Annotated in this window: 50 protein-coding genes (1 of these 50 only partly in view); 30 read left to right on the top strand and 20 right to left on the bottom strand. The window is 57.5% G+C overall.

Annotated elements, in window-relative coordinates; all coding sequences use genetic code 11:
- A protein-coding gene (locus F8N62_RS17970; RefSeq protein WP_150711926.1) for a class I SAM-dependent methyltransferase crosses the window boundary here: on the bottom strand, window positions 1–418 show its 5' portion. Its footprint begins 299 nt before the window's first position; 418 of the gene's 717 nt are visible here — the first part of the coding sequence; its start codon is at window positions 416–418; the stop codon falls past the left edge of the window.
- Between the two features lie 251 nt (window positions 419–669).
- On the opposite strand from F8N62_RS17970, the gene F8N62_RS17965 reads away from it, so the two are divergent.
- Window positions 670–1,515, top strand: a complete 846-nt coding sequence (locus F8N62_RS17965) for an AraC family transcriptional regulator (protein WP_150711925.1) — start codon at window positions 670–672, stop codon at window positions 1,513–1,515.
- A gap of 46 nt (window positions 1,516–1,561) precedes the next feature.
- On the opposite strand, the gene F8N62_RS17960 is transcribed toward F8N62_RS17965, so the two are convergent.
- Window positions 1,562–2,071 carry a YkgB family protein gene (locus F8N62_RS17960; protein ID WP_150711924.1) on the bottom strand — a complete coding sequence of 170 codons (510 nt, stop codon included), beginning with the start codon at window positions 2,069–2,071 and terminating at the stop codon, window positions 1,562–1,564.
- A gap of 504 nt (window positions 2,072–2,575) precedes the next feature.
- Window positions 2,576–3,781: a hypothetical protein gene (locus tag F8N62_RS17950; protein ID WP_150711923.1), complete on the bottom strand. Its 1,206-nt coding sequence runs from the start codon at window positions 3,779–3,781 to the stop codon at window positions 2,576–2,578.
- A gap of 264 nt (window positions 3,782–4,045) precedes the next feature.
- Here F8N62_RS17950 and F8N62_RS17945 point away from each other — a divergent pair, with 264 nt between their 5' ends.
- A complete protein-coding gene (locus F8N62_RS17945; protein WP_150711922.1) occupies window positions 4,046–4,603 on the top strand; it encodes a lipocalin family protein in 558 nt (185 codons plus the stop codon).
- 556 nt (window positions 4,604–5,159) lie between these two features.
- On the opposite strand, the gene F8N62_RS17935 is transcribed toward F8N62_RS17945, so the two are convergent.
- The 4 genes from F8N62_RS17935 to F8N62_RS17920 form a co-directional block, all read right to left on the bottom strand.
- Window positions 5,160–6,461, bottom strand: coding sequence for an MFS transporter (locus F8N62_RS17935; protein WP_150711921.1), 1,302 nt, complete (start codon window positions 6,459–6,461; stop codon window positions 5,160–5,162).
- 47 nt (window positions 6,462–6,508) lie between these two features.
- Window positions 6,509–7,666: a tricarballylate utilization 4Fe-4S protein TcuB gene (gene tcuB / locus F8N62_RS17930; RefSeq protein ID WP_150711920.1), complete on the bottom strand. Its 1,158-nt coding sequence runs from the start codon at window positions 7,664–7,666 to the stop codon at window positions 6,509–6,511.
- Complete coding sequence (gene tcuA / locus F8N62_RS17925; RefSeq protein ID WP_150711919.1) at window positions 7,653–9,107, bottom strand: FAD-dependent tricarballylate dehydrogenase TcuA; 1,455 nt, start codon at window positions 9,105–9,107, stop codon at window positions 7,653–7,655. The genes tcuB and tcuA overlap by 14 nt, the downstream gene beginning before the upstream one ends.
- A gap of 168 nt (window positions 9,108–9,275) precedes the next feature.
- A complete protein-coding gene (locus F8N62_RS17920) occupies window positions 9,276–10,211 on the bottom strand; it encodes a LysR substrate-binding domain-containing protein (protein WP_150711918.1) in 936 nt (311 codons plus the stop codon).
- 158 nt (window positions 10,212–10,369) lie between these two features.
- Between F8N62_RS17920 and dapF the strand changes: the two genes are divergently transcribed.
- The 8 genes from dapF to F8N62_RS17880 all read left to right on the top strand — a co-directional run bounded on the left by dapF (window position 10,370) and on the right by F8N62_RS17880 (window position 17,903).
- Window positions 10,370–11,275, top strand: a complete 906-nt coding sequence (dapF, locus tag F8N62_RS17915; protein WP_150711917.1) for a diaminopimelate epimerase — start codon at window positions 10,370–10,372, stop codon at window positions 11,273–11,275.
- Between the two features lie 19 nt (window positions 11,276–11,294).
- Window positions 11,295–12,047, top strand: coding sequence for an amino acid ABC transporter ATP-binding protein (locus F8N62_RS17910; RefSeq protein ID WP_150711995.1), 753 nt, complete (start codon window positions 11,295–11,297; stop codon window positions 12,045–12,047).
- A gap of 104 nt (window positions 12,048–12,151) precedes the next feature.
- Entirely contained in the window at window positions 12,152–12,949 is a 798-nt protein-coding gene (locus F8N62_RS17905) for a transporter substrate-binding domain-containing protein (RefSeq protein WP_150711916.1), read from the top strand.
- A gap of 106 nt (window positions 12,950–13,055) precedes the next feature.
- A complete protein-coding gene (locus F8N62_RS17900; RefSeq protein ID WP_150711915.1) occupies window positions 13,056–13,745 on the top strand; it encodes an amino acid ABC transporter permease in 690 nt (229 codons plus the stop codon).
- 14 nt (window positions 13,746–13,759) lie between these two features.
- On the top strand, window positions 13,760–14,443 hold the full coding sequence (locus F8N62_RS17895; RefSeq protein ID WP_224791380.1) for an amino acid ABC transporter permease: 684 nt from the start codon (window positions 13,760–13,762) through the stop codon (window positions 14,441–14,443).
- Window positions 14,444–14,531: 88 nt separating this feature from the next.
- Window positions 14,532–15,827, top strand: coding sequence for a diaminopimelate decarboxylase (lysA, locus tag F8N62_RS17890; protein WP_150711914.1), 1,296 nt, complete (start codon window positions 14,532–14,534; stop codon window positions 15,825–15,827).
- A gap of 138 nt (window positions 15,828–15,965) precedes the next feature.
- Window positions 15,966–16,928, top strand: coding sequence for a LysR family transcriptional regulator (locus tag F8N62_RS17885; protein WP_150711913.1), 963 nt, complete (start codon window positions 15,966–15,968; stop codon window positions 16,926–16,928).
- A 252-nt stretch (window positions 16,929–17,180) separates the two neighbouring features.
- Window positions 17,181–17,903: a L,D-transpeptidase family protein gene (locus tag F8N62_RS17880; RefSeq protein ID WP_150711912.1), complete on the top strand. Its 723-nt coding sequence runs from the start codon at window positions 17,181–17,183 to the stop codon at window positions 17,901–17,903.
- Between the two features lie 104 nt (window positions 17,904–18,007).
- Here F8N62_RS17880 and F8N62_RS17875 read toward each other — a convergent pair whose 3' ends face one another.
- Together F8N62_RS17875 and F8N62_RS17870 are read right to left on the bottom strand one after the other, a co-directional pair.
- On the bottom strand, window positions 18,008–19,360 hold the full coding sequence (locus tag F8N62_RS17875) for an MFS transporter (protein ID WP_150711911.1): 1,353 nt from the start codon (window positions 19,358–19,360) through the stop codon (window positions 18,008–18,010).
- 184 nt (window positions 19,361–19,544) lie between these two features.
- Window positions 19,545–20,582: a LacI family DNA-binding transcriptional regulator gene (locus tag F8N62_RS17870; RefSeq protein WP_150711910.1), complete on the bottom strand. Its 1,038-nt coding sequence runs from the start codon at window positions 20,580–20,582 to the stop codon at window positions 19,545–19,547.
- Between the two features lie 279 nt (window positions 20,583–20,861).
- Here F8N62_RS17870 and F8N62_RS17865 point away from each other — a divergent pair, with 279 nt between their 5' ends.
- From F8N62_RS17865 to F8N62_RS17855, 3 genes are read left to right on the top strand one after another with little or no spacing between them, the layout of a single operon-like run.
- Window positions 20,862–22,646, top strand: coding sequence for an IlvD/Edd family dehydratase (locus tag F8N62_RS17865; protein WP_150711909.1), 1,785 nt, complete (start codon window positions 20,862–20,864; stop codon window positions 22,644–22,646).
- Between the two features lie 27 nt (window positions 22,647–22,673).
- Window positions 22,674–23,891, top strand: coding sequence for a fumarylacetoacetate hydrolase family protein (locus F8N62_RS17860; RefSeq protein WP_150711908.1), 1,218 nt, complete (start codon window positions 22,674–22,676; stop codon window positions 23,889–23,891).
- A gap of 17 nt (window positions 23,892–23,908) precedes the next feature.
- Window positions 23,909–25,495, top strand: a complete 1,587-nt coding sequence (locus tag F8N62_RS17855) for an aldehyde dehydrogenase (NADP(+)) (RefSeq protein ID WP_150711907.1) — start codon at window positions 23,909–23,911, stop codon at window positions 25,493–25,495.
- Window positions 25,496–25,563: 68 nt separating this feature from the next.
- Here F8N62_RS17855 and F8N62_RS17850 read toward each other — a convergent pair whose 3' ends face one another.
- On the bottom strand, window positions 25,564–26,448 hold the full coding sequence (locus F8N62_RS17850; RefSeq protein ID WP_150711906.1) for a LysR family transcriptional regulator: 885 nt from the start codon (window positions 26,446–26,448) through the stop codon (window positions 25,564–25,566).
- 166 nt (window positions 26,449–26,614) lie between these two features.
- On the opposite strand from F8N62_RS17850, the gene F8N62_RS17845 reads away from it, so the two are divergent.
- From F8N62_RS17845 to F8N62_RS17815, 7 genes are all read left to right on the top strand, one after another.
- Window positions 26,615–27,970, top strand: coding sequence for an MFS transporter (locus F8N62_RS17845; RefSeq protein WP_150711905.1), 1,356 nt, complete (start codon window positions 26,615–26,617; stop codon window positions 27,968–27,970).
- Window positions 27,971–27,985: 15 nt separating this feature from the next.
- On the top strand, window positions 27,986–28,441 hold the full coding sequence (locus tag F8N62_RS17840; protein ID WP_150711904.1) for a type II 3-dehydroquinate dehydratase: 456 nt from the start codon (window positions 27,986–27,988) through the stop codon (window positions 28,439–28,441).
- Window positions 28,442–28,564: 123 nt separating this feature from the next.
- On the top strand, window positions 28,565–29,860 hold the full coding sequence (locus tag F8N62_RS17835) for an OprD family porin (RefSeq protein ID WP_150711903.1): 1,296 nt from the start codon (window positions 28,565–28,567) through the stop codon (window positions 29,858–29,860).
- A 457-nt stretch (window positions 29,861–30,317) separates the two neighbouring features.
- Window positions 30,318–30,869 carry a GNAT family N-acetyltransferase gene (locus F8N62_RS17830; RefSeq protein WP_150711902.1) on the top strand — a complete coding sequence of 184 codons (552 nt, stop codon included), beginning with the start codon at window positions 30,318–30,320 and terminating at the stop codon, window positions 30,867–30,869.
- A 279-nt stretch (window positions 30,870–31,148) separates the two neighbouring features.
- A complete protein-coding gene (locus F8N62_RS17825) occupies window positions 31,149–32,483 on the top strand; it encodes an MFS transporter (protein ID WP_150711901.1) in 1,335 nt (444 codons plus the stop codon).
- 141 nt (window positions 32,484–32,624) lie between these two features.
- Complete coding sequence (locus F8N62_RS17820; protein WP_224791386.1) at window positions 32,625–33,815, top strand: OprD family porin; 1,191 nt, start codon at window positions 32,625–32,627, stop codon at window positions 33,813–33,815.
- A gap of 85 nt (window positions 33,816–33,900) precedes the next feature.
- On the top strand, window positions 33,901–34,614 hold the full coding sequence (locus F8N62_RS17815; RefSeq protein WP_150711899.1) for a GntR family transcriptional regulator: 714 nt from the start codon (window positions 33,901–33,903) through the stop codon (window positions 34,612–34,614).
- A 9-nt stretch (window positions 34,615–34,623) separates the two neighbouring features.
- Here F8N62_RS17815 and F8N62_RS17810 read toward each other — a convergent pair whose 3' ends face one another.
- The 3 genes from F8N62_RS17810 to F8N62_RS17795 all read right to left on the bottom strand — a co-directional run bounded on the left by F8N62_RS17810 (window position 34,624) and on the right by F8N62_RS17795 (window position 38,180).
- Window positions 34,624–35,574: a PDR/VanB family oxidoreductase gene (locus F8N62_RS17810; protein WP_150711898.1), complete on the bottom strand. Its 951-nt coding sequence runs from the start codon at window positions 35,572–35,574 to the stop codon at window positions 34,624–34,626.
- Window positions 35,575–35,648: 74 nt separating this feature from the next.
- On the bottom strand, window positions 35,649–36,707 hold the full coding sequence (locus F8N62_RS17805; RefSeq protein ID WP_150711897.1) for an aromatic ring-hydroxylating oxygenase subunit alpha: 1,059 nt from the start codon (window positions 36,705–36,707) through the stop codon (window positions 35,649–35,651).
- 861 nt (window positions 36,708–37,568) lie between these two features.
- Window positions 37,569–38,180 carry a TetR/AcrR family transcriptional regulator gene (locus tag F8N62_RS17795; protein ID WP_150711896.1) on the bottom strand — a complete coding sequence of 204 codons (612 nt, stop codon included), beginning with the start codon at window positions 38,178–38,180 and terminating at the stop codon, window positions 37,569–37,571.
- 193 nt (window positions 38,181–38,373) lie between these two features.
- Between F8N62_RS17795 and F8N62_RS17790 the strand changes: the two genes are divergently transcribed.
- The 5 genes from F8N62_RS17790 (at window position 38,374) to F8N62_RS17770 (ending at window position 43,872) form a co-directional block, all read left to right on the top strand.
- Window positions 38,374–39,087, top strand: coding sequence for an SDR family oxidoreductase (locus F8N62_RS17790; protein WP_150711895.1), 714 nt, complete (start codon window positions 38,374–38,376; stop codon window positions 39,085–39,087).
- A gap of 9 nt (window positions 39,088–39,096) precedes the next feature.
- Complete coding sequence (locus tag F8N62_RS17785; RefSeq protein WP_150711894.1) at window positions 39,097–40,005, top strand: alpha/beta fold hydrolase; 909 nt, start codon at window positions 39,097–39,099, stop codon at window positions 40,003–40,005.
- 40 nt (window positions 40,006–40,045) lie between these two features.
- Window positions 40,046–40,966: a ketopantoate reductase family protein gene (locus F8N62_RS17780; RefSeq protein ID WP_150711893.1), complete on the top strand. Its 921-nt coding sequence runs from the start codon at window positions 40,046–40,048 to the stop codon at window positions 40,964–40,966.
- A gap of 147 nt (window positions 40,967–41,113) precedes the next feature.
- The gene (locus tag F8N62_RS17775) at window positions 41,114–42,439 is read left to right on the top strand and encodes an epoxide hydrolase family protein (protein WP_150711892.1); all 1,326 of its coding nucleotides are present in this window, start codon (window positions 41,114–41,116) and stop codon (window positions 42,437–42,439) included.
- A 236-nt stretch (window positions 42,440–42,675) separates the two neighbouring features.
- Entirely contained in the window at window positions 42,676–43,872 is a 1,197-nt protein-coding gene (locus tag F8N62_RS17770; protein WP_150711891.1) for a patatin-like phospholipase family protein, read from the top strand.
- Window positions 43,873–43,986: 114 nt separating this feature from the next.
- Here F8N62_RS17770 and F8N62_RS17765 read toward each other — a convergent pair whose 3' ends face one another.
- The 5 genes from F8N62_RS17765 to F8N62_RS17745 are packed head-to-tail and all read right to left on the bottom strand — an operon-like array spanning window position 43,987 to window position 48,283.
- Window positions 43,987–44,913 (bottom strand): amino acid ABC transporter permease, encoded by a 927-nt coding sequence (locus tag F8N62_RS17765; RefSeq protein WP_150711890.1) that lies wholly within the window; start codon window positions 44,911–44,913, stop codon window positions 43,987–43,989.
- Entirely contained in the window at window positions 44,910–45,542 is a 633-nt protein-coding gene (locus F8N62_RS17760) for an amino acid ABC transporter permease (protein WP_150711889.1), read from the bottom strand. The genes F8N62_RS17765 and F8N62_RS17760 overlap by 4 nt, the downstream gene beginning before the upstream one ends.
- Before the next feature lie 21 nt (window positions 45,543–45,563).
- Window positions 45,564–46,406: a glutamate ABC transporter substrate-binding protein gene (locus tag F8N62_RS17755; protein ID WP_150711888.1), complete on the bottom strand. Its 843-nt coding sequence runs from the start codon at window positions 46,404–46,406 to the stop codon at window positions 45,564–45,566.
- Window positions 46,407–46,444: 38 nt separating this feature from the next.
- Window positions 46,445–47,209 carry an amino acid ABC transporter ATP-binding protein gene (locus F8N62_RS17750; RefSeq protein ID WP_150711887.1) on the bottom strand — a complete coding sequence of 255 codons (765 nt, stop codon included), beginning with the start codon at window positions 47,207–47,209 and terminating at the stop codon, window positions 46,445–46,447.
- 51 nt (window positions 47,210–47,260) lie between these two features.
- Window positions 47,261–48,283 carry an asparaginase gene (locus tag F8N62_RS17745; RefSeq protein ID WP_150711886.1) on the bottom strand — a complete coding sequence of 341 codons (1,023 nt, stop codon included), beginning with the start codon at window positions 48,281–48,283 and terminating at the stop codon, window positions 47,261–47,263.
- A 214-nt stretch (window positions 48,284–48,497) separates the two neighbouring features.
- Here F8N62_RS17745 and F8N62_RS17740 point away from each other — a divergent pair, with 214 nt between their 5' ends.
- Complete coding sequence (locus tag F8N62_RS17740) at window positions 48,498–49,415, top strand: LysR family transcriptional regulator (RefSeq protein WP_224791379.1); 918 nt, start codon at window positions 48,498–48,500, stop codon at window positions 49,413–49,415.
- A 55-nt stretch (window positions 49,416–49,470) separates the two neighbouring features.
- Here F8N62_RS17740 and F8N62_RS17735 read toward each other — a convergent pair whose 3' ends face one another.
- Window positions 49,471–50,658, bottom strand: coding sequence for a XylR family transcriptional regulator (locus tag F8N62_RS17735; RefSeq protein WP_150711884.1), 1,188 nt, complete (start codon window positions 50,656–50,658; stop codon window positions 49,471–49,473).
- Window positions 50,659–50,834: 176 nt separating this feature from the next.
- Here F8N62_RS17735 and xylA point away from each other — a divergent pair, with 176 nt between their 5' ends.
- The 4 genes from xylA to F8N62_RS17710 all read left to right on the top strand — a co-directional run bounded on the left by xylA (window position 50,835) and on the right by F8N62_RS17710 (window position 56,149).
- On the top strand, window positions 50,835–52,151 hold the full coding sequence (xylA, locus tag F8N62_RS17730; protein ID WP_150711883.1) for a xylose isomerase: 1,317 nt from the start codon (window positions 50,835–50,837) through the stop codon (window positions 52,149–52,151).
- Between the two features lie 149 nt (window positions 52,152–52,300).
- Window positions 52,301–53,302, top strand: a complete 1,002-nt coding sequence (xylF, locus tag F8N62_RS17725; protein ID WP_150711882.1) for a D-xylose ABC transporter substrate-binding protein — start codon at window positions 52,301–52,303, stop codon at window positions 53,300–53,302.
- 153 nt (window positions 53,303–53,455) lie between these two features.
- The gene (gene xylG / locus F8N62_RS17715; RefSeq protein WP_150711881.1) at window positions 53,456–55,012 is read left to right on the top strand and encodes a D-xylose ABC transporter ATP-binding protein; all 1,557 of its coding nucleotides are present in this window, start codon (window positions 53,456–53,458) and stop codon (window positions 55,010–55,012) included.
- Window positions 55,013–56,149 carry a sugar ABC transporter permease gene (locus F8N62_RS17710; protein WP_150711880.1) on the top strand — a complete coding sequence of 379 codons (1,137 nt, stop codon included), beginning with the start codon at window positions 55,013–55,015 and terminating at the stop codon, window positions 56,147–56,149.
- Window positions 56,150–56,203: 54 nt separating this feature from the next.
- Here F8N62_RS17710 and F8N62_RS17705 read toward each other — a convergent pair whose 3' ends face one another.
- Window positions 56,204–57,448 carry a serine hydrolase domain-containing protein gene (locus F8N62_RS17705; protein ID WP_150711879.1) on the bottom strand — a complete coding sequence of 415 codons (1,245 nt, stop codon included), beginning with the start codon at window positions 57,446–57,448 and terminating at the stop codon, window positions 56,204–56,206.
- Window positions 57,449–57,671: the final 223 nt, after the last annotated feature.

Below are 57,671 nucleotides of genomic sequence, written 5' to 3'. Positions count from 1 at the left end.
GGCGCTTCGCATCATCCCCCTCGAGATGATGCAGGACGCCGATCAAGGTGGCGGCGTCGTATGACTCGTCCGCTGTCAGGTCCTCGACATGCCCAAGATGCAGGGTGGTTCTTTTGAGCAAATTGTTGGCTTCCAGCTGCTGCGCCGCAGCCTCCAGCATCGGCTCGGATGGATCAACAGCAGTGAAGCGCCATGTCGGCTCCAGCGTTGCCATCGCAATAATCTCCTGAGCTGTGCCGCCAGCGCCAACCACCAGTATTTTTGCAGAGGGTGCATTCCCGACGCTTGCCGCCAGCATGCACGCAGCAAGATCCTGGCAGGCGTCATACCCAGCTAATGCAATACGGCTCTGCCGTCCGTACTCATTAGCCCGCGAAGTATCAAATTTTCCAGCTGCGTTTTGAGGGGGTGTTTTCAAGGCGATTCTCCATGTCTTGGAATCAAGCTATGCCACCCACTGAAATAATAAAAATTCATTAATTTTATAAGATGCATTCCTTCAAGGAATATTGAATTCCTCTAAGTGACAGGCAGCGTCCTAAGCGACCGTCACTTCACGCAAAGATGAATTGATCATGACCAAGCAGTGGGTACAGCATTTGAGCCACGATGGGGCGCAATCCACGAGTGCTATGATCTGAGCGCCTATTTCTCGCCAAGAGATTGCCCATGGATCGCTTGTCTACCTTGTTGTCGCAGTTCGGGGTGCGCGCACACCTGTTTTACAATGGCAAACTGTGCGGCTCGGCGGCTTACGACGGCGCTGAAGGACGAGGTTATATCCACCTGCTGCAGGCTGGCAGCGTTACCTTGCTGGGAGCCGATCGTAAGGGCGTGCTGCTGACCCGGCCCAGCCTGATTTTCATGCCGCGTCCAAGCCGGCATCAACTGTTTGCCGGTGAGTCCGAGGGCGCTCAGTTGTTGTGTGCGTCCATGGAGTTTGAGGGCGGAGTTGATAACCCGTTGTCGGCTTCGTTGCCCGATTGTCTGGCGTTGTCTCTGGATGAACTACCAATGCTGGCCGATACGCTGAAATGGATGTTCGGCGAAGCGGCGGGTGCGCATTGTGGCAGGGAGGCAGCACTGGAGCGGTTGTTTGAACTGCTGGTCATCCTGTTGTTTCGACACTTGCTTGATCACCACCAGTTGCGTACAGGGATGATGGCTGGACTGGCTGACCCGCGGTTGTCGCGCTCTCTGGTGCAGATTCACAACGCACCTCATCGTGCCTGGTCGATTGCGGATTTGGCGAGCGAATCGAATATGTCTCGCGCGGCCTACGCGGTGCATTTCCGGGCTGTTATCGGGCAGACGCCCGCCGATTATCTGTTGAGTTGGCGTATCAGCCTGGCGCAGAAGCGTCTTCGTGAAGGACGGTCAATTACACTGATCGCCGCCGAGGTTGGTTATGAAAGTTCTTCGGCACTTGCACGCGCTTTTCGACGCAAGACTGGCAACAGCCCTCGGGACTGGATTAAAAACCTGGCAGGCGGAGATGATGGGGCGATGGCCTGAAAACATCGAACTGCTTCGGGCCGTCCCCAGGTGGTCGATCATCGGTTCAACGGCGTTCCAGATCCGTCAGAGAATGGCCGGCCACCAATATCGAGGCGGCAAGTAACCCGATGTCTTTAAGCAGAAACTGGCCCGGAGCAACCGTAATCGCGGGAAAACCGAGGCCGGGTTCGATCACGCCAGGGGTCGAGAACATGAAGCTCAAGGTGGTGAAAAACAGTCCAGCAGACAACGCGCCACCTATCAAAGAAAGCTTGGGTGACAGCAAGCGACCTGCAATCAGGGTACCGATCAAAACCTCCAGAACGCCAAGCAGACTGGAGAAGGTGTCGACACTGAAAATGTCATAAACCCAACCCAGGAAAGGGCTGTTACTCACCAGCGGAACCAGCCCCTCCGCTTCGTAGTGCGTGAACTTCATCCCGCCGAACCAAAAGTAAATGACGGCGAGCGCAAAGTAGGCGCCGTAGATGCCAAGCGCCATGGTTTTGATGCCGAGCGTAGAAGAGCCTTGTGCGCCCTTGGTTTTGTAGTTCTCGATGTTTAAGGTTTTCATGATCAATGCTTCCAGGAGTGTGGTGAGGAACGCTAATCAGCAACCCCCGCGCGGTGTGCGTTGGGAGTGGAGACAGTGTTGCCTTTGCTTGCACGCTCGTGGCATCTGAACGTATTGCGTTCGGTGCAGATCGTCTTGACTCATCCAGGTCTAAAGCGATCGGTGGTTCCAGGGCGGCAGCGTTAAACGCGCTTGGCTATTTGAGAGATTGGCGGTGGTCGTCATCTATCGCCTGTCTCAGATCGGACTGATGGCTAAGACGGATTTCTGCCTGTCGCGACTGACCGAAAGCGAGAAAGCCTCGTACTCATGTGAAACCTCTAACCCCAGGCTAGCAATATCGCTCGATGATTTCGAATAATCGATTGCACGCAGTCGCGAGGTAAGGTTCAGGCGCTGTAGCAACCCCGAGCAACAGACCAGGGGAGTGCCCGGACGGTGTCGCGAACCACGCTGACAAGGGCGAAGGGGCCAGGCCAAAAGTGCATCCAACTCCGGGTTCGTTCAATAGCCTATATCCGAATAATCCGTGCAGTGAAAACCGTCGCTGTGACGTTTCATGCCGTACGGGGAGCCGGCACGCTTCTTCACGCATTTACCCACTGCATCATGGTTGACGTAGGGGTCACCGTTTACCGGGTGCAGCGTACGCAGCCCCGTCCAATAGGTGCAACTGGCGCACAGGTGCTTGGTCGTCAATGCACTGATCTTGCGGTGTTTGAGGGCAAAGGTGTTGAGGTCCGGTTTCCTGTCCACCGGTTTGCGCTCACGTGGCTGGCGATCTTCGTACGCGTCGTCCTCATCATGCTCGCGGCGACTGCGGCCAGTACCTTGTTCCGAAGTGGTATTCGCAACGTTGCGCACAACTGTCCATGCAATGAACAACCCACCGATCACCAGCACCCAGATGAATGCCTGTTTCAACAGAACCTTGAGCCGGTTTGGCCATGACTCGGCCTCTTCCTTAGCCAAGCGCTGGCGCTCTGCTTCCTGGACGCGGGCTTGCTGTGATGCGATCTGCGCCCAGACTTGCTCGGTCACTGAACTGAAGGCCTGGGGCTGGTACAAAGCCTTACTGCCATCTATGTTGCGAGCAGCGATTTCCCCGGAGCACGCCGTTACGTTGGTATCGAACGCCATTCGGCTGATGCTCGATATGCTCAGGCGTGCCGTGGCGTTTTCCAAGCAGCGGGTGAACTGCGCCAGTTCGGCGTTGTGAAGTAGCGCTAGGGATAAGCCGCTGACTGTGGTGTATGGCGTTTTTGTTGCTGGATACCAACTAAAGGGGGCTTCGTTGAGCTCGGCAAATCGCGTATCGAGGTCGCTGGCCACGCGCTGGAACGAATAGGCGGTCGCGGGGTTGGCGGTCTGGAATAGTTCGCCAAGCTTCTTGGAGAGAAGCTGCACCCGCAGGGCCTTGTCGAAGTTGATCCACTGTGTTCGTGACTGCTCGTAGAGGTCGTTCTGAGTGCGAGTGAAGGTAACCGACACATAGTCGCCTTCGCGTAGGGAACGCACCGCCGGATTGCTCACGCGACATCCGGCAATGGTTCCTGCTTGCCAGCGGTTGGCGGCGTAGGCGTCCTGGATGCATTGGATATAACCCTCTACATCGTTGGGGGCCTGTTCGATGGGCGGCGGGGCAGCGTGCACGACAGCGGAAAAGGCCAACAGGCCAGTACTGAGCAGGGAGCGGAAAAGCGCGTTCATCCGTGATGGGTCCGATGTCCGATGATGGAAAAAATCGCAAATAGTATATCTACAAAGCAACAGTCAACGACCGTCATTTATGTCTGATTGAATGAGTCTCAAGAAGGCCCGCCCTCGCCCGCTTGGGGTCGTTTTCTGCCTCTCACCAGGGGCAGAAAACGGCCCATGCCGGCAGTGAACGCCACCATCAAGAAATCGATAGCACTTTTCACTCTCGCCTACCTCCAATGACATGTGTTTTCGCGTGACAACCTGGAGGTCTATATGTCGATGCGCAAGATCGTTCTACTTTCCTGCCTGGGTTTGGCACTTGCCGGGTGCGCTGGCTCAAGCCAGGAGCATCCTCCCGCCACCATGCAAGTCGACCTGCAAAAATACCAAGGCACTTGGTACGAGCAGGCCAGATTACCTATGTTCTTCCAGCGCAATTGCCAGCAGTCAGAAGCGCATTACGGTCTACGTGACGATGGCCGCATTGACGTCACCAATCGTTGTAGGGAACAGGATGGCGAGTGGAACGAGGTACTAGGAGTTGCCGAAGCGCAGCAGCCAGGTAAGACAGACAAACTCTGGGTGCAATTCGATAACTGGTTCAGCCGCATTGCGCCAGGAATAACCAAAGGAGAGTATTGGGTGCTTTACCACGACCCTGACTACCAGTTCGCACTGGTCGGCCACCCAAACCGAGAATATCTATGGGTGCTTTCACGCGCATCTGAAATTAACGGTGTCAAGCGCGAACAGCTGCTAGAGATTGCTCAGCAACAGGGATATGACACCAGCAAACTAATCTGGCGTCCGGCAGATCCGACCAAGCCCTAGTCAACTTGTAATGGTGCGTAGGCAGCAGTCTACTGATTGCTGCCTGTCGTGAGTGGCAAAAAGTGGCCAATTGCAGTTGTTGGCGAACGGCTGCAACGGGTCGAATAACGACCACCCGGCGTGGTGGCTGATTCACCCTTGTCCTCCCTCAACGTGGAGGACGAGCCATGAATACTACTGCTGGATACAGCCATCAGCCTTGGAACAAGGAAAAGCCTGTCGGGCAGAAAGCCCCGCTCCGAGTCAGAGATTTCTGGGCCGGTCGGGTCAAACGCCCGCTCGCCGAGAACACACGTGAATCGAGGTCAATGATGCCCTGGAAATGGCGGAACAAACGGAAGTCTGACCATTCCTACTGACTGTCGATGCTTGACCGTCACTCTCCGACCCATAGCAGCCGGTCGTGGGACATACGCATAAGCGCTAGCCAGCTCTCGTACTACGATGATGTTAAATCGACCGTCTCATGCGCTTTGAGAAAAGCCGCATCCCTTCTTCGGGCCCTTGATCGAGTGGAATCAAGGGCCACGCGTGGTAAGCATCGGCGATCGAGGAACTAAACGGTTCTGACTGCCAAAGCTTTTTGCCGACGATACAGAATCGTCGTCGCTGTGAATCCGCACACCGCCGCGAACATCAGCCAGTAGGCAGGTGATGCCTTGTCGCCCGTGGCTTGGACAAGCAGCGTCGAGATTGCCGGGGTAAAACCGCCAAACACCGCGGTGGCCAAACTGAAGGCCAGTGAAAACCCGACTACCCGCACGTTCTGTGGCATGACTTCCGTCAGTGCCGCGACCATGGCGCCGTTGTAAATGCCAAAGAAGAATGAGAAGTACAGCAGAACAGCGAGCAGTCGTTCGAAACTCGCCGCCTCTGCCAGCCAGTGCATGGCGGGATAGGCGGTGAAGATGCACAGCAACGATATCGCCAGCAACAGTGGCCGACGGCCAATGCGGTCGGACACGGCGCCGCCGATAGGCAGCCAGATAAAGTTGCTGATGCCGACCAGCAATGTGACCACCAGGCTGTCGGTAGTGCTCAGGTTCAGTACTGTCCTGCCAAACGTCGGTGTGTAGACCGTAATCAGGTAGAACGTGGTTGTGGTCATGGACGCCAGCAAGCCGCCCGCCAGTACGGTGCGCCAGTTGTCACGCATCGAGCGAAAAACTTCGCGAGTCGTTGGACGATGGCTGCGAGCAGTGAAGGCAGCGGTTTCTTCCAGTGAGCGGCGAATAATGAAAATGAACGGGATGATCACGCAGCCAATGAAGAACGGGATACGCCAGCCCCACTCGGCGATTTCAGCCGCTTGCATCGTGGCATTGATCGTGTAGCCCAACGCGGCTGCGACGACGATCGCCACCTGTTGGCTGGCTGACTGCCAACTGGTGTAGAAACCGGTGTGACCGGGGGTGGAAATTTCCGCCAGATACACGGAAACACCGCCCATTTCCGCACCCGCGGAGAAGCCTTGAAGCAGCCTGCCCAACAACACCAGAATCGGTGCCGCCACGCCAATGGCGGCATAGCCCGGCACCAGGGCAATCAATACAGTTCCCGCGGCCATGATCGACAGCGTCACGATCAGCCCCTTGCGACGGCCCACCTTGTCGATGTACGCCCCCAGAACAATGGCGCCTAACGGACGCATCAGGAATCCGGAGCCGAATACCGCGAAGGTCATCATCAGCGAGGCAAACTCGCTGGTGGCTGGAAAGAAAGTTTGAGAGATGTAGGTCGCGTAGAATCCGAACAGAAAGAAGTCGAACTGTTCGAGAAAGTTACCGCTGGTGACCCGAAAAATGGCGCCTAATTTAGACCCTTTGGATCGGGTTGTTGCCGTTGTCATTTTCATCATGGCTACCGTTATGCTCACTATTGTTTTTGGAATGAGTGCTTTAACCGTCAGTCGCTGCCGGCGTTGATCGGGTTGGGTTGACGCTTCTCGATGGCGTGTTTGAGCAGCGCTGCGCTGCGGAAGATTCCATGGGCGAACTTGCTGTAGGGCATGGTCAGGAAGAACGCCATGACCAGGCCGAGGTGGATAGCCAACATCAAGCCCAAAGCGCTGGTTTCACGAAACGCCAGCAGCGCCAGGCCGCTTGCGCTGACCAGAAACAGCAGCGCGATGAAGCCGCGATCCATGGGTTTCTGGTTCGCGTCACCGTGCTCGGGATTGCGACGCAGGTTCAGCCAAAGAAGACCCGCCGGGCCGATCAGCAGGCCGATGCCACCCGCAATTCCCAACATCACCGGCAAGCTGAAGATCGGATAAGGCGCAGACCACTTCAGCAGATAGTGAAAAAGCGTGGCGAAACCGGTGGCGGCGAAGCACAGCATGAATCCGTAGAAGGTGAGGTGGTGGAATCGGCGTCGCCACAAGGTGAATTGATCGTCGGCGTTGTTGCAGCCTTCGCCATGGCCGCCGTCCAGGTATTTGAGCTTCGCGACGCTGGCCGTAGCCTCCAAGGCAGCGGACGTTTTCAACGGCAGTGGCGCTGCGACGGGTGAAACGTTGCGCCAAAAGCGCCGTACACCCATGGTCAGGGCAAGTACCGCAAAGCCAAACACTGCGCCGAACATCAGCGCCAGGGTGTTATGCGGGAAAATCTTGTAGAAATTGCCCCCGGGAATGGCCGTGAACAGATTGCCCATGAACATCAGGGTCAGGCATAAAAACAGGGCCAGTGCGCCACCGGAAGCCAGCGCCAGGGTCAGGCCGTTGCGCTGATACAACTTGCCCATCACTTGCGGCCAGGCGTATTCGGCGTAAGTATCCAGGCGCACTTTCGCCATGGCTTTGGGGATATTGACGTCGAATTCGTGTGGGGCGGCGTACTGACAGGCGTGCAGGCACGCGCCGCAGTTATGGCACAAGTTCGCCAGGTAATGGATGTCGGCCTGGGTGAATTCCAGACGCCGGGTCATCGCCGGAAAAACCGCACAAAAGCCTTCGCAGTAACGGCAGGCATTGCAGATGGTCATCTGCCGCTGGACTTCACTTTCGTCAAGATTCAACACCGGGATCAACCCGCCCGACGCTTGGGGATCAAACAGTTGCATGTCGAGACTCCGTGTTCGCAGATGAAACGCCAAAGCCCACCGAAGCGGCCGCCTGCACACCGGCGATGCGGCCAAACGCGGTACCGATGGCCATGCCAATTCCGGCGGTGTAGCCCTTGCCCAGAACATTGCCGGCCATCATTTCTCCCGCGACGAACAGGTTGGGGCTCGCTTTGCCGTTGAAATGCACAGCTGCGGTTTCGTCGGTGGCGAGGCCAAGGTAGGTGAAGGTGACACCCGGTTTAAGCGGGTAGGCGTAGAAAGGTGGTTTTACCAATGGCCGCGCCCAATGGGTTTTCGCGGGCACCAGCCCTTGGGTGTGGCAGTCGTCCAGCGCGGTGTGATCGAAGGTGCCAACGCGGCAGGCGCTGTTGTAGTCCTCGACAGTCTTGACGAATTGTTCTTGAGGCAGCTTCAACTGACGGGCAAGGTCTTGCAGAGTATTGGCGGTGGTTCCGGGAAAGACCGGCGGCATGAAGCGGCCGATGGCTTGTTGATCAATGATCGAATAGGCCTGCTGACCCGGTTGTCCGGCCACCAGACGCCCCCAGATCGCATAACGTTTTGGCCAGAAATCCTCACCTTCGTCGTAGAAGCGCTCGCCATCACGATTGACCACCACCCCCAGAGATACGCAGTCGATTCGGGTGCAGATGCCGCCGTCGTAGAGTGGCGCGCGGGCATCAATCGCGACCATGTGTGCTTGCGTCGGATCGCCGATCACATCGGCGCCAAGGTCGAGCATGCGCCGCAGCAAAATGCCGGTGTTGAATCGGGTGCCCCGGATCAGGAAATTGTCCGATGGCCATTCACCACGTTCGTTCTGACCCCAGGCTTCGCGCAGCCATTCACGGTTGGATTCAAAGCCGCCGGCAGCCAACACGCAGGCCCGGGCTTCAATGCGTTCTGCGGCGAAACGCTGTCCATCGACCTCATGTTCGCCCACATGGGCGGCGACGAATTTACCCTCGTCCAACTCGATGTCGGTCACTTGCGTGTTGTAGCGAACTTTTACACCCAGGCGCTCGGCGCTGCGAAAATACGCATTGACCAGCGCTTTTCCGCCACCCATAAAAAATGCATTGGTCCGCGCCACGTGCAGCGCGCCGGACAGCGGTGGCTGAAAATGCACGCCGTGTGAACGCATCCAGTCGCGGCAAGAAGACGATGCCCGAATGGCAATGCGTGCAAGCTTTTCATCCGTGAGGCCACCGGTAACCTTCAACAGGTCTTGCCAGTATTCCTCTTCCGGATAGGCATCAATCAGGACGTCCTGCGGTTCGTCGTGCATGCACCGCAGGTTACGGGTGTGTTGGGAGTTGCCACCGCGCCAGATTTTCGGAGAGGCTTCCAGCAACATCACGCTGGCGCCCGCTTCTCGCGCCATCAGAGCGGCGCACAAGGCTGCGTTGCCACCCCCTATGATTAAGACATCGATCATTATCGCTCCTCGATTTGCAAGGAAGCGGGAACGAAGTGCTCCTTGCGAGTGGGGAGAACGATAGGGTTGGGAGGGAGTGGCCGAAAGGCCGCGTTTAACGCGGGGTGTTTAGTTTTTCTAAAGGCTTTATCGTCTGGCGAGACTTATGTGTCCGGGGTTGAAGCAGGATTACGCGTCTGCCCCTTCTATCCACGTCGCTCCAGGCCACTGTTTGTCAAACACCAGCTTTCGCGCGACATCGACGATGACCAACCGCGTTGCCAGCGCCGCGGGAGAGAGTTCGTCGTCAGCCAGCGTCGCCAGAAGATTACGCCGGCCCACATGGGGATCGGCAATCCGGACCAGTGAAAGTCCGGCCCCGTCTTTCAATGCAGCGGCCGCTCCCGGTTGTATCGTTGCCGCATGACCGGCCCTGACGGCGTTCATCAAAACAGCGAGACCGTCGACTTCCATAATGACATTGGGTGTTAGCCCGACCCGCTCGAACGCGCTCATCAATGCCGAGCGCAGTCCATGTTGCGCGCTGGGCATCACCAGCGGCAGGCCGCCGAGGTCGGCTAACTGCACGCTGTTGCCAGAAGGCGCCTGAGGCAAGCTGGGCGAGGCAATGACAAACAGCTTTTCATCCAGCAGCGGAGTCACGCTCCAGCGTTTACCCCCTTCGAGCTGGAACAGGATGGCCAGGTCAATTTGCCGCGCGTTGAGCTGCGCTGCCAAGTGGCCGGAAAGCATTTCAACCAAATGCAGTTGTATGTCCGGATAACGCGCACGCATGGCGTTGATCAAAGGCAACGCGAGCACCGTCGCGGTAGTCGGCGGTAAGCCGACGCTGACATAACCGCTCATTCTGCCGCGATGGGCGGCCATGATCGCGTTTTCCGCCTGGCGCAGCGTCAGTTGGGCATGGTGTAAAAACGCAAATCCGGCGCTCGTGGGCGTCACGCCGGTGGAGGTTCGATTCAGGAGGCGGGTGCACAATTCGCTTTCCAGCTTGGAGATTTGCTGACTGAGGGCTGACACGCCAACGTCCAGTTCAAGTGCCGCACGCCCCAGGCTGCCAAGCTCGATGATTTTCACGAAATAGCGCAGTTGTCTCAATTCCAATTTACCTGCTCCCCGCAAGTTTGTTATCCAAATACGAATGTTGGAACGCAGCCAACCATATCAGGAATGAATGGCCTTCAACAAAATAAGTATTTACCGGATATCCGAGTGGCTGATAGTTTGATCTACATCAACTGTCCTACGAACTAGAGCCATTCATGTTGACTTCAAATCTGCCCGAACCGGTCTGGTCTGACATAGTAAAGCTCGGACGTCCATTTCTAAAAATGCACGGATTGAAGAACCATTTTATTATTGTCGATGGACGTGAATGCTCCTTTGCTCCATCACCTGACGTTATTGCCGAAATCTGCAGCGTAGAAGCAGGTGTTGGCGCGGATCAATTGCTTGTAATCGAGCCTGCCACCTCAAACGGCGCAGCCCTCGGTGCGTATGCTCGCATGCGAATCTATAACGTAGACGGAGGCGAAGCTCCAACTTGCGGAAATGCCACCCGTTGTGTTGCTGACCTTCTTTTAAAGGAAAGTGGAACAAGCCAGGTCGTGATCGAAACAGGCGGTGGCAATCTGCGATGTTGGCGGAACGAAGCGTCTGGCCAGATCAGTGTTGCCATGGGAACAGTCAATTCGGATTGGCATGCCATTCCATTGGCGCAAGCCACTGACACGCTGAATGTCAGAATGAATCACGGACCGCTCCAACTAGCCGTTGCATTGAACATCGGCAACCCGCATCTGGTTTTCTTTGTTGATGACTTACGCAGTATTGATATACCGGTGCATGCCGCCCAAGCTCAACAGGATCCGCTCCTGCCAGAGTCCGCCAATATCGGGGTCGCTCAGATCCTTGGCGAAACAGCCATTCGCCTGACCGTCTGGGAGCGCCCGGGCATTCTCACCAAGGCGTGCGGTAGCGGAGCATGCTGCGCTGTGGCAGCGGCCAGAGCGAAGGGGCTTATTCAGTCCAATATTGTAACTGTGCACATGCCGGGGGGAGCCCTGACAATCGAGCAAGACGATAAAGGCCAGCTCACTTTGACCGGCCCTACTGTTGTTGCGTTTGCTGGAAATTTGCTGGAAACACACGAGGCTTACAATGGCTGATGAAATGCTGTCGTCATGTATTATAAAAATAGAGTCAGTATCAAAAGTCTTCAGCGGCATCAATGGTCGCCAGGAAGTGTTTGCGCTAAAAAATGTAGATAACCATATCAATCGGGGTGAAGTGGTCGTCATCATCGGGCCAAGTGGCTCGGGCAAAAGCACGTTGCTGCGCTCTCTCAATGGATTAAATACCATTAGCTCCGGGCAGATCTGGATTGATGGCGTGAGCTTGACTGACCGTAAAACGGACATCAACAAATTGCGCGCAGAAGTCGGCATGGTGTTCCAGAACTTCAACCTGTTTTCGCACAAAACAGCGCTACAAAACATAGTTATCCCACAAACAATAGTCCTCAAGCGATCTAAAGAAGAAGCAGAGCATATTGCTCGCACGCTGCTGGATAAAGTTGGCCTGCCCGACCGTGCCAATAACTATCCACACCAGTTATCCGGAGGTCAGCAGCAGCGAATTGCAATCGCCCGGGCGCTGGCGATGAACCCGAAAGTCATGTTATTCGACGAAGCTACATCGGCCCTGGATCCTGAAACGGTGGGAGAAGTACTGCAACTGATGAAGGAACTCGCCGCAGAAGGGATGACTATGGTCGTGGTCACTCACGAGATGGGCTTTGCTCGCGATGTCGCTGATCGGGTGATTTTCATGGAGGCCGGACAGATTGTAGACGAGGCTCCCGCTGATAAATTTTTCGCTGCTCCCAGCGAGAGGGTTGCAAGTTTCCTGGGGCGAGTGTCCGCAGTACCTTGCGTTTAGACCGCCGCGACAAAAACAAGACGCCGGTAATGGCGCACAGATAAGAACGATATGTAACCCAGTAAAACTGCCGATAAATCACAATTAATGAAAGGCATATTGCGATGAAATTATTGAAAAGCCTCGTGGCAAATGTTCTTGTCGCTTCTACATTAGCGACCGTGCCGATGTTGGCACATGCCGACGCCATGGACGACATCAACAAAAATGGAACACTCACGATTGCCGTGCAAACCCAAGGCCCTCCTGTAAGCTTTATTGATAAAAATGGCGAGCGCGCCGGTTTAGCGATTGATATTGCCCGCATGTTTGCCGAAGACATGGGCGTCAAACTCGTCATTCAGGACTATGACTGGAAAGGCCTCATTCCCGCACTGACTTCCGGCAAGGCTGATATTATCGCCGCCGACATGACACCGACCGCCAAACGCAATATGCAGGTGCTTTTCACCAATCCTGTCTTCTACTTGGAGACAGTGGCATTCGCCAGCAAAGACAAGCATTTCAAATCATGGTCAGTTCTTAACGATCCTGCCATTACCGTGGGTGCTACCCAAGCCTCCAGCTACGCAGATGCGACCAAAAAACTCCTTCCCCAAGCTCAACTGAAAGAATTCGGTGGTGGCAACGCACAGACTGTTCAGGCGGTTGTTTCCGGCCGTGCGGATGCTGGAATTTCTGACCGCGCGCAAATTGCGACCTTTATCAATTCCTCGCCTGGCCTGGAAGTACTCGACGGATCGATGACTAAAGAGCCATTGAGCTTCGCTACCCGTCCAGATTCTGTCCACTTGCTGTTGGCGCTCAATAACTATATTCGCCTGATCGAAATTGACGGTCGGTTGAAAGAGCGTACCGATTACTGGTGGAACTCCACCGCGTGGGAAGCTGACCACAAGTAAGTGATAAAGCGCGGCAATCTGGGGGCCGTCAGTTTACCGGACGGACGAACGCACCCTGTTGCCGCGCACAATAAGAGTTTGCCTTTGTGGATGAGGTTATGTCGCAATGAGTTTTGCACTGGATAGTTTCAATTTTGGCATCGTGTACAAGTACCGAGATGTATTTTTAAACGGAGTGCTGACAACGATTGAAATAGCATCAGTCTGCTTATTGCTGTCGGTGTTTTTTGGCATATTTGTGGCACTCATGCGCATGTCAAAACGCGGTTTTCTTTGGCGTCCGGCGGCGGCGTACATCCAATTTATCCGCGCCACGCCGCTGTTGATGCAGATCTACCTGGTTTATTACGGACTTCCAGCCCTGTTTTCGTTCGGCAAAAACATTAACGAACTCCAGACCGGGCTTATCGCACTGACCATACACACGACACCCTACATGGCAGAAATTATCCGAGCCGGCATCGAATCGATCCCGCGCGGCCAATTCGAGGGCGCGATGTCCGTCGGCATGAGTCCATTTCAACGGATGCGCCACGTTGTGCTGCCGCAGGCACTGGCGAATGTCGCCCCCCCGCTGATAGGACAGGCTGCCATCCTCATCAAGGATACGTCCCTGCTGAGCATCATCGCGGTCACCGAGTTGATGAGCGCTGGCTTGTACATGTTTTCAGACTCAGTAGTGGCGACCGAAAGTTACCTGACCACCGCCGCATGCTACCTATTCATCTATGTTCTGGTGCTGCTGCTGTCTAACTTGGTCCGGCGCAAATGCGGCGCCGATTGGCAAACTCGGTAGGGGATCAAATAATCATGGAATGGATCATGACGAAAGCGACAGTGCTTCAGGCGCTGTTGCCATTCATGCTCAAAGGCCTGTGGATGACCGTTCAAGTATCCCTCATCGCCATTGCACTGGGCGTAATGTTGGGGCTTGTGTTAGGGATCATCCGCTCACAGAGCAGGTTTTTTCTCAAAAATATCATCGGTCTGTACCTGCACCTGTTCAGGGGCACCCCATACCTGGTGCAAATCTACATCATCTATTTTGTACTGCCTGCAACCGGGCTCGAGTTATTCAAGTTCAATGCCTTCACCGCCGCCATCGTGTCGTTGACGCTCTACACGTCGAGTTACGTGACTGAAATCGTGTCCTCAGCGATTCTGACTGTGCCCAATGGCCAAGTGGAAGCGGCGCGCTCAGTCGGTATGAGCAAATTTCAGGCTCTGTTTCACGTCGTACTGCCGCAAGCCATCCCGCTGACCCTACCGCCGCTGGGAAGCGTGTATGTAAACATCATCAAAAGCACCGCTATCTTGTCCATCATCGGCATCACCGAACTTACGCGCCAAGGCGAAGTTTTAATTGTCCGCATGCCGGAAAACCTGATGTTTATTTACACGGTGATCGCCCTGCTCTATTTCGTTTACTGCTACCCACTTCTCTACCTTTCGAAGTTGGCGGAAAAGCGCTTTGGCGCTCTCGAACATAGATAAGGCGAGTCGTCCGGTAGGCGGCAGCATCATTTTTCGTCCGGATCAAAAATCATGATCCGAGACAAACAATTTTTCTTGAGTTGGGCTTATGAAAAACGTACCCGTAAAACGCCTTCAACAACTGGCCGAAAAATTCGGCACTCCCTTATGGGTTTATGATGCTCAGACCATTCGTGATCGAATCAATGATTTGCGCCAGTTCGACACTATTCGGTTTGCACAAAAGGCCTGTTCCAACATTAACATCCTGAAGCTCATGCGTGAGCAAGGCGTCCAGGTAGATGCGGTTTCCCGTGGAGAGATCCTTAGAGCACTTGCCGCGGGCTATTCGTGTCAGGGTAACGAAGAAGCGATCGTTTTCACCGCTGACCTTATCGATGAAGCGACCTTGGCCACCGTGGTGGAGCATTCCATTCCAGTTAACGCCGGTTCGATCGATATGCTGGAGCAACTGGGCGCAATCGCACACGGACACAAAGTCTGGCTGAGGATCAACCCGGGCTTCGGACATGGCCACAGCAAGAAGACCAACACGGGCGGCGAGCACAGCAAGCATGGCATCTGGCACACAGACCTTCGTGCGGCACTATCGGTTGTCAGCAAGCACAACCTGCAACTAATCGGGTTGCACATGCACATAGGGTCTGGAGTGGACTACAAACACTTGGCGACCGTCAGCGAGGCCATGCTTGATCTCGTGCAGCAAGTCAAAGACGCGAACATGACCCTCTCCGCGTTGTCAGCGGGCGGCGGATTGTCGGTTCCATACGCCGCGGATGAACCAGAGCTTGATACCCACCATTACTTCAGCCTGTGGGACGCTGCGCGCCAGACAGCCGAGCAAATTCTTGGAAAGAAACTGCGCCTGGAGATCGAGCCTGGACGGTATTTGGTGGCTCAATCGGGTTGCCTGTTGAGTGAGGTACGCGCAACCAAGCCCGTCGGCAGCAAATACTTTGTCCTCGTCGATGCAGGCTTCAACGAGCTCATGCGCCCCTCCATGTACGGCAGTTACCACGGTATCGAGTTGTTGGAGGCAGACGCATCCGAGCGCCCTCTGCAAGCCAGCGTAGTGGCCGGGCCCCTGTGTGAAGCAGGTGACGTATTCACGCAAGCGGAGGGTGGAACGGTACTTTCCCGGCTGATCCCGGAATGCAAAGTAGGCGATCTGATCGCCATTCGCGACACAGGCGCGTATGGTGCGTCGATGTCTTCAAACTACAACACTCGCCCGCTGATCGCAGAGGTGCTGATTGAAGGATCCAATGATGTATTGATACGCCGCCGCCAGAGAGTGGAAGAGCTCCTGGCACTGGAAGACGTTTCAGAAGTAGACGTCAGTGAACAACAAAGCACCCCTTCGTTAAGACCACACCACCGATAGTGACGTTGGTGTCTAGTAGTAGCGATGCCTCCTGGGCGAGTCGGGAAAAGTTAAGGTTTTGCCGCAATGTCAGTATTCGATGGAATGTATCGTGCCTTTGCAGGTAACGAACGTGCATGGAGTTTTTAGAGCGCTTTTATGATCAACTTGCGACATATCGAAGTTTTCCGAGCCATTATGACGACCGGGAGCGTCACCAGCGCCGCCCAACTACTGCATACCAGCCAACCCACCATCAGCCGAGAGCTGGCGCGCTTGGAATACCTCGTAGATTTCGAGCTGTTCGAGCGCGCGCGTGGACGCCTTCAGGCAACAGCGCGGGCAGTGATTTTGTTCCAGGAGGTAGAGCGTGCGTTCATTGGCTTAGATCGTATCGTATCGTTCGCGGAGAGCCTGAGTCGCTTCTCTCAGGGCGCATTTTCAGTGGCCTGCATTCCCGCCTTTTCTCATGCGCTGCTCCCTCAAGTATGCAAAAACCTGATCGCCAATCATCCCGGAGTGAGTGTCGAAATAGCGACGCTGGAGTCGCCGTGGCTGGAGGAACAACTGACGCTTCAGCGCCACGATGTTGGCCTCACAGAACATGATGAAGCCCCACCCGGGACTGAGTTACAACTGCTGATGAGTGTGGACGAAGTTTGCATTCTGCCCGATGGCCATCCTTTGCTTGTGCAGAGCATCCTGTCGCTGGAGGATGTCAGGGATCAAACGTTCGTCAGTTTCAGCAAGGGGGACCGCTATCGAAGAGTGCTCGATGTTCTGTTCAAGGAAGCTGGAATCGATCGATTCATCCAGGTCGAAACTCACAGCGCCGTTTCAGTGTGTTCGATGGTAAAAGCGGGGTTGGGTATTGCGATCCTCAACCCACTGACCGCGATCATGTTCCAGGGCCAAGGCGTCAATATTCGTCCTCTTGCCTTTTCCCTGCCTTTTCAAATTAGCCTGGTCAGACCGCTTTACCGGTCCTCAACTCCCTTCCAACAGAATTTCGCCGATTCGTTGCACCAGGAAATATCCCTGCTGGCCGAACAATTATCTGCTTTGGGAGTGGGCGTCACCGTGGAAAGTCTGGACGACATACCAACAATGCTCTCTTTGTAGATTTGTAAACGGTCAGTCATGGTGCACTGCAGGCTACCCATTGGAACATATCGATATTGAATACCCCCCATCTAAATAAGTATTTACCGTCCCTCCGCGCGACTGATAGTTTTATCTGTATCAACTAATTGGTGAATCCAGCCACTTTGGTATTGGGTGGTTTTAGGGCCCTGAATTTATTCAGGCAATTATTTGATAATCCCCAAAAAAACTAACTTTACTCAATCTCTCCTCAGTAAAGGATCATTGACATTGAACCCTCTCTTCAAGCGCTGCACATTTTTGCTACTGCTTTGTTCAAACTTGGCGCTGGCACAAATTCCCGAGACGAGTGGACAACTGATCGTGGTGACCACCCCCGACTGGAACGCCATTCAAGGCACGGCACAACGCTATGAACGCCATGGACAAGATTTCCAGAAAGTCGGTGATGCCTTTCCCATTGTGGTGGGCAAGACCGGTCTGGCCTGGGGCCGCGGCATTCTCCCGATCGACTCCAATGAGCAGCCCGTCAAACATGAAGGCGACGGCAAGGCGCCCGCCGGCCTGTTCACGTTCGGCACCGCGTTTGGGTATGAACCTACCGCCAATACCCTGATGCCCTACACCGTCAGCACCGATACCCGCGAGTGCGTGGATGATAGCCAATCCAGCCACTACAACACCCTGGTCGATAGCGCGGCCGTGAGCAAAGACTGGAACAGCTCTGAGCAAATGCACCGCAAAGACGAAGTGTATCGCCAGGGCATTGTCGTCGAACACAACACGCCAGCTGCAGCCAAGGGTGGCTCGTGTATTTTCATGCATATTTGGCGCTCGAACACCACCCCGACCGATGGCTGCACCGCCATGGAACCGCAAAATATCAAGCAGTTGCTCGGGTGGCTGGACCCTCAGAAAAACCCGCTGCTGGTACAAATGCCAGTGGCGCAATATGAGCTCTACAAGGAGCGATGGAAACTTCCGGAGCGTTGAAAATGGCGTTGCAGGACTCCTCACGAGCGGAGTGAATCAAAACTCCCTCGCTGCACTCGCCCGCCGTCGCCCCTGGGCTTTGGCCCAGGATCGACGCCGGTCAGTCACGCTTTGATGTCTTTGGCGAGCATCGATTTTGGAATGAGCAGGATCAGCACACAGCTCACGAGCAGGCAACCACCCAGCACATAGGTGCCGTTGTTCATGTCGCCCGTCAGTGTCTCTGCAGTGGCCGTAATCATCGAACCGGTGAACCCGGAGAGGTTGCCGATCGCGTTGATCATGCCGATGCCTGCCGCTGCTGCCACGCCGGATAAGACCGTGCCCGGCAATGTCCAGAAAATCGGCATCAGGCTCAGCAAGCCTGAGGCGGATATGCTGAGGAAGAAAATAGACACCGGCAGGTTATGGGCAAAGATGGCGCTGCAAATCAGCCCGACCCCACCGATGAACGCTGGAATAGCCGCATGCAGTCGGCGCTCGCCGGTTTTGTTGGAGTGCCAGGCATTGAGTGTCATGGCGACGATGGCGGTAGCGTAGGGAATCGCCGTGAGCAAACCAATGTGCAGGGTATTGGAAACACCTGTGGCCTTGATGATCGTCGGCATCCAGAACGCCAGGCCGTAAAAACCCGTGTTGAATGTCAGCAGGATCAGCACCAACAACCACACGCGGCCGTTGAAAATCACATCCCGAAGGCTGGAGGCCTTCGCCGTGTTATCCCGCTCCAGGTTGTTTTTCAGCATGTTTTTTTCTGCCGTGGTCAGCCACTTGGCGTTGTCGATTTTATCGACCAGCAACGTCACCACGACAACGGCCATGATCAATGACGGGATGCCTTCGATGATCAGCATCCACTGCCAGCCGGCCATACCGTGGACACCCTGCATCGCCCTCATCAACCACCCGGAAAGAATCCCGCCCAACGTCAGGCTGATCGGCATGGCCATCAGGAAACCCGCCATGACCCGGCTTTGGCGATGCGTCGGAAACCAGTAGTTGAGGTAGAGAATCACCCCAGGAAAGAAGCCGGCTTCGCAGATCCCCAGCAGGAAGCGCAGCACGTAGAACATGGTTTCCGATTCGATGTGAAAGAACTTGGCCAGCGGCACGGTAAAGGCTACCGCCATGGAGACAATGCTCCAGCTGATCATGATGCGGGCGATCCAGAGGCGTGCGCCGAAGCGATGGAGGAACAGATTGCTGGGGACTTCGAAGAGGAAATAACCCCAGAAGAAAATGCTCGCGCCCAGGGCGTAGACGGTGTTGCTGAATTGCAGATCGTTGAGCATGTCCAGCTTGGCAAAACCGATATTGACCCGATCCAGGTACGCCGCCATGTAGCAGAACAGCAGGATCGGCAGGATACGCAGGATGACTTTGCGGTAGGTACGATCCTCGGAGGTAAGCTCCGCCGAGCCCTCTCCTTCGAGAGGACGCTGAGTGACTGATTCCATGTGTTGACCTCAAGGCATGTTGTCATGCCGATTGTTTTTGTTTTGGCTTGCGACCTTGAGTTCCTTGGGCTGACCTAAGCCAATCCACAGGGAAAAGGGGCTCTGCAAGTTAGCCTGTTACCGGTAACATTTTTAATTTAGCAATTAAATTCGAGGCAAAGCAAGCGTGCCCGGTTAAAAAAATTCAGGTGCTTTCGCGCGCCAGGATTTTGAATTCGACGACATCGGACGCCTTCGGACGAGGCAGTCCAAGACGCTGGGCAGCGGCACTGGCAACGAGCAACTCACCTGCGCGCCGACCAATGCCATAGGGATCGACCGATACCGTGGTGATCGTCGGCGTGCAGTACCGTGAGACTTCGAAATCGCCAAAACCGGCAATCGCAATGTCCCCGGGCACTCGTCGCCCTTGCCGATGGCATTCCATGATGGCGCCGAACGCCGACAAGTCACTGACGCACATCACGGCCTCTGTGTCCGGCCACTTTTCCAGCAGACGTTTCACGGACTCGCCACCATGGCTCATGGTGATCGGCGACTCGCCATACTCCATCACCCTGGGCTCACCTGCCCCCAATGCCGCGACAGCCTGAAGGTAGCCTTGCTGACGTTGCTGCCCTCGGTGGTCGAGAACCGATGCACCACCGATGTAGCCAATTCGCCGATAACCTTGCTGATGCAGATGTTCATACAGTGCGGCAGCGGCGGCCACGTTACTAAATCCAACCGATTGCTCGATAGGATCGTCTGGAATGTCCCAGGTCTCGACAACAGGCACTTGCGCCTGGCGTAACAACTTGCGGGTTTCATCCAGATGCGCGCTGCCCGTCAGCATCACTCCGACCGGGCGATGGCGCAGCAGCGTGCGTACCAGCAAGGCCTCCTGCTCCAGGTGATAATCGGTGTCACCCAACAGCAGGCACAAGCCATGTTCGCTAACGGCATCATTCAGGCCGCGCACGGTGTCGGCAAAGTTCGAACTCGCCAATGACGGCACCAGCGCCACGATAAATTCCGAACGTCCGGTGGCCAGGGTTCCTGCAGAGGCATCAGGCAGATAGCCGAGCGTTTCGATGGCCTCGTGGACCAGCTTTTGCGTGCGCTCTGACACGTCGCGACCGGCCAGGACCCGTGAAACCGTCATCTTCGAAACGCCCGCCAGTTTGGCGACGTCGGCCATTCGCGGCGGCGTGGTGGTTTTGCCTGAATCCTCGTGACTCATGAACGTCCTGTTTTCCTGAAAATGATCGGGCGGACCCTGGAAATCAAAGCCGCCAACACAGATGGCCGCTGATTATACATGGCCGTTGGCAGGCCGACCTCTGCTCCTTGCAGAGGTGGCAGGCGCCCGTTCAAACATCGAGATTGGGTCTTTACAAATAAAATGTTACCGGTAACATCAAGCCATTCGAACGCCGACGGCAGGTGATCAATCGCCTATTTGTCGCCTCCTGAGGTGGTTCACTTTCCGCTGATACGGCTCCAACAAGAGATAAAAACCATGCCTGAAAACACTCCTCTGCCCCTGCGCAGTCAACAATGGTTTGACGATCCCAGTCATGCTGACATGACCGCGCTCTACGTCGAACGCTTCATGAATTACGGTATGACGCGCGAGGAGTTGCAATCGGGCCGTCCCATCATCGGCATCGCTCAAACCGGTAGCGATCTCGCGCCGTGCAACCGTCATCACCTCGAACTCGCGCAACGCACCAAAGCAGGTATTCGCGATGCCGGCGGCATTCCGATGGAGTTCCCGGTGCACCCGATGGCCGAACAAACCCGGCGTCCCACTGCCGCCCTGGATCGCAATCTGGCGTACTTGGGCCTGGTCGAGATTCTTCATGGGTACCCGCTGGATGGCGTGGTGCTGACCACTGGCTGCGACAAGACCACTCCTGCCTGTCTCATGGCGGCCGCGACGGTTGATATCCCGGCGATCGTCTTGTCCGGCGGTCCGATGCTTGATGGGCACCACAAAGGCAAATTGATCGGCTCCGGCACGGTGCTGTGGCATGCGCGCAACCTGCTCGCCAGCGGCGAGATCGATTATGAAGGTTTCATGGAGATGACCACGGCGGCCTCTCCTTCGATTGGTCACTGCAACACCATGGGCACCGCGTTGTCGATGAACGCGCTGGCCGAAGCGCTGGGCATGTCGCTGCCCGGCTGTGCGAGTATTCCGGCAGCCTATCGTGAACGCGGCCAGATGGCTTATGCCACGGGCAAGCGCATCGTCGACATGGTCCGTCAGGATATTCGTCCTTCCCAAATCATGACCCGCGAAGCCTTTGAGAACGCCATTGCCGTGGCGTCGGCCTTGGGCGCGTCGACCAATTGCCCGCCGCACCTCATCGCTATCGCGCGGCACACCGGCATCGATCTCAGCCTGGAAGACTGGCAACGGATTGGCGAAGACGTGCCCCTGCTAGTCAATTGCATGCCCGCCGGGAAATACCTTGGCGAGGGTTTCCACCGCGCGGGCGGCGTCCCGGCGGTCATGCACGAACTGCAGAAAGCCGGGCGACTGCATGAAGGCTGCGACACGGTCTCAGGCAAGACCGTTGGCGAGATCGTCAGCAATACGGCCGCCAGCGATACCGATGTGATCCACGCGTACGAAGATCCCTTGATTCAACGGGCCGGGTTCATCGTGCTGAGCGGTAATTTCTTCGACAGCGCCATCATGAAGATGTCGGTGGTGGGCGACGCATTCCGCAAAACCTACCTGTCCGAGCCGGGCGCGGAAAACAGTTTCGAAGCCAGAGCCATTGTTTTCGATGGCCCCGAGGACTATCAGGCGCGCATCAACGACCCTGCTCTGGACATCGACGAGCGTTGCATTCTGGTCATTCGGGGCTGCGGCACCGTGGGTTATCCGGGCAGCGCCGAAGTGGTCAACATGGCCCCACCCGCAGCACTGATCAAACGAGGCATCGACTCCCTGCCCTGCCTGGGTGATGGACGCCAGAGCGGGACTTCGGCCAGTCCGTCAATTCTCAACATGTCCCCTGAAGCCGCGGTGGGCGGCGGCATCGGTTTGCTGGAAACCAATGATCGCCTTCGCGTCGACCTCAACGCTCGCCGAGTCGATCTCCTGGTGGATGAGAGCGAAATGGCACGTCGCCAGGCGGCGTTCAAACCGTCCTTTCCAGCCTCGCAAACGCCATGGCAGGAACTCTATCGGCAGCAGGTCGGCCAACTCTCGACCGGTGGTTGCCTGGAGCCCGCAACCTTGCACCTGCGGGTCATCGCACGCAGCGGCGATCCACGTCATTCCCACTGATTCGCCACTTCTGCCGAGGTTTTTTTCATGCCGCAAACAAACGTTGCAACGACATTGTCGGATTTGAACATTCCAGCCCAGGACCTCGCACAAGGCACCTGGATCAGTCGTGTGTGGATTCCTGGCGTCACGGCAGGGCCTGCCGTCGTCCTGCTTAAAAACCGCCAGGTCTATGACATCAGCGATCGGGTGGCGACCGTTTCGGCCCTGCTTGAACTTGATGACCCCGTTGCTTACCTGCGCAGCCTGTCATTGGATCAGGCGTTAATCAGCGTTGACGACTTGCTGCGCAATAGCGATGCCTCTTTGCGCGACGAAACACAGCCGTGGCTGCTGGCTCCGATCGACCTGCAAGCGGTAAAAGCTGCCGGGGTGACCTTCGCCACCAGTATGCTGGAGCGGGTGGTCGAAGAGCAGGCCAAGGGCGACCCGGCGAAGGCCGATAGCATTCGCGCAATCCTGGTGGAAAGCATCGGGACTGACCTCGCAGACATCGTGCCGGGCTCTTCCCAGGCTGCCGCGCTCAAGGAAGTGCTGATCAGCCAGGGCATGTGGTCGCAGTATCTGGAAGTCGGCATCGGCCCGGACGCCGAGATATTCACCAAAGCTCAGCCGTTGTCAGCGGTGGGTTACGGATCGGACATTGGTATCCATCCGAAGTCCAGCTGGAACAATCCAGAGCCGGAAGTGGTATTGGCCGTTTCCAGTCGTGGCAAGGTACAGGGCGCAACGCTGGGCAATGACGTCAACCTGCGCGATTTCGAAGGGCGCAGTGCGTTGTTGCTTTCCAAAGCCAAAGACAACAATGCGTCGACCGCGCTTGGGCCGTTTATCCGGCTGTTCGATGAAACCTTCAGCATCGAGGACGTGCGCTCGGCAGAAGTCGCACTGCGTGTCGTCGGCGAGGATGGTTTCATCATGGATGGCAGCAGCTCCATGAACCAGATCAGCCGCGACCCGCTGGATCTGGTCGCTCAAACACTCAACGAGAACCATCAATACCCGGACGGCTTTGTGCTGTTCCTCGGCACGCTGTTTGCCCCCAAGCAAGACCGCGATCTACCCGGTGGGGGCTTTACCCATAAAGAGGGTGATCGGGTCGCCATCAGCAGCGCCAGGTTCGGCACGTTGGTCAACCGCGTGACGACAAGCGATCGCGCTCCGGCCTGGCAGATGGGTTATCGCGCCCTGCTCGATAACTTGCACGGTCGCGGGTTGGTTTCTGCCGCGATCAAGCCACGCTAGCCAAAACGAGAATGCCTATGAACGCCAGCAACGGACACAACTTTATAAATGGCGCCCGCAGCGCCAAAGGTCATTCGCGCCTGCAAAGTTTCGACGCCACCACCGGGCAGGAACTGCCGGGGTTCTTTACTGAAGCCACGCCAGAGGAAGTGGATGCTGCCGCCCATGCGGCGGCAGCGGCCTACCCGCTATACCGCACCCTGCCGGCCATTCGACGCGCAGCGTTTCTCGACGCCATCGCCGATGAGCTCGACGCCCTGGGTGACGAATTCATTGCGACGGTCTGCCGCGAAACGGCGCTGCCAGTCGCACGCATTCAAGGTGAACGCGCCCGTACCAGTGGTCAGATGAGACTGTTTGCCAAGGTGCTGCGACGTGGGGATTTCTTCGGTGCACGTATCGATCGTGCCTTGCCTGACCGTCAACCCCTGCCCCGTCCCGATCTGCGCCAATACCACATCGGTATCGGCCCGGTCGCCGTATTCGGCGCCAGCAATTTCCCCCTGGCCTTCTCGACGGCGGGCGGTGATACCGCCGCTGCGCTCGCGGCGGGTTGCCCGGTGGTATTCAAGGCACACCCGGGGCACATGGCTACGGCGCAATGGGTCGCTCTGGCAATCATTCGCGCCGCCGAACAGACCGCAATGCCTGCCGGTGTCTTCAACATGATTTACGGCGGGACGGTCGGTGCCTGGCTGGTGCAACACCCGGCGATCAAGGCCGTAGGCTTCACCGGATCGCTCAAGGGTGGCCGGGCGCTGTGTGACATGGCAGCGGCGAGGCCAGAACCTATCCCGGTGTTTGCCGAGATGTCGAGTGTCAATCCGGTGCTGGTGCTGCCAGAGGCCCTCAAAACCCGCGGTGCAAAAATTGCGGCCGAGGTCAGCGCCTCTGTGGTGCAAGGGGCAGGACAGTTCTGCACAAAACCTGGAATGGTGATCGGAATACGCTCTCCCGAGTTCGATGCGTTTCTCGGTGACCTGACCCGGCAGATCAACGCTCAGCCTGCCTATACCCTGCTCAACGCCGGCGGGCTGTGCAATTACTCCGATGGCCTGACGCGTCTGCATCATCATCCGCAGATCCACCATCGAGCGGGGAATCCTCAAGCCGGTAGCCAGGCTCACCCACAACTGTTCGAAGCGGATGCCGAATTGCTGATCAACCGTGACGAACTGCTGCAGCACGAGGTGTTTGGCCCGACTGTCGTCGTTGTTGCGGTCAATGACCGGCAACAGCTGCAGCAAGCGCTGCAAGGTTTGCAGGGACAACTGACCGCGACCTTGATTGCCGAACCTGTGGATCTGGAGGCCTTTGCCGAGTTGATTCCTTTGTTGGAACTGAAGGCGGGTCGCCTTTTGCTCAATGGCTACCCGACCGGTGTCGAAGTCTGCGATGCGATGGTTCATGGCGGCCCCTACCCCGCCACCTCAGATGCCCGAGGCTCTTCCGTGGGAACGCTGTCGATCAACCGTTTCCTGCGGCCGATCTGCTTCCAGAACTACCCGGACAGCTTGCTCCCGGACGCATTAAAAAACGCCAATCCGCTCGGCATTCTGCGTTTGGTAGACGGCGTCGGCACAAAAGAGAGTTTGGGTGAGTGAGGTCTAACGCGACGGCCCCTGTCCGGAGTCATCAAATTCGAATTAAGGGTCGCTGCTACTTCCAGTCATCATCCCCAACCATTAGCCTCTTCAATGAAATGCAGCACGGCGCTGGAACGCTCATCAATGCGCGAAATCAGTGAGAGTTCGCTAACCACTTCCTCTTGAGCCAGCGGGATAATTCGTACGCCGGGCATGGTCAGTCGGGTCATCGTTTCCGGCACGATGCTTAAACCGATGCCCGCCGCGACCAATCCCGGAATGCTCATCAGCGAAGGCACGTACATGATGTTCTCGGGGTGCAGCTGATTTTTCCTGCACGCCTGAAGCGTGTGCGAGGTTAAACCGATGCCCGCCGTGTCGTGCAGGAAAACGAACTTCTCATGCCGCAGCATCGCAAGCTCTCCGGTAAAACTCTCCACCAGTTCATGATTGTCTGGCATCAGCAGGACGAGGTTGGACTGACTGAAATGATGTGTGCGCAAGCGGTCCGGCAGGTGATCCTTGAAAACCCGGGCAAATGCCAGATCCAGCGTGTGATCGAGCAGCATGTCGAACTGCGCGCGAATACCCGCGTCCACCAGCGACACTTTGACTTCAGGAAACGTACTGAAGTAGTGCCGAAGCAATTGCGGCAGATTGGCCTCGAACAGCGCCGAGTGATAGCCAATGTTGATTTCGCCGACTTCTCCCCGCCTCGCACGTCGTGCCGCTGCACTCGCCAATTCGCTGGACTCGATGGATTGCCGGGCATGCGGCAGAAACGCCATGCCGGCCGCGGTCAAAGCAACGCCGCGGTGCTCACGCCTGAACAGCGCCAAACCCAATTCTGACTCGAGGGTGCGCATCAGTTGGCTCAATGCCGGTTGCGCGATACCCAATTGTTCGGCGGCCTTGCTGAAATGTTGCAGGTCAGCAGCGATGACGAAAGCCTTGAGGTGACGCAATTCCATGTCAGTTACTCATAAGGTTGTCTTATGTATTTGTGCAGATTTCGATAATTATTCTGCAAGCAGGATGGGTTAACGTCTACTCACTTCCACGCTTCCAGGCAAGCACTTTGCCCGAACGGAAACGCGTGAGTACCTCATAACCATAAAAACAATGACGAGCACCTCTATGAGCACGACAAGTAACGAGACTCATGATTTGCGCATGCCTCGCAAAGCAGTAACGGCCGCCACCATTGGCACTGCCCTCGAATGGTTCGACTTCACGCTGTATGGCGCTGTATCGGCGACCATTCTGCCCAAGCTTTTTTTTCCAGCCATGGAGCCGACGGCCGGCCTGCTCGCCTCGCTGGCGACGTTCGGTGTCGGCCTGGCCGCGCGCCCGTTGGGCGCCATTACCTGCGGCTACCTCGGTGACAAACTCGGCCGGCGTAACCTGATGCTGGCCACAGTGACCATGATGGGGCTGGCTTCGGTACTTATGGGCTTGCTACCTACTTACGGCCAGATCGGCGTCTGGGCCCCGATCCTGTTGGTATTGCTACGGATCATTCAAGGATTCGCGCTGGGCGGTGAGTCCACCGGGGCGCAACTGATGGCATTGGAGCACGCGACGCCCGACCGTCGGGGGCGCTACTCGGGGCTCTTGGGCATATGCTCGCCGCTCAGTCAGATATTGGCCAACGCGGTGTTGATGGGTCTGGCAGCGACGCTCTCAAGCGAGCAATTCGAAAGCTTCGGCTGGCGAATTCCCTTCCTCATGAGTTTCGTACTGGTGGTCGTTGCGATTTTCATCCGCTTGAAAGTCGATGAAACACCAGCCTTCGTCGCCTTGAAAAAGTCCCCGGTCAAAAAGGAAAAGAGCCCGCTTAAATCCGCTGTGGGCAGCCACTACAAAACCATCCTGCGCCTGATGTTTTTTTTCTGCTCGCCCGCTGCGCTGTTCTACTTGATTGTGATTTTCTCCCTCAGCTACCTGACCAAACACCTGGGCTTTAGCCAGTCGACAGGCTTCATGTCGCTGATGGTGGCTAACATATGCGCGATTTTCGGTGCGCTGGCCGGTGGTTATCTATCCGATCGCTGGGGTCGTAAAAAGGCGCTGGCATTTGGTTCGTGCATGACCTTGCTGATCCTGTTCGTCTACTTCCCGATCCTCAACACGCTGAACGTTCCCGCCATCATGGCAATCATGGGCTTGTTCCTGGGCTTCACCCAGTTCCAGAGCGGCATCCAGCCGGTGGCCTTCGCCGAAGCCTTCCCGACCCAGGTGCGTTACTCGGGTTCGGCACTGGCCTACACCGGCGCCAACTTGGTGATCGGCGGCCCTATGCCAATGATCGCGGTCTATTTGATGAGCCAGTCGAACAACTCGCCATGGCCTCTGGTGACTCTATGCGCCGTGATCAACCTGATCTCGCTGGCCATGATAGTCATCGGCCCGGAAACTCGCGGAGTCGACCTCAACGCCGTCGCCAAAGACGACGCGGTCGACCTGCGCTCTACAGCCATTCTCTCCAAATAAAGCAACAGGACGATCATGAACCGCACTGTCTTCATCCTCAATGGCCCGAACCTCAACCTGCTCGGCCGTCGTGAACCGCACATCTACGGCCACACCACCCTCGAACAGATTCGCCAAAGCAGCGTGGCGCTGGCCGAGGAACTGGGCCTGACTTGCGATTTTCGCCAGACCAATCACGAAGGTGTGATGGTCGACTGGATTCAGGAAGCCTATGAGCAAGGCGCCGCCGTGATCATCAACCCGGCAGGCTTCTCGTTTCATTCGATCCCGGTGCTGGACGCGTTGAAGCTGATCGACGCGCCGTTGATTGAACTGCATTTGTCGAACATCCATGCGCGAGACGAACTTCATCGGCATTCGATCATGTCCGGTGTCGTTGATGCGGTGCTCTGCGGCATGGGTGCCGACGGTTATCCCCTCGCCGTCAGGGCAATTGACGACCTGTTGCGTCGCAAACGTTCCGACATCTAAACCGCTTTCCACTGATACGGCAGCCCCACGGCAGTTTATTGCCAGGGCTGCCTGCGCCTGAAATTCAGGTGCAGACCTCATAAGTGCACTGAAAAAAACAATAAATCACTGCGAGAAAACCCTATGCACCTCACGACCTTCCACTGCAACATACCCGCACGCCGCTCACTGATCAGCCTGGCGCTGGCGCTCTGTGCCGGACAGATAGCGGTTGTTCAGGCCGATGAAAACAGCGGCTTTTTCGAGGGTTCGACCGCCACGTTGACTCTGCGCAACGCCTACTTCAACCGCAACTTCGTCAATCCCGCCTACCCCACCAGCGCTGCTCCGCAGAACAAGGCTGAAGAGTGGACGCAAAGCTTTATCCTCGATGCGCGTTCCGGCTTTACCCCTGGGCCGGTAGGGTTCGGTGTGGACGTGCTGGGGCTTTATTCGCAGAAGCTCGACGGCGGCAAAGGCACCGGCGGCACTCAGCTGTTGCCTGTCCATGATGATGGGCGCCCCGCCGACAACTTCGGACGGCTTGGCGTCGCGGCCAAAGCCAAGGTCTCGAAAACGGTAGTGAAAGTGGGCGAGTGGGTCAGCACCTTGCCGATCCTGCGTTCGGATGATGGTCGTTCATTGCCGCAGACTTTCCGAGGCGCGCAGGTCACTTCCCAGGAAATAAACGGGCTGACGTTATACGGCGGACAGATCAGACAGAACAGCCCGCGTAACGACGCCAGCATGGAAGACATGACCATGAACGGCAAAACCGCTTTCACCTCCGACCGGTTCAACTTCGGCGGCGGTGAATATGCCTTCAACGACAAACGCACAACCGTGGGGCTTTGGTACGACGAACTCAAAGACATCTACCAGCAAAAGTACTTCAGCCTGAGTCACAGCCAACCGGTGGGCGACTGGACACTGGGCGCCAATATGGGCTTTTTTACCGGCAAGGAAGACGGCGCCAGCCTCGCCGGCGACATGGACAACAAAACCGCGTTCGGCCTGTTCTCCGCCAGACTGGGCGGCAACACCTTCTATGTCGGGTTGCAGAAACTGACCGGCGATACCGCCTGGATGCGGGTCAACGGTGCCAGTGGCGGCACCCTGGCGAACGACAGTTACAACTCCAGTTTCGATAACGCCCAAGAGCGCTCGTGGCAAGTTCGCCATGACTTCAATTTCGTCGCCGTCGGTGTTCCCGGTCTGACGCTGATGAACCGCTATATCAGCGGTGACAACGTGCACTCAGGGGCCTACACCGATGGCAAGGAATGGGGACGCGAGTCGGAACTGGCCTATGTAGTGCAGTCTGGAGCCTTGAAAAACCTGAGCGTCAAATGGCGTAATTCGAGCATCCGCAGAAACTTCAACACCAACGAGTTCGACGAAAACCGGCTTTTCATCAGCTACCCACTATCGCTGTTGTGATGCCATCCGATTGAATGTGCTGCGTCTCAGCTGAACTCATGCAGTTGCAAAGCAGCACCGAATCCAGATTACGCATATGGCCATAGTTCTGCCGGCCGATCGTCCCTTCCGTGCGGGGTCGATCGGAGCCCCAATGCTTCCTGCACAGTGCCGCACCATCGCAGCCCGGGCAGCGTCGGGATCTTGCCGCTTGATAGCGCGTATCAGGCGAGGGCATGGGTACATATCCTCGTCACGATCAATCGAGGAGAGATGTACAGGTGCCGGTTTTCGGAAAAATTTGCCGGAACGAAAAAAGGACCCGAAAGTCCTGTTTTCAATCGCTCACAGAATCTGGATCGATCGGATTGATTTTCGACAGGCAGCAATCGGCCAGGAGCGGTCACTCGCAGTCCCCTGGGGTAATGTGTCGAATTGAACCATTCAAGCTTCGCCCCCCTTCACTTGAGGATCTCTAATGACAACCCAATCCGCTATTGTCGAGGTGGTTCAAGAAACCGATTCCGTACTGCTCAGATCTTTGAATGACCTTCTCCCACAGCTTTCTAAAAACGCTCAAGCAATGACTATGGAAGATTTGAAGCAAATCGTAGATTCAGAGTGCTCCGACCTGTTGGTGGTGAAAGCAGCAGGTGGCGCAAGCATCTTGGGGGCACTAACCCTAATTCATTTTCGTATTCCGACAGGTATTCGTGCCTGGATCGAAGACGTCGTAGTAGATGCCAGTGCCCGAGGTCAAGGGGTTGGCAAAGCACTCATTCAAGCGGCAATAGAAAAAAGCCGTGTCTACCCGACCGTTCCCGTCAATGGAGTACAAGCTGGCCGAGGAAGGCGACCGATTGCGCCCCGTCGTCAGCGTGATGCGCGAGTCTGGTTTGTAGCTCAAGGGGAGCGGGAAGCCCTGATGGCGATTGAGCAGGACAGCTACGCTTCATCGCTGCCGGGCTCCTTTGCAAATTTGCCCCTATCAGTGGATCCTTTACTAGGAATGATATATACCGGCCGATAATCGAACGCTTTATTAACAGCGTTAAATATTTGAAATATAACGAGTTATTAGAAAAAATAGAAAACTCAACAATAAAATAACAATTAACCCACTTTTCAATGGATCCATAAATTGATTGACTGGCACTGCACGGTGTCAGGTACAGCGCCTGCCCGCTCATAAAAATAACAAGGGTGTCGGGATGAATGAGTTCTCAATCGGGTTCGAGCTTCGGCTTGCACCCAGCTTCGTATGCCTTTCTAGCTTTGCCGTTACGCAGCCTCATTTCGAGGGGCAGCCATGAGTGTCGATCTGAAGAGCGTGGTAGATGAACTTGCCATGGCGCGCTTCCAATGGCTGGCCGTGGGTATCTGCATTGTCCTGAACATGATCGATGGCTTCGACGTGCTGGTGATGGCCTTCACGGCCTCCTCGGTGTCTGCCGAATGGGGCTTGAACGGCGCGCAGATCGGGTTGCTGTTGAGTGCCGGATTGTTTGGCATGGCGGCAGGCTCTCTGTTCATTGCGCCGTGGGCGGATCGTTATGGACGTCGGCCATTGATCCTGTTTTGCCTGCTGCTCTCGGGGGCTGGCATGCTGTTGTCGGCCCTGAGCCAGACGCCACTGCAACTGGCGCTGCTGCGTGGCTTCACCGGCCTGGGGATCGGCGGAATCCTGGCCAGCAGCAACGTGATTGCCAGTGAATATGCCAACAAGCGCTGGCGCGGGCTGGCGGTGAGCCTGCAGTCCACCGGTTATGCCTTGGGTGCCACCCTGGGCGGGCTATTGTCGGTGTGGCTGCTGACGCACTTTGGCTGGCGTTCGGTGTTCCTGTTCGGTGGCGCCGTGACCCTGGCGGTGATTCCCCTGGTGCTGCTGTACCTGCCGGAATCGCTGGACTTCCTGATCGCCCGTCGCCCCGCAAATGCCTTGGCACGCATCAATCGCCTGGCCGCACGTCTTGGCCAGCCCGCATTGCGCGAACTGCCCGTGACCATCTCCGCGCCGACTTCAGGCCGTGGCCGCCTGGCGCAGTTGCTCTCGCCGGATTCGCGACGCACCACCCTGCTGATCTGGCTGCTGTTCTTCCTGGTGATGTTCGGCTTCTACTTCGTGATGAGCTGGACGCCGAAGCTGCTGGTCTCGGCTGGGCTATCGGCACAGCAAGGCATCAGCGGCGGCGTGCTACTGAGCGTAGGCGGCATCTTCGGCGCCGCGCTGATTGGCGGCTTGGCCTCGCGCTGGCGGCTGACCCGGGTGCTGTCGCTGTTCATGCTGATTACCGCGGGCTTGCTGGTGCTGTTCGTCGGCTCCGCTTCATCGGTATCCATGGCACTCGGCCTGGGTCTGCTGATCGGCCTGTTCGCCAACGGATGCGTGGCCGGCCTGTACGCACTGTCGCCGATTGTCTACGACGCTTCAGTGCGTACCACGGGGGTCGGTTGGGGCATCGGTATCGGGCGCATCGGCGCGATCCTGTCGCCCACCGTTGCCGGTCTGTTGCTCGACAGCGGTTGGCAGCCACTGCACCTGTATGGGGTGTTTGCCGTGGTCTTCGTGATTGCCGCCGCCGTGTTGCTGCAACTGCGGCCCAAGGCCCAAACACAACCAGGTGCCGAGCCTATCCAGGCCTGAGCCATGCAGACCTGAGCCGCGCAAAACAGTAGCGAGGGCCCGCCCTCGCTACTGACAACATCCTCCAGGAAAACAACAATAATGACTTACTTTCCTCTCCCTCCCCGGGCCCTGCTCGGCGGTGCAATAGCGCTTGTCCTGATGCCTTCGGCGTACGCTGAAAGCAACGGTTTTTTCGAAGATTCCAAGACCAGCCTTACCCTGCGAAACTACTATTTCAATCGTGATTTCAACGATCCCGGCGCCAGCAAGAGCAAGATAGAAGAATGGGCCCAGGGCGCGATTCTCAAGTTCAGCTCCGGTTATACCCCGGGCGTTGTCGGCTTTGGCCTTGACGGTATCGCGATGCTGGGCGTAAAGCTCGACAGCGGCCCGCAACGCAGCGGTTCGGAGCTGCTGCCGGTGCACGAGGATGGTCGCTCCGCCGACGACTACGGACGCGCGGGGCTGGCGGCAAAAATGCGTATTTCCGACACCGAGCTGATGCTCGGCGAGCTTATGCCGGATATTCCGCTGCTGCGCTACGACGACGGACGCCTGCTGCCACAGACCTTCCAGGGCGCCATGCTGGTATCCCGGGAGCTTCCCGGCCTGAGCCTGCAGGGCGGTCAATACACCTCGGTGAGCCTGCGCAATTCCTCGGACATGCAAGACCTCTCGGCCTGGGCTGCGCCCACCGTCCAGTCGGACGGCTTCAACTATGCGGGTGCCGAATACCGCTTCAACGAACAACAGACCCTGATCGGCGCCTGGCACTCGCAGCTCGAAGACATCTATCAGCAAAGCTATCTGAACCTGCTGCACAAACAGAAGTTCGGTGACTGGACCCTCGGCGCGAACCTGGGTTATTTCATCGACAAGGATGACGGCAGCGCCCTGATCGGCCACGTGCAAAGCCATACCGCCTACGGACTGTTCTCCGCCAACCTGGGTGGACATACCCTGTACCTGGGGCTGCAAAAGGTCAGCGGCGATACCGGCTGGATGTCGGTGTATGGCAGCAGCGGGCGGACCCTGGGCAACGACATGTTCAACGGCAACTTCAGTAACGCCGACGAGCGCTCCTGGCAGGCGCGTTATGACTACAACTTCGTCGCCGTCGGCATCCCCGGCCTGCTGTTGATGACCCGCTATGGTCACGGCGACAACGCCACCACCAAGGCCGGCAGCAATGGCAAGGAATGGGAACGTGACACCGAAGTCAGCTACACCCTGCAAAGCGGCCCACTGAAAACCCTCAGCGTGCGGGTTAACAACGCCACCAACCGTCGCAGTTTCAACAGCGACTTCGATCAGACCCGGGTGATCGTCAGCTACCCACTGTCACTCTAGTCCTCCCGCACGGGGCGCTTGTCGCCCCCTGCATCTCCTCACTCCTTGCGGTACTATGGCGCCCTCCCCTCTGGAAGTCGCCTGCATGAGCAAACCGGGTCAAATGGTGCTGGTCGCACTGCGCAAAATGATTGCCTCGGGCGAACTGGCGGCCGGCGAACGGCTGATGGAAATCCCGACGGCGGAACGCTTCGGCGTCTCGCGCATGCCCGTGCGCATGGCCTTCCTCACCCTGGAACAGGAAGGCTTGCTGGTACGCCATGGTGGCCGGGGCTATCAGGTGCGCTCGGTGAGTGCCGAGGATATCGCTGGCGCCGTGGAGGTGCGCGGAGTGCTGGAGGGTCTGGCTGCGCGGCAGAGCGCCGAACGCGGCTTGAGTGAGCAAGCACAGGCGGCGCTGCGCGAATGCCTGGTGCAAGGCGATGCACTGTTCGACAAGGGTTACGTGACGGAAGAAGACCTCGAGGCGTTCCATGACCTCAACATGCGCTTTCACCAGGTGATCGTCGACAGCAGCGCCAACCCGGCGATTGCCGAAGCCCTGGCGCGCAACGACCATCGCCCCTTCGCTTCAGTCTCGGCGCTGGCGATCGATCGCCAGGACATGGCCCGCGAATACCGGCGCTTCAACTTCGCACACATGCAACACCACTCGGTCTTCGACGCGCTGGTCAGCCGCCAGGGCGCACGCGCTGAAGCCATCATGCGTGAACACGCCAATGCAACACTGCGCTACGCCGAGGTATTCGGTGCAATCAGCAACGGCGACCGGATGAAAGTGATCGCCCGCGGCGAGTGATCAGCCGATTCAGAGGTCCAGCACCAACAGCTTGGACTTGGCCCTTGAGCAGCAGGGCGTGAACTGATCATTGGCCGCTTGCTCTTCTTCGGTGAGGAACAGGTCACGGTGCTCCGGCACCCCTTCCAGGACACGGGTCAGGCAGGTGCCGCAGATGCCCTGCTCACAGGAAAGCGCAATCTCGACGCCGTGGTTTTCCAGCACCTGGGCCACCGTCTTGTCGGCCGGAATGTCGAACACCTGCCCGCTGCTGGCCAGCTTGACCTGGAACGCCCCGTCGGCACTGGTAGCCACCGGCGCCGCGGCGAAGTATTCACGGTGCAATTGCTCATCGCTCCAGCCCTGAGCCTTGGCACTGTCGAGCACATGCTGCATGAAACCTGAAGGACCGCAGACGTACAGGTGCACGCCAGGCTGTGGATTGACCAGGACCTTGACGGCATCCAGGCGCGAATCGACCTCTTCATCAAAATGCAGGTGCACGCGACCGGCAAAGGATGCCCCTTTGAGTCGCTCGACAAACGCTGCGCGCTCACTGGAACGAGCGCAGTAGTGCAGCTCGAAATCGGCACCATTGTGGGCCAGGTGCTCGGCCATGCACAGGATCGGGGTGATGCCGATGCCACCGGCGAATAACAGGCTGCGCCGCCCCTCTGCCACCAGCGGAAACAGGTTGCGCGGTTCACTGATGAACAGCCGATCGCCACTGTTGACCTGCTCATGCATGCTCCGGGAACCACCGCGCGAGGCGACATCCTTGAGTACGCCGATCAGGTAGCGATGGCGTTCTTTCGGGTGATTGCACAGCGAGTACTGGCGGATCAGCCCGCTGGGCAGGTGCACGTCGATATGGGCACCGGCACTGAAGCCGGGCAACTCCCCTCCTTGTGCACAGGCCAGCTCGTAGCTGTAAATATCCAACGCTTCGTTGTTGCGGGATGTCACGACGACTTCAATCATGGCGCACCTTCAAGACCGGCCACCGCAGTGGCCGGGAACAGTATCAATGAGAGTGGAATGGCGTAGCGCTCGAGCTAGTTTGCCGTGGCGATCAGCTCGACAGCCGGCGCGCGCTCACGGGCGATGATTCGCTCCAGTACGCGCCTCGACTGCACACCACCTGCATCGATATTGAGCTTGAGCAGGTTGCGCTCGGGATTGGCCAGCAGGTTCTTCTGCTGCTGTTCGAGCATGTCGAGGTCTTCGCTGAAGATCTTGCCCTGGCCCTCGCGGATGGTGGAGGTCAGTTCTTCGTCTTGGGGATTGAAATTGCGCGCCATACCCCAGAAGTACCAGATCGACGTCTCGGTTTCCGGGGTGATGAAGTCGACCACGATGCTCGCGGCCTTGTGTTGCGGCTCGGCGTCGTAACCGCCCTTGCCGGCGTGGGCCACGCCCACCTCGATCAACACGTGGCTGGGTGGGCTGAAGCGGCAGATCTGCCAGCGGTCTACCGGCACATCGTCGGCCAGGTTGTTGCCACGCAGGGCCATGCGCCAGAACGGTGGCGCCATGATGTTTTCCATGTGCCGCGCCGTGACCACCTCGTCACCTTCGACAGTGGTGACCGGTGCCGCTTCATCGATCTCTTTCTGGCCGATGCTCGAGGCGTGCACGTAGGTTTCGTGGGTGAGGTCCATCAGGTTATCGATCATCAATCGGTAGTCGCAATTGATGTGGAACAGCCCCCCGCCATACGCCCACTCATCGCTGACAGCCCACTCCAGATGATGGATCAGTGCAGGGTCAGCCTTGTCCTGCTCCCCGGGCCAGACCCAGATGAAACCGTAGCGCTCTTCAACGGCGTAAGTCTTGTTGCACGGAAAGCCCCGTACGCGCTGACCCGGCATTTCGACGGTCTTGCCGTCACAACCCATGACCAGGCCGTGGTAGCCGCAGACCAGGTTGCCGTTTTCAACATAACCCAGTGAAAGGGGGGCGCCGCGGTGTGGGCAAAAATCTTCGACGGCGGCAACGCGCCCTTCCTGCCCACGATAGAAAACGATTTTCTCACCGCATATCTGCCGCCCCAGTGGCTTGGAAGCAATCTCGTCAGGGGTGCAGGCGACATACCAGGTGTTTTTCGGATACATAGGATTCTCCGGACAGGCTTGTTTTTATGGATCCAGTAAATCGGATTAACCCTATGTTCGTCAAGCTTTTAGCCGATACTATAAAATTAATGGATCCATTAATGCCTAAACAGTGACCTCCAATATTTCGAACGGTATTTGCCGTGGCGTTGGCGTTCCGGCCCCTTGTGGGATTTTCTTCGGCATGCGGGGTGACAGGATCGGCCGCAAGCGCTATTCGCCGCCGGCGGAAACCCTTGGGAGCAGCGGATCAGCGACAGAAGAATCGGTGCCGTGACCCCGATCGCAGCATGGCGGGCAGCAGGCCGATCAGGGGCGTCGCACCGGCCATCAGCAGGATCGTCATCGCTAAGGGTGTCACTTATTGCCCTGCTGTTCGCAGCGGCGCTCTGCCCTGCATGACGTGCAGGCGCATGTCAAAGCAGGTAGCGCGTTACGGTGGATTTACTTGCCTCGATGGACCTTGGTCCTGAGATTGAGGGTATGGCGGGGCGCCAACTTAGAGCGCGTAGCAATCGTCCCGTTTCCTGCCCCTCCTGAAAGGCAAGAATCGAAAACAGCCCTTCACGACAGGCAACAATCGGCCAAAAGCAGACGGTCAACTCAGACGGTTTTCCACCCATAGCTGCCCTTCGCGAAGGCCTCCACCGTTAACGTCCTGGATTTTTTTCTAGATGGATGCTTGCCAAACTCCAAGCAAATAAATGCCACGCAGCTATTAACGTTCGTTCACTCAGAGTCACGGGAGATTGTTTTACTTTGATGGCGGGTAAGTGCCCCAAATCGGCAAAGATTAACTGTGTGGTGCTTAGTGCCAGAGGAGCGACTTGAACAGGCAAGCCAAGAGGCTAGCCTTCGTCGTCATCTGGACTTCTCGCGTTCGCCATATGGCTTGCCCAGTGCGGCGTCAATCATTGGACGCACACCTTGCAGCACTTGTGCCGATACCTCTGGCCTGGCCTTCGCCGTAGCGCGCGCAACCGAGAGGGCACCAATCATAGCTGCAACAATGCCCATGGCGGTGGCAAGCGCGTCGACGGCTTGGTTGTTGGCCGCCACCCTGCGCTCGAACGCTCGAACCAGCACCAGGTAACCCTCGGTAAACTTTGAGCTAATCACCGCATCCTGCCGGCCAATTTCGCTGGCTGACGCCGCCATTGCACAGTGGTCGGCGTATTCGTCGCGCCGGTCGACAGACAGATAATCGGAGAGAAAGCGCTCCAGGTCCGGCTCGCCATCCACCGTACCCGAATAGAGCTTGGCATTGCTCTGCTCCAGGCTCCACGCCAGCGCCTCGGCCGCCAGCGCTTCCTTGGACGCGAAGTGTGCGTACAGCGCGCCATGCGTCAAGCCAGCCGACTTGCTGATTTCAGCAACGCCCACGCCATCAATCCCTTTCTGCCGAAACAAGCGGCTCGCCGTCTCCACCAATGTGGCGCGATTGGCCTCCGCCTTTTCTTTCGAGATTTTCATGACCAGCCTCCTTTTCGAGAATTTCTGCACACTATGATTGCACTCGCAATTGTTTGAAATCCTATATTCATTCGCGATTTACTTATTTCTAACTGTGCTTTGACTTTTATAATTGCGAGCACCACTATTATTTCAATGATTGCGAGCGCAATCTTAAGGTAACACAGTCACTCATTCCTCAGAGCACATAACAATGAAAATCGAGAACTCCGTTGCATTTGTTACCGGCGCCAACCGTGGTCTCGGTCTCGCCTTCGCAAAAGAACTCGTGGCCCGGGGCGCGCGCAAGGTTTACGCCGGAGTGCGTAATCCGGAGGGCGTCAACATTCCAGGCGTGATCGCCATTCGCCTGGACGTCAGCGACCCGGCATCGGTTGCCGCCGCAGTGGCCCAGGCTGGCGACGTGACGCTGCTGGTCAACAATGCGGGCATCGCGCGTTTGCTGCCCTCCATGCTTGACCCTGGCCTGGTGGAAGCCGCCCGCGAAATCTTCGAAACCAATTACTACGGCGTCATGCACGTCAGCCTGGCTTTCGCACCGGTGCTCAAAGCCAACGGCGGCGGAGTGATCGTCAACGTGCTGTCGGATGCGACCTGGGTTGCTGCGCCTTTCCTGTCCGCCTATGCGGCATCGAAATCAGCGGCGTGGAGCTTCACCAATTCGCTGCGCATCGAACTCGATGGCCAGGGCACGCGCGTGCAAGGCCTGCATGTAGGCTTCATCGACACCGACCTGACCCATGGTTTCGACGTGCCGAAAGTCCAGCCATCCGAAGTCGTGATCCAGTCACTGGACGGGGTGGAAGCGGGACTGCAAGAAGTGCTCGCAGACAAAGGTACTCGCGCCATCAAGGCCAGCCTGTCAACTGCGCAAGCGGCTTACCTGAACCCCGCAGCGACTGCGTAGGAGTACGAGATGAATGTCTTGCAACGGCTCGGCCTTGGCGCAGCGTTTGCTGTCATGACGGCTGGCGCCGCCTTCGCGGCGCCCACTGCTACGCACAATACAGCCCCCAATCAATTCATCGAAGCGGACGGTGTGCGCTATGCCTACCGTCAACTTGGCTCGCAGAGCGGGGTTCCGGTCATCCTGCTTCAGCACTTTCGCGGCAACATGGATTACTGGGATCCGGCACTCACCGATGGTCTGGCAAAACAGCGGCCGGTTTACCTGTTCGACAATGCCGGCGTAGGCCTCAGCGGTGGCGAAACCCCCGATTCGTTCGAAGCCATGGCCGACAACGTCGCCGCATTTGCACGCGCACGCGGGTTGACGCAAGTGGATGTGTTGGGCTTTTCAATCGGAGGCATGGTGGCTCAGGAAGTTGCACTGCGGCATCCAGAGCTGGTCCGCAAACTGATCCTCGCAGGAACGTCGCCGCGCGGTGGAGTACCGGGAAATGATCCAAAGGTACCGGGGATCGCCCTGCGCGAGACGATAGCCTCACAGGAAGAAACCGCCTACCTGTTCTTTGATCCGGCACCGTCCAGCCAGCAGGCGGCTCGGGACTTCTGGGAAAGGCGCCATCAGCGCAGCGAGGGCCTCGACAAGCTCGCTTCGATGAAAGCTATCGCGGCCCAAGGTGCGGCGCTCGGCAAGTGGAACTCGCCCGGTGACGGCACATTTTCACAACTGAACCAGATTTCCCAACCCACTTTAGTGGTCAACGGCAGCAATGATGTGATGGTGCCGACCCAAAACTCATTCACGTTGCAACAGCACATTCCGGACGCCAGGTTGCTGATTTACCCAAGTTCGGGACATGGCGCGCTGTTCCAATATGCCGACGACTTTGTGATTCAAGCCAACGCGTTCCTGGACTGACACAGATCAGCCTCAACCTGCTGTAACGAGGATTTTAACAATGAGAATTTTGATCGTGGGCGCCGGCTCGACCGGTGGGTTTTTCGGTGCGAAGCTGGCCAACGCAGGCCGCGATGTCACCTTCCTGGTAAGGCCGCAACGACTTCGCCTGATCGAGCAACATGGCCTGTCCGTCAGAAGCCCAGCCGGTGACATCGACATACAGCCGCAGCTCATTACGTCAGCGCAAATCAATGGCACCTTCGACATCGTGTTGCTTGCGGTCAAGGCTTACACGCTTGACTCTGCGCTCCAGGACATGGCCGCCGCTGTCGGCCCCCAAACAGTCATCCTGCCCTTACTCAACGGCATGCGGCACATGGATCTCATCGCGGAAAAATTCGGTGCAGAACGCTTGCTGGGGTGCGCTTGCAAAGTGGCGACAAGCCTTGATGGGAGTGGCCGTATCATCCAGCAGGGCACGTTCAACGATATCTCCTATGGCGAACTGGACGGGAGTGATTCGGATCGACTCGCAGCCGTGCACGCGTTCATGCGCGACGCCGGATTTGATGCGAACACCTCACATACGATCTTGAGGGACATGTGGGAGAAGTGGACGTTGCTCGCAGCAATGGGGAGCATCAATTGCCTGATGAGAGGCAGTATTGGCGAAGTCGTAGCGGCCGCAGGAGGTCACGAATTCGCGACACGAGTGATTGACGAGGTGGTGACGATTGTCCGTGCCACGGGTCAAGAACCCAGTGAGCCATTCCTGACGCAAGCCTATCGTCTTCTCACACTGCAAGGCTCCCCGCAAACATCGTCGATGTATCGGGACCTGGTGGCCGGCCGAGCCATCGAAGCCGATCAGATCGTCGGAGATCTCCTCGTGCGAGCGTCCGCAAAGGGTGTGGAAGCGCCGCTGTTGACTTTGGTCTATGCGCATTTGCTGGTTTATCAAGCCCGAATACATACCTGAACAGTTCCGCAAGGACAGCCCTTAACGGCTCGGCCCCGGGCCATTCCGACTCCGTCTCTCTGATCAGAGGCGACTCCCCGAAAATCTACCTGTGGCCCACGTGCGGCTGACCCGCACACGCTGCCTATATTCTTCAGGAGAAAGACCATGCCTTCAGTATCAATTGCGCACTTGCGGCGCAGCCTCTTAGCGGTTTCAGCAATTGCAGGTGCCTGCGCGCTGCTCGCGCTTGTCTCGCCCACTTACGCCCGTGCCAGCACCACACCGGAGGTCGCTGCCACCGTCGAGAAGGACAGCGCGATTCGTCCTTTTAAAGTCAACATCCCTGAAGACGCGGTTGCCGACCTGCGCAAACGAGTGCTAGCCACACGCTGGCCAGACCGTGAAACGGTAGGCGATCAATCCCAAGGGGTGCAGCTGGCGAAACTCCAGGATCTGGTGGCTTACTGGGGCACGCAATACGACTGGCGCAAGGTTGAAACACAACTCAATGCTTTGCCGATGTTCGTGACCAAAATCGACGGCCTCGACATCCAGTTCATCCACGTCAAATCGAAACACACGAACGCCCTGCCGCTGCTGCTCACTCATGGCTGGCCTGGTTCGATCCTGGAGCTGACCAAGGCCATCGGCCCGTTGACCGACCCGACTGCCCATGGCGGTCGCGCCGAAGATGCCTTTGACGTGATCATACCCTCGATGCCCGGCTACGGTTTCTCGCAACGGCCCACCAGCGGCGGCTGGAACCCCGACCGCATTGGCCTCGCCTGGGATGTATTGATGAAGCGTCTGGGCTACAAACGCTACGTGTCTCAAGGGGGCGATTGGGGTTCTGTGATCGCGGACGCCATGGGGCGCCAGGCGCCGGCAGGCTTATTGGGCATACACGTCAACATGCCAGCTACCGTGCCCGCCGATGTCGCCAAGGCAATAAGCGACGGTACTCCTCCGCCCGCCGGTCTGTCGGCCTCGGAGACCGCGGCCTATGAATCGTTGAAAACCTTCTTCGCCAAAAATGCCGCTTACGGCGCCATGATGGGTACCCGCCCGCAGACAGTAGGGTACGGCTTGTCTGACTCACCTGCCGGATTAGCCGCGTGGATGTTCGACAAATTCAACCAATGGACCTACAGCGGCGGTGATGCCGAAAAATCCCTGAGCAAGGACGAGATGCTCGACGGCATTTCGCTCTATTGGTTGACCAATAGCGCCGTCTCGTCCGCGCGCCTCTACTGGGAAAATAACAACAACAACTTCAACGCAGTGGAACAGAAGACCCGCGACATCAAGATCCCTGTCGCGGTCACCGTATTTCCGGGCGAAATTTACAAGGCGCCGAAGACCTGGACTGAGCGCGCTTATCCCAACCTGGTTTATTTCAACGAAGTAGACAAAGGGGGACATTTCGCGGCGTGGGAAGAACCTGAGCTGTTCGCAAAAGAACTCCGGGCAGCATTCCGCACCTTGCGTTAAGTAAAACGTTGCATATGGCCTGCCCATTGAATTGCCGGGCAGGCCGTACACCAATGCCCGTCTAGATGCTGCTGGTGCTGACCGGCAGCTATGGGCCGAAAACAGACGCCCGGTCCGTGCGAATAAGGCGGTAGGTCTCTACGCTCTAGAACACCATCTACAAGGTTCATCTGCCAGGCTCAACACGCTCAGCGATCAATGCGCTTGCCGTCGACCGGCAGGCCGGAGGAGCCGTTTTGAAACCATTCCCTCTCAGACCCGGCGCCTCTCTGGACCTGTTTCTTCAAGCATGTCTGCCACGCCGGGACGCTGTTCCGCCAGCCTTGACGGATAAGGCGCTCATTCCAGGCATTCCCGACGCTCGCTACCGGCTGGACCACGACGTGGCGCCTTTCATCGAGGATGCAGTTCAGTCCAACCAGCGTGAAAGCCTGGTGCTTGCCGAGGCCGGGATGCCGCACGATATCCTTCCTCTGGCGAACATGCTGGCCGTTTCCGGCGGTGGCGATGCAGGTGCGTTCGCAGCGGGACTGATCGCTGGATGGACCACGCATGGGACCCGCCCCACGTTCAAAGTGGTCACGGGTATCAGCGCGGGCGCCCTGGTCGCCCCGTTCGCTTTCCTGGGGCCCGAGTACGACGGCGTGATTCGTTACGTCTCTCATGCCATCGGTCCAAAAGACATTTTTCATTCTAGAAACGTCTTAACCCGTTTTGCCAGTGACGGAATAGCGGACAGCAAGCCACTGTCGCGACTCATCGCTACCTACGTCACCGAAGAAACGCTCGCGGCCATTGCATCGGAATACGCCAAAGGACGCATTCTGCTGATTGGCACTACGGACCTTGACTCGGGGCGACCTGTCACCTGGAACATGGGCGCCATTGCCAGCAGCCAGGCACAGGGTGCGCTCAACCTCTTTCGAAGCATCATGCTCGCCTCAATGAGTATTTCCGGCGCAGTCTCACCCGTCATGATCGATGTGGAGGTCGACGGTAAACAGTTTCAGGAAATGCACGTGGACGGAGGGGTCATCACTCAAGTGTTTCTTTACCCACCTACCACCATCATGGCGCTGAGCAAATCCACCGGCGCACCTTTGCGACACGACCGACATTTCTATGTCATTCGTAATGGGACGCTTGAACCGCAGTGGTCGGGGACGAAGCGCCGTACATTGAGCATCGGCGGCAGAGCCATCAGCGCATTGATTCAAACCCAGGGCGTCAGCGACCTGGAGCGTATTTACCGAATGGCGCAGCAGGATGGAGCGGATTTCAATCTTGCGTACATTGGCGCCGACTTTGACGTAACCCATGATCGCAAATTCGATGGCAAGTACATGAAGCGTTTATTCGATTACGCCTTTCAACTCAGTGCCAAGGGCTATCCGTGGCATAAATTGCCGTATTCGGAAAGCACTGAACACTAAAACAACCGCAACCTGGGCATGTCGAAACAGCAGATTTCGGTCGGCTGTCACAGGATTGTTGGACGGTGCAAGCACGACGCCGCGGTTGCACCGTTCCTGCGTAAGATAGCCCCCCTACTGATCCCGTCCCGACATTCGATCAGGCGCAGACCGCAATCCCGATTGCATCACTGGAGCAACCTCTACCGCTGCGCCAAAGTTGCCCTCCGTGATAGCGGTCTTCGTTCGATGACCGCGAGAATCATAAGCCTGCCGACGTTCAATCCAGCGACGCAGTGCCAACAGCAACGCACTGACAAACCCGTACATCACCGTGACAATGAACGCCGATTGCAACAGCGACTGCGGTGCGAAGCTCGATATCTGCTGTGAACGTCGCAACAACTCTTCGTACGGAATGATGTACCCCAGAGACGTGTCCTGGACGATCGCCAAAACGGCACTGACCAACGTTGGCAACATCAGCTTTAGCGCTTGTGGCAATACCACCCACATCATCGCTTGATGATCGCGCATGCCAATGGAAAGCGCGGCCTCCTTCTGCCCGCGCCCCAACGAAAGAATACCCGCACGAACAACCTCCGCTGTCATCGCGCTGTGATGCAGCACCATGCCGAAAATCAGGTAGCCCAGGGCTGACCAGTGCAACCCGATCGAAGGCAGCAGGATGACGGTAAACAGAATCAGCAACAGCAGCGGTACCGCACGGAAACAGCCAATGTAGCCCGCAGCCAGCGTGCGCACCCAAAATCTGTTCGACAACCGCGCCATCGCCAAAGGTACGGCAAGGCTGAAGGCCAGTACCGTGCTGATGACCGCAGCCAGCAAGGTGGCCATCAGCCCGTCAAACAGGAACTTCAAGGTGCCCGGATGCAGGAAGATTTTCCAGCGATGAGCATCGAACTGACCACTCGCCTCCAGACGATGTCCGACCGCATACATAAAGCAGAACAACAGGACCACGCCAATCACCGAGATGATCCGGTTACGCCGTCTGGCAACAGGACCCGGCGGTTCGTAGAGCAGATTGTCCGCGCTCATCGCAGCACCGCCATTTTTTGCTCGAGAAATCGGAAAAACAGACCCGCAGGAAGGGTCAACAGGAAATAGGCCGCCATTGCACCAAGGAACGTCGGCACTGCCAGGGCGGTGTCGAAGTTGATTTTTTGCGCGGTGTAGGTGATGTCGGCGACACCGATCGCGGCGCCGATGGCGGACGCCTTGATCTGTATGATGAACAGATTGCCCAGCGGGGCGATCACCGACTGCACGGCTTGCGGCAATACCACTTCGCCCAGTATCTGATCGAACCGCATGCCGATACTGCGGGCCGCTTCGATCTGCCCAATGGGCACGGTGTTGATGCCGGACCGCACCACCTCGCAGATCCACGCCGCGCTATACAGCCCCAGAACCAGGACCGTCGAGGTGAACAGCGAGTACATGAAGCCCAGCTTCGGCAAGCCGAAAGTGAACAGCAGCAACAATGCCAGCAGCGGCATCATTCTCATGAGTTCAACATAACTGCTGGCAAACCAGCGAAAGGGTGGCCATGGGCTCACCCTCATGATTGCCAGAAGCAGTCCGAGAATGATCGCAATGGCAAAGGACAGCAGGGTCAGCTGCACGCTGACCGCAATGCCCCCCAGAAAGCGTTCGATATAAGACATCAGGCTAACCTCTGCCTATCTTTACGGTTCGATCACGGGTACCTGTGGCGCACCGAGTCCCTCTTGCAGGTCCTTACCGTACATTTCCTTCCACTGGCCATTCTCAATGGAGGCGCTCAGTTGGCGGTTGAGCCAGTCACGCCACACCGTATCCTCCTTGATGACTGCAATGCCGTAAGGCTCTTCGGTGAACGGTGTCCCGACCACGCGCATTTTTCCGGGCTGACGCATGGACTCACCGACCAACGTTGCGCCGTCGTCGACGTAAGCGTCGAAGCGCTTGTCGATCAGCCCCTCGACGCAGGCGGAGGCATCGCTGAACGTCACGATCTTGGCTGCAGGCGCCAATGGCTTGAGGTTGCGTTCTACGGTGGTGCCGCTTAGAACGCAGACCGTCTTGCCATCCAGGTCGGCGGTCTTTTTGATCGAATCGTCATCCGCGCGGACCAGAGAATCCTGGCCGGCGAGGTAGTACGGGCCCGCAAAGCCAATCACCTTTTTGCGCTCATCGGTCACGGTCATGGTCGCGATGACCATGTCGACGCGTTTGTTTTCGACCAGCGGAATGCGGTTTTCCGGCGTGGTGCTGACCCATTCGATGTTGTCTTCGGAACCGGTGAGCTTCTTCGCCAGCATTCGGGCCAGGTCAGCCTCGAAACCTTCCACCTCCCCGGTCATGGGATTGCGCGACGAAAACATCAGGGTATTGAGCGAGCTGCCAACGACCAGTTTGCCGCGCTTCTGGACCTTGGCCATGGTCGAATCAGCCGGGAACTGCTCAACGGTAGAGGCCGACGCGACCGAGGCGAAAACGCAGGTAGCCAGGAGGGAGATGCCGAGGGAAGCGATTCGATTTAAGCGCATGGTTGTTTTCTCTTGTTCTTGTGATGTCGTTGAGTGAATCAGTGTGCAAGGACTTTGGACAGAAACTCGCGGGCGCGCTCCGAGCGAGGGGCACTGAAAAATGTCTCGGGCGGAGCGCTTTCGACGATCCGGCCGGCGTCCATAAAAATGATGCGATCGGCGGCGGAGCGTGCAAACCCCATTTCATGGGTGACGACCACCATGGTCATCCCGGTGCGGGCCAGATCGACCATGACCTTGAGCACCTCGTTGACCATTTCCGGATCAAGCGCCGAGGTCGGTTCGTCAAACAGCATCACGCTGGGCTTCATCGCCAGTGACCGGGCCAGTGCCACACGCTGTTGCTGGCCCCCCGACAATTCAGCGGGATAGGACTTGCCCTTGTGCGCCAGACCGACCTGGTCAAGCAGTTGCAAGGCCCAGGCGTCTGCATCCGCGCCACGCATGCCGAGGACTTTGCGTGGGCCCATCGCTACGTTCTGCAACGCAGTGCGATGGGAAAACAGGTTGAAACTCTGGAAGACCATTCCGACCTTCGCGCGCATCTTGGCCAGTGCCCCGCCCTCTTCCGGCAGGCGCTCGCCGTGCAGAAAGATATCGCCAGTGGTGACGGTTTCGAGGCGGTTGATGCAACGGCACAGGGTCGATTTGCCAGAGCCGGACGGGCCGATGATCACCACCACCTCGCCAGGCTGTACCTCCAGGTCAACATCAAACAGCACTTGCTGACTGCCGAAAAACTTGTTGACGGCGCGCAGTGAAATGGCAGGCGTTTGTTGAGTGAGCAATTGAGCCGATTGCATGGTTTCTGGTCTGCCTCAAAGATCTGACACGTGCCCGGCAGGCACCCCGAACTAAACGAACTTCAATTGCACCGTGGCTTTCAATTGGCCGGCGCGCGAACCGTTGTAACTTCTCAACACCGGATCGGCCCACGGCGCCAGCAGCGGATTGTCGCTGTCCTGATCCAGCAGCCCCAGTTGTTTGAGAACGGCAATGGTCACCGCGAACACGCTGGCGAAATCGCCGTCACTGATCTTGACTGCCACACCCAGGCCACGGCTGCGGATGCCGACCGTCTGCACGCCATCGGCACCGGTTTTTGCGACCCAGTCGCCATTCGAAGACAGGGTAATGCCCAAGTCGGCGCGACCGGTCCCCGAGACCATTTCCGGATGACTGCTCATGGCATCGAACAGCCGACGCAATACGGGATCGAGGCTGGCGTCGCCACAACCCTCAGCGCTGGCCAACCGCGCCCACAACAGAGCCAGGCGCGACAACGGCATGCCGAGGTTTGGCGCGTTGCAGCCGTCGATTCCGGTCCAGAGCTGATTCTCCGCAACCCCTGTCAACGCCGCGACTACCCGCTGGATGTCGCGCTGCAAGGCATGTTCGGGGGACAGATAGGTTTCGTTGGCCAAACCATGCAGGCGGCAATAGGCGAGGAAACCGCTGTGCTTGCCGGAACAGTTGTGGTGGCGTTGGTCGTAGCGAAAACCCTGGGGCGGCAGATTGTCCGCGGTGTAGAAATCGGGCAGATGGCAACCACATCCCAAGTCAGTGGAGGCTCGCTGGATTTTCGAGAGCATGCCACTTACGGCATTCACGTGTGCGGTTTCGCCCGAGTGACTGGCGCACATTATCGCCACTTGCTCATCGGAGAAGCCGAAGTGCTCGACTCCGCCGTCCCGGACGAACGGAATGGCCTGGAACGGCTTAAGCGTGGAGCGGGAAAACATCATCGAACCGGGGTCGCCGGCATAGGCCAGCAAACTGCCTTCGTTATCAACGACAGCCACCGATCCCCAGTGGATGCGCTCCACGTGTTCGTTTCGGGTAGCAATGGCCAATGGAACGTGTGCTGGAAAATCCATGGTGATCTCGATACTCCAAAATTCGCCAGAGGGATCAACGTCCCTATCGGCGGGTCGGCTGGATGAACGACGTGCGCACTCCGATGGAAAATGAGTCTATATTCAGTCAAATACTGATGGAATATCGCGAAATAGAATTCGGTTTTGCACCCGGCGCAAAGGCAACCACACCAACATGACGTCTGAAACGACACGAATAGATCATCTGGGAGTCATGAGAGCACTGGTCAAAGTAGTGGAATCGGGCACCTTTTCCGCAGCGGCCAGGGAAATGCACGTCTCCCCTTCAACCCTGACCCGCATGATCACGACGCTGGAAAAATCCCTGGGCACGACCCTGCTGCATCGCACCACGCACATCGTCGCCCTGACGGAAGCAGGCCAGATCTATCACGCGCGGGCGTTGTCGATGATCGCGGACCTGGACGACACCTTGCGTGTCGTCAGCGATCTCAATCTTGCACCCAGCGGTCCCTTGAAACTCGTTTCGCCGGTGGCATTCGGCAGACGGTTCCTCGCCCCGCTGATCGCGCCATTCCTGCAGATGTATCCGGGTATCCAAATGGATCTGCGGTTGACCGACAACCACAATGACATGATCGTAGGCGGCTTTGATCTCGATATTCACGAGGGCGAAAATCATCTGACGAACCTGGTCGCCTACCCCATCTGCCGCAACGATTCATTGCTGTGCGCCACACCCGACTATCTGGCGCGAAACGGGCATCCAGCCACCCCCGCCGAACTCAGTGCGCACAATTGCCTGATCTACCTGCACCCCGACAGCGATCCCCATTGGTACTTCACGAAGGATGACGTCAAGCACTCGATTTTCCCCAAGGGCAATTTGCAATCGGACAACTCGGAGCTGCTGCTTGAAGCCGTCTGTGGGGGCCTGGGTATTGCAGAATTTGAAATCTGGCTGGTGCGTGACCAGCTCTTGAGCGGTGAGTTGCAAATCGTGTTGCCTGAATATCGGTTGGTTAATTCACTGACCGGGAACCAAATCTACATGGCTTACCTTCCCAATCGACGTTACTCGACGAAAGTCAGGGTGCTGCGCGACTTTCTTGAAGACCGACTCAAGGGCATAGGCGAACTGCCTCCGGAGCTTTTCAAGTGTCGGTCATGAGCCAGTGCTCTCTCACAACTCACCCGCCACCGGAGAGCATTGTTATGTCCAGCAATCAATCTGACGATACCCGCACACCCTGCTGATATTCACGAGGCGTACAGCCAAACTCACGACGAAACACCGTGTGTAGATATTGTGCAGATTTGAAACCGCAAGTGCGGGCGATGTCCGCAATCGCGGTGTCGGTATTTTCCAACCCGCTCGTAGCCGTCGCCAATTTGAAACGCAGAATCTCGTCGTGCACGCTGCAGCCTCGCACCGTGCGAAAGTACGATTCCAGCGATGAACGCGAGACGCCGACATAAGCCGCCACTTGCGCGGTCTTGATGCCCTGGCAGGCATATTGGCGAATGAACAATAGCGCTTGCATGACGTAGGGGTTGCCCAACGGCTGGTGCAAACTCGACACCTGCACGTTGATCGCCTCCGGCGGGATCAGGATGTGCGTGCCCGTGGACGGCATGCCGTGCAGCATCTGGTGCAGCAGTTGCGCGGCGGTGCGGCCCATGGTTTCGGTGCCCTGGATGACCGAGCTCAGGGGGACTCGGGTCAGGCTGCGTGTCAGGGGGTCGTTGTCGATACCGATTAATGCCACCTGCTCCGGCACGGCGATTCCGGCGGTCAGGCAGGCTTGCAGCAACTGTCGGGCGCGGGCGTCACTGACAGCAATGATACCAATGGGCTTTGGCAGGCTTTGGAGCCAGGCGATCAGTTGTTCGACGGCGCTGTCCCAGAGCGGTGCGCTGGTGCCCATGCCGCGATAGACCTCGGCGCGCAAGCCGTCGCGTTGCATCAGTCGTCGAAAGGCTTTTTCCCGCTCCTGCGCCCAACGATTGGTCTGAGCTTCAGGCAGGCTGAAGCAGGCAAAACGCTGTAGCCCCGCCTCGATCAAGTGCGCGTAAGCAAGGGTGATCAGTGCGTTATTGTCGGTAGCGACGTAAGGAATTCCTTTCGGGTAGGCCCGCTCATCCTGATAGGAACCCCCCACCGCCACCACCGGCAACTTGATGTCGGCCAGCGCTTCGCCAATCAGCGGATCGTCGAAGTCGGCAATGATCCCATCCCCTTGCCAGCGCTCGATCCCTTTCAACCGGCAGAGAAAATCCTCTTCCAGGAACAGGTCCCAGGACGCGCGAGTGCTGCTCAGGTAGTTGCCGATGCCGCTGATGATGCCCCGGTCATAGATTTTGCTGCCGTTGAACAACAGTGCGATGCGGTGAACAGGCGGTACTGTTTTCATTGTGTTCAGGCTTATTCCGGGGCCCCTTGTCACGGCGGCGATTTGCACAGACTAGGCGCGCAGACGGCGAATCTCAATACGCAAAATCGCACCCTGTGTTGGTGATTTTCATAATCAGCAGGCAGGGGGCCGTTGGTAGTATCGAGACACCGCCAAGTACAACAAGGACATTGCCAATGCCGTACTTCCCCGATATCGACCGGATTCGCTACGAAGGCCCTGCCAGCGATTCTCCCCTCGCCTTCCGACACTACGACGCCGACAAAATCATCCTCGGCAAGCCCATGCGCGAACACTTGCGCATGGCCGCCTGTTATTGGCACACCTTCGTCTGGTCGGGGTCCGATGTGTTCGGCGCAGGAACGTTCAAGCGCCCATGGCAACACGCCGGCGACCCGATGGAGCTGGCCATTGGCAAGGCGGAAGCCGCGTTCGAGTTCTTCTCCAAACTGGGTATCGACTATTACTGCTTCCACGACACGGATGTCGCCCCGGAAGGCAATTCTCTGAGGGAGTACCGCAACCACTTCGCGCAAATGATTGATCACCTGGAGCGACACCAGGAAGAAAGCGGGATCAAGCTGCTGTGGGGAACCGCCAACTGCTTCAGCAATCCGCGCTTTGCCGCCGGGGCCGCCAGCAACCCGGACCCCGAGGTGTTTGCCTTCGCCGCTGCCCAGGTCTTCACCGCCATTAACGCGACCCAACGCCTGAAAGGGTCCAACTACGTGTTGTGGGGCGGCCGCGAAGGCTACGAAACCCTGCTCAATACCGACCTGAAACGTGAACGCGAACAACTGGGCCGCTTCATGCGCATGGTGGTCGAGCACAAGCACAAGATCGGTTTCAAAGGCGACCTGCTGATCGAACCCAAGCCGCAGGAGCCGACCAAGCATCAATACGATTACGACAGCGCCACCGTGTTTGGTTTTCTCCAGCAGTTCGGCCTGGAAAAGGAAATCAAGGTCAACATCGAGGCCAACCACGCAACCCTGGCCGGTCATAGCTTTCATCACGAGATTGCGACCGCCGTCTCACTGGGGATCTTTGGCAGCATCGACGCCAACCGCGGCGATCCGCAAAACGGCTGGGACACCGATCAATTTCCCAACAGCGTCGAAGAAATGACCCTGGCCACCTATGAAATCCTCAAGGCCGGCGGGTTCAAGAATGGCGGGTACAACTTCGACTCCAAGGTCCGCCGCCAGAGCCTCGATGAGATCGATCTGTTCCATGGTCACGTCGGCGCAATGGACGTCCTCGCCCTGTCCCTTGAGCGGGCAGCCGCCATGGTGCAGAACGACCAGCTTCAGTTGCTCAAGGATCAACGCTACGCCGGCTGGCAGCAGCCGTTCGGGCAGGCGGTGCTGAAAGGTGAGTTCAACCTCCAGTCATTGGCCGAACATGCCTTCGCCAACGAACTGAATCCACAGGCCGTCAGCGGTAGGCAGGAAATGCTCGAAAACGTCGTCAACCGGTTCATCTATCGCTGATCGCCAACGGAGTCTGCGGGCGCAACAACGCTGTGACATTCGCACGACAAATCTGTGTCCGCTGCGTCTGCCGATTCTCTACAGTTCTACCAGCCCGAGACTCATCGTCAGGCAGTGTCTTTCAAACAAAAATAAAAGGACGCACCACCATGAAGAATGTACAACGCGTGCTATTGGCCAGCGCCCTGGCGCTGCTGTCGCTACCGGTAATGGCCGATGCTGCCCATCCGAAAATCGGTTTCTCCATTGATGATCTGCGGCTGGAACGCTGGTCGCGTGACCGTGATTACTTCGTTGCGGCAGCGGAGAAAATGGACGCCAAGGTCTTCGTACAGTCGGCCGATGCCAACGAGCAAAAGCAGATTGCGCAAATTGAAAACCTCATTTCCCGTGGCGTCGATGTGATCGTCATCGTGCCGTTCAACGCGACGGTCCTGACCAATGCAGTGGCCGAAGCGAAGAAAGCCGGGATCAAGGTCGTGTCCTATGACCGCCTGATCCTCAACGCGGATATCGACGCCTACATTTCCTTCGATAACGAGAAGGTCGGCGAGATGCAGGCCAGCGGCGTGCTGCACGCAGCGCCCAAGGGCAATTACTTCCTGCTCGGTGGTGCGCCCACCGACAACAACGCAAAAGTCCTGCGCGAAGGTCAGATGAAAGTGCTGCAACCGGCCATCGACAAGGGGGATATCAAGATCGTCGGTCAACAATGGGTGAAAGAATGGAACCCTACCGAAGCGCTGAGCATTGTTGAAAACGCCTTGACCCGCAACGACAACAAAATCGACGGCATCGTCGCCTCCAACGACGCCACGGCAGGCGGCGCCATCCAGGCACTGGCCTCTCAGCAACTGGCCGGCAAGGTGCCGATTTCGGGGCAGGACGCAGACCTTGCAGCGGTCAAGCGAGTGATCGCCGGCACGCAAACCATGACCGTGTACAAACCGCTCAAACTCATCGCCACCGAAGCCGCCAAGCTCTCGGTGCAACTGGCGCGTAACGAGAAACCCGCCTACAGCTCGCAGTACGACAACGGCAGCAAAAAAGTCGCCACCATCCTGCTCACTCCGACTCCGTTGACCAAGGACAACATCGACCTGCTGGAACAGGACGGGTTTTACACCAAGGCGCAGATAGCCGGGCAGTAATCATCACCCCGTCACGCCTCCCTGTAGGAGCGAGCTCGCTCGCGAAAAACGCCAACGATGACGCGCACCTGCAGGACTATTGCGTCGTCCTCGATTTTTTCGCGAGCAAGCTCGCTCCTACAGTCAGAATTCTGCCGCGTATGAGGCTCTGCCATGTCCGACTATCTGCTGCAAATGAACGGTATCGTCAAAACCTTCGGCGGTGTCAAAGCGCTCAATGGCATCGACATCAAGGTCAAGCCGGGGGAATGCGTCGGGCTGTGCGGCGAGAATGGCGCCGGCAAATCCACGTTGATGAAGATCCTATCCGCGGTCTACCCCCATGGCACCTGGGACGGTGAAATCTTCTGGGATGGTCAACCGCTCAAGGCGCAATCGATCAGCGAAACGGAAGCCGCCGGCATCGTCATCATTCACCAGGAGCTGACGCTGGTGCCCGACCTGTCGGTGGCAGAGAACATTTTCATGGGCCATGAACTGACGCTGCCCGGTGGACGAATGAATTACCCGGCGATGATCCACCGCGCCGAAACCCTGATGCGTGAATTGAAAGTGCCGGACATGAACGTATCGCTGCCCGTTTCGCAGTACGGCGGCGGCTATCAGCAATTGGTGGAAATCGCCAAGGCACTGAACAAGCACGCGCGCTTGCTGATCCTCGACGAGCCTTCATCGGCCCTGACCCGTTCGGAAATCGAGGTGCTGCTGGACATCATCCGCGACCTCAAGGCCAAGGGTGTTGCCTGTGTCTACATCTCCCACAAGCTCGATGAAGTAGCCGCCGTGTGCGACACCATTTCGGTGATCCGTGACGGTAAACACATCGCCACGACGGCCATGGCGGACATGGATATTCCACAGATCATCACCCAGATGGTCGGACGGGAAATGAGCAACCTCTACCCCACCGAGCCACACAACATTGGCGAGGTGATTTTCGAGGCTCGCCACATCACCTGCTACGACGTCGACAACCCCAGGCGCAAACGGGTCGACGATATTTCGTTCAGCCTCAAACGCGAGGAAATCCTCGGCATTGCCGGGCTGGTCGGCGCAGGCCGCACCGAACTGGTGACAGCGCTGTTCGGCGCCTACCCCGGTCGCCACGAAGGCGAAGTCTGGCTGGACGGTCAACTCATCGACACCCGCACGCCGCTCAAATCAATCCGTGCCGGCCTGTGCCTGGTGCCCGAGGACCGCAAGCGCCAGGGCATCATTCCAGACCTGGGCGTCGGCCAGAACATCACCCTGGCCGTGCTCGACAGTTACTCGAAACTGACCCGCATCGACGCCGAGGCCGAACTGGGCAGCATAGATAGGGAAATTTCGCGCTTGCACCTCAAGACCGCGAGCCCTTTCCTGCCGATCACTAGCCTGTCCGGCGGCAATCAGCAAAAAGCCGTATTGGCGAAGATGCTGCTGACCAAACCCCGGGTGCTGATTCTCGATGAGCCCACCCGAGGTGTGGATGTCGGCGCCAAGTACGAGATCTACAAGCTGATGGGGGCGCTGGCGGCCGAAGGCGTGTCGATCATCATGGTGTCGTCAGAGCTGGCCGAAGTGCTCGGCGTTTCCGACCGCGTTCTGGTGATCGGCGAAGGCCAGTTGCGCGGTGACTTCATCAACCACGGACTCACCCAGGAACAGCTGCTCGGCGCCGCACTCAGCCAACCTGATGGCCATAACAATAATGATCGGAAGTCCGCGTAAATGAATCAGGTCAAACAACTCTTCACCCGCTACAAGATGCTCGCGCTGGTGTTTGCCGTGGCGTTTATCTGGCTGTTCTTCAGTTGGCAGACCGAGGGCGGATTCCTGACGCCGCGCAACCTCTCCAACCTGCTGCGCCAGATGTCCATTACCGGGATTCTCGCCTGCGGCATGGTGTTGGTCATCATCAGCGGCGAGATCGATTTATCGGTCGGCTCATTGCTGGGCCTGCTCGGTGGCGTCGCGGCTATTCTCGACGTGGTCTACCACATACCGTTGCTGGCGAACCTGAGCCTTGTGGCCCTGTGCGGACTGCTGATCGGCCTCGCCAACGGCTACATGGCCGCCTACCTGCGGATTCCGTCCTTCATCGTCGGGCTGGGAGGCATGCTGGCTTTCCGGGGCATTTTGCTGGGGATTACCGGCGGCACGACCATCGCCCCGGTATCGCCGGAACTCGTCTACATTGGCCAGGGTTATTTGCCACACACGATCGGCACGGGCCTGGGCGTTCTGCTGTTCGCACTGACGTTGTTCCTGACCTGGAAGCAACGGCGCAATCGCGCGCTTCACGGCCTGGCTGCACATTCACTGGCACGCGACGTTGTACGCGTGCTGTTGATCGGCGCGGTGCTGGCCGGCTTTGTCCAGACCCTCAACAGCTACGACGGCATTCCCGTACCGGTCCTGCTTCTGCTAGTCCTACTGGGCGGGTTCAGCTACGTGGCCAGTCAGACCGTCTTCGGCCGACGCGTGTATTCCGTGGGCAGCAACATGGAAGCGACGCGCCTGTCCGGTATCAACGTGCAGGCCGTGAAGCTCTGGATTTTCGGGATCATGGGCGTGATGTGCGCCTTCGCCGGTGTGGTCAACACCGCACGCCTGGCCGCCGGTTCACCCTCCGCCGGCAGCATGGGCGAACTCGACGCCATCGCCGCGTGCTTCATCGGCGGCACCTCCATGCGCGGCGGCTCCGGCACCGTCTACGGCGCCCTCCTCGGCGCCCTGGTCATCACCAGCCTGGACAACGGCATGTCCATGCTCGACGTCGACAGTTATTGGCAGATGATCGTCAAGGGCAGCATTCTCGTGTTGGCCGTGTGGGTGGATGTGAGCACTCGGACCGGACGACGTTGATCTGGTGGTGTGGTCTTTCGCAGGATGAGACTAACGTCACTCCGACGCGCTTGGTTACTTCAACTCAGCTACCACGGCATCGAAGAATACCATCGGGTCGATCGGCTCTTTATCAACCGGCTTGGGCTGAGCACCGAAGGTGACAATCACCACGTTATTGGCGGGGTTGACGTAGATATTCTGGCCCTGGATACCGACCGCCGAATAAGCGCCGTCTTTCACCGACGGCTCGGTCCATGCCGTCCACCACATGTAGCCGTAGTCCAGGGACTTGCCGCCTTTGAGGGTGGTCGGCAGCGTCGCCTCCTTGACCCAGCCCTCGGGCAGAATCGACGCGCCATTGATCTTGCCGCCGTTCATGAAAAACAGCCCAAAGCGTCCATAATCGCGCAACGTGGCGCTGATACCGCTGCCACCGATTTCCACGCCGTCAGGCGAATCGAGCCACCACCGGGCATCACTCTCCATACCGAACGGCTGCCAGATCTTCTGTGATAAATAATCGGCCAGTGGCATCTTCACAGCGCCACGAACGATCTCGCCGAGTACCTGCGTTTCGCCAGTGCTGTAATTGTTGGCCGTGCCGGGCTCAGCCGCTCGCGGCAAACTTGCCATCAACGCCATGGCCGACCGCGGTTTCTGCGATATCTGCGCCTTGAGTAGCGCGCGACGATCAGACGCCGGATCGGTGTAGGTCTCGTTCCACTTCACCCCCGAAGACATCATCAGCACGTCGCGCACCGTCACGCCTTCATAGGAGCTGCCCTTGAGCTCGGGAACGTAATCCACCACTTGCGCATCGAGGCCCTTGATAAGGCCGTCTTTGATCGCCGCAGCCGCCAGCGTCGAGGTGATGGACTTGGCTATCGACATCGACATCCAGCGGGTTTTCTCGGTGTTGCCACGCTGGTAGGTCTCGAACACGATCTTGCCGTCCTTGAGCACGAGCATCGCCGTAATGCTGTCCAGTGCGACGAAGTCATACAGGTCGTACTTTTTGTCCCCGACAGTGAAGCGAACGTTGGACAACTGTTTTTCCGATTTCGGCAGCGCATACGGGTGATCGCCGGCTTTGATCCTGTGGGTCGGGAACAGCCGGTCGATGTTGCGGTAGGTACTGACCGCCAGATCAGGGAGCATGGCGCCGTCATAGATCTGCTCCACGGTGCCAATCGGTTCCTGGGCGTGGGGATAATCGTCAGCCCACGCGCCCGAGGTGATACCCGTAGCGAGCAGACCCAGCGACAGAAGCAGCGACCGACCAGGCGCTGCCGGACGAGAAATAGCGGATGAGTGCATAACCTATCCTTTTTTTGTTTTTACCATTCACGGGCGTTAGGACACGCGCCGCTTGAACCATAGCCTACTCATTGGAATTGCGCCCCGCGAGCTGAGGGACGATGCTGTTTGCGTCTTATCAAGGATCAATAGAAGTGCGTACAACCTGACGAACCGACTACCCACCTACAGACAAACACGAGTCATGGCTTAGATATGAAAACAGTAGGAAGAGGTGATGCGT

This window comes from Pseudomonas fluorescens (assembly GCF_902497785.1).
GTDB lineage: Bacteria > Pseudomonadota > Gammaproteobacteria > Pseudomonadales > Pseudomonadaceae > Aquipseudomonas > Aquipseudomonas fluorescens_BO.
This window is presented reverse-complemented; position numbering and strand designations above follow the sequence as displayed.

Excerpts from the sequence above, each read along its gene's own strand:
- F8N62_RS17745 (WP_150711886.1), bottom strand. The coding sequence starts at position 48,283 with ATGGATTTTCCAGCACACGTTCCATTGGCCATTGCTACCCGAAACGAA.
- F8N62_RS17935 (WP_150711921.1), bottom strand. The coding sequence starts at position 6,461 with ATGATGAAAATGACAACGGCAACAACCCGATCCAAAGGGTCTAAATTA.
- F8N62_RS17735 (WP_150711884.1), bottom strand. The coding sequence starts at position 50,658 with ATGAAAACAGTACCGCCTGTTCACCGCATCGCACTGTTGTTCAACGGC.
- F8N62_RS17795 (WP_150711896.1), bottom strand. The coding sequence starts at position 38,180 with ATGAAAATCTCGAAAGAAAAGGCGGAGGCCAATCGCGCCACATTGGTG.
- F8N62_RS17835 (WP_150711903.1), top strand. The coding sequence starts at position 28,565 with ATGCACCTCACGACCTTCCACTGCAACATACCCGCACGCCGCTCACTG.
- F8N62_RS17740 (WP_224791379.1), top strand. The coding sequence starts at position 48,498 with ATGAGAGCACTGGTCAAAGTAGTGGAATCGGGCACCTTTTCCGCAGCG.
- F8N62_RS17820 (WP_224791386.1), top strand. The coding sequence starts at position 32,625 with ATGCCTTCGGCGTACGCTGAAAGCAACGGTTTTTTCGAAGATTCCAAG.
- xylG (WP_150711881.1), top strand. The coding sequence starts at position 53,456 with ATGTCCGACTATCTGCTGCAAATGAACGGTATCGTCAAAACCTTCGGC.
- F8N62_RS17785 (WP_150711894.1), top strand. The coding sequence starts at position 39,097 with ATGAATGTCTTGCAACGGCTCGGCCTTGGCGCAGCGTTTGCTGTCATG.
- F8N62_RS17810 (WP_150711898.1), bottom strand. The coding sequence starts at position 35,574 with ATGATTGAAGTCGTCGTGACATCCCGCAACAACGAAGCGTTGGATATT.
- F8N62_RS17825 (WP_150711901.1), top strand. The coding sequence starts at position 31,149 with ATGAGTGTCGATCTGAAGAGCGTGGTAGATGAACTTGCCATGGCGCGC.
- F8N62_RS17750 (WP_150711887.1), bottom strand. The coding sequence starts at position 47,209 with ATGCAATCGGCTCAATTGCTCACTCAACAAACGCCTGCCATTTCACTG.
- F8N62_RS17950 (WP_150711923.1), bottom strand. The coding sequence starts at position 3,781 with ATGAACGCGCTTTTCCGCTCCCTGCTCAGTACTGGCCTGTTGGCCTTT.
- F8N62_RS17865 (WP_150711909.1), top strand. The coding sequence starts at position 20,862 with ATGCCTGAAAACACTCCTCTGCCCCTGCGCAGTCAACAATGGTTTGAC.
- F8N62_RS17945 (WP_150711922.1), top strand. The coding sequence starts at position 4,046 with ATGTCGATGCGCAAGATCGTTCTACTTTCCTGCCTGGGTTTGGCACTT.
- xylF (WP_150711882.1), top strand. The coding sequence starts at position 52,301 with ATGAAGAATGTACAACGCGTGCTATTGGCCAGCGCCCTGGCGCTGCTG.
- F8N62_RS17705 (WP_150711879.1), bottom strand. The coding sequence starts at position 57,448 with ATGCACTCATCCGCTATTTCTCGTCCGGCAGCGCCTGGTCGGTCGCTG.
- F8N62_RS17885 (WP_150711913.1), top strand. The coding sequence starts at position 15,966 with ATGATCAACTTGCGACATATCGAAGTTTTCCGAGCCATTATGACGACC.
- F8N62_RS17760 (WP_150711889.1), bottom strand. The coding sequence starts at position 45,542 with ATGTCTTATATCGAACGCTTTCTGGGGGGCATTGCGGTCAGCGTGCAG.
- F8N62_RS17860 (WP_150711908.1), top strand. The coding sequence starts at position 22,674 with ATGCCGCAAACAAACGTTGCAACGACATTGTCGGATTTGAACATTCCA.
- lysA (WP_150711914.1), top strand. The coding sequence starts at position 14,532 with ATGAAAAACGTACCCGTAAAACGCCTTCAACAACTGGCCGAAAAATTC.
- tcuA (WP_150711919.1), bottom strand. The coding sequence starts at position 9,107 with ATGATCGATGTCTTAATCATAGGGGGTGGCAACGCAGCCTTGTGCGCC.
- xylA (WP_150711883.1), top strand. The coding sequence starts at position 50,835 with ATGCCGTACTTCCCCGATATCGACCGGATTCGCTACGAAGGCCCTGCC.
- F8N62_RS17900 (WP_150711915.1), top strand. The coding sequence starts at position 13,056 with ATGAGTTTTGCACTGGATAGTTTCAATTTTGGCATCGTGTACAAGTAC.
- F8N62_RS17850 (WP_150711906.1), bottom strand. The coding sequence starts at position 26,448 with ATGGAATTGCGTCACCTCAAGGCTTTCGTCATCGCTGCTGACCTGCAA.
- F8N62_RS17775 (WP_150711892.1), top strand. The coding sequence starts at position 41,114 with ATGCCTTCAGTATCAATTGCGCACTTGCGGCGCAGCCTCTTAGCGGTT.
- F8N62_RS17875 (WP_150711911.1), bottom strand. The coding sequence starts at position 19,360 with ATGGAATCAGTCACTCAGCGTCCTCTCGAAGGAGAGGGCTCGGCGGAG.
- F8N62_RS17905 (WP_150711916.1), top strand. The coding sequence starts at position 12,152 with ATGAAATTATTGAAAAGCCTCGTGGCAAATGTTCTTGTCGCTTCTACA.
- F8N62_RS17805 (WP_150711897.1), bottom strand. The coding sequence starts at position 36,707 with ATGTATCCGAAAAACACCTGGTATGTCGCCTGCACCCCTGACGAGATT.
- tcuB (WP_150711920.1), bottom strand. The coding sequence starts at position 7,666 with ATGCAACTGTTTGATCCCCAAGCGTCGGGCGGGTTGATCCCGGTGTTG.
- F8N62_RS17960 (WP_150711924.1), bottom strand. The coding sequence starts at position 2,071 with ATGAAAACCTTAAACATCGAGAACTACAAAACCAAGGGCGCACAAGGC.
- F8N62_RS17845 (WP_150711905.1), top strand. The coding sequence starts at position 26,615 with ATGAGCACGACAAGTAACGAGACTCATGATTTGCGCATGCCTCGCAAA.
- F8N62_RS17710 (WP_150711880.1), top strand. The coding sequence starts at position 55,013 with ATGAATCAGGTCAAACAACTCTTCACCCGCTACAAGATGCTCGCGCTG.
- F8N62_RS17790 (WP_150711895.1), top strand. The coding sequence starts at position 38,374 with ATGAAAATCGAGAACTCCGTTGCATTTGTTACCGGCGCCAACCGTGGT.
- F8N62_RS17755 (WP_150711888.1), bottom strand. The coding sequence starts at position 46,406 with ATGCGCTTAAATCGAATCGCTTCCCTCGGCATCTCCCTCCTGGCTACC.
- F8N62_RS17870 (WP_150711910.1), bottom strand. The coding sequence starts at position 20,582 with ATGAGTCACGAGGATTCAGGCAAAACCACCACGCCGCCGCGAATGGCC.
- F8N62_RS17855 (WP_150711907.1), top strand. The coding sequence starts at position 23,909 with ATGAACGCCAGCAACGGACACAACTTTATAAATGGCGCCCGCAGCGCC.
- F8N62_RS17830 (WP_150711902.1), top strand. The coding sequence starts at position 30,318 with ATGACAACCCAATCCGCTATTGTCGAGGTGGTTCAAGAAACCGATTCC.
- dapF (WP_150711917.1), top strand. The coding sequence starts at position 10,370 with ATGTTGACTTCAAATCTGCCCGAACCGGTCTGGTCTGACATAGTAAAG.
- F8N62_RS17815 (WP_150711899.1), top strand. The coding sequence starts at position 33,901 with ATGAGCAAACCGGGTCAAATGGTGCTGGTCGCACTGCGCAAAATGATT.
- F8N62_RS17780 (WP_150711893.1), top strand. The coding sequence starts at position 40,046 with ATGAGAATTTTGATCGTGGGCGCCGGCTCGACCGGTGGGTTTTTCGGT.
- F8N62_RS17840 (WP_150711904.1), top strand. The coding sequence starts at position 27,986 with ATGAACCGCACTGTCTTCATCCTCAATGGCCCGAACCTCAACCTGCTC.
- F8N62_RS17965 (WP_150711925.1), top strand. The coding sequence starts at position 670 with ATGGATCGCTTGTCTACCTTGTTGTCGCAGTTCGGGGTGCGCGCACAC.
- F8N62_RS17765 (WP_150711890.1), bottom strand. The coding sequence starts at position 44,913 with ATGAGCGCGGACAATCTGCTCTACGAACCGCCGGGTCCTGTTGCCAGA.
- F8N62_RS17895 (WP_224791380.1), top strand. The coding sequence starts at position 13,760 with ATGGAATGGATCATGACGAAAGCGACAGTGCTTCAGGCGCTGTTGCCA.